Source organism: Microbacterium sp. UNCCL10, assembly GCF_000746195.1.
Taxonomy (GTDB): Bacteria; Actinomycetota; Actinomycetes; order Actinomycetales; family Microbacteriaceae; genus Microbacterium; species Microbacterium saccharophilum.
The window spans coordinates 115,046-172,716 of the sequence record NZ_JQKT01000010.1; the positions used below are offsets into that span (position 1 = coordinate 115,046).

At 71.6% G+C, this 57,671-nt stretch carries 48 protein-coding genes and 2 riboswitches (2 of these 50 running past the window's edge); of the genes, 34 read left to right on the forward strand and 14 right to left on the reverse strand.

The genetic code is table 11. The features are described 5' to 3' along the window. The 4 genes in view from sdhA to BR85_RS12460 are tightly spaced (at most 46 nt apart) and all read left to right on the forward strand, a layout consistent with a single transcriptional unit that may run on beyond the window. Positions 1 to 1,765: the 3' portion of a succinate dehydrogenase flavoprotein subunit gene (gene sdhA, locus BR85_RS12445; protein WP_028496825.1), read on the forward strand. It extends 41 nt beyond the left edge of the window; 1,765 of the gene's 1,806 nt are visible here — the last part of the coding sequence; its start codon lies beyond the left edge, outside the window; it ends in the stop codon at positions 1,763 to 1,765. Next, positions 1,765 to 2,532: a succinate dehydrogenase iron-sulfur subunit gene (locus BR85_RS12450; RefSeq protein ID WP_028496826.1), complete on the forward strand. Its 768-nt coding sequence runs from the start codon at positions 1,765 to 1,767 to the stop codon at positions 2,530 to 2,532. The genes sdhA and BR85_RS12450 overlap by 1 nt, the downstream gene beginning before the upstream one ends. A 46-nt stretch (positions 2,533 to 2,578) precedes the next feature. Next, positions 2,579 to 3,829, forward strand: a complete 1,251-nt coding sequence (locus BR85_RS12455; RefSeq protein ID WP_231478705.1) for a YihY/virulence factor BrkB family protein — start codon at positions 2,579 to 2,581, stop codon at positions 3,827 to 3,829. A gap of 31 nt (positions 3,830 to 3,860) precedes the next feature. After that, positions 3,861 to 4,715 (forward strand): exodeoxyribonuclease III, encoded by an 855-nt coding sequence (locus tag BR85_RS12460; protein WP_028496828.1) that lies wholly within the window; start codon positions 3,861 to 3,863, stop codon positions 4,713 to 4,715. 12 nt (positions 4,716 to 4,727) lie between these two features. Here BR85_RS12460 and ppsA read toward each other — a convergent pair whose 3' ends face one another. Both ppsA and BR85_RS12470 read right to left on the reverse strand, forming a co-directional pair. Then, positions 4,728 to 7,139 carry a phosphoenolpyruvate synthase gene (gene ppsA, locus BR85_RS12465; RefSeq protein WP_051526362.1) on the reverse strand — a complete coding sequence of 804 codons (2,412 nt, stop codon included), beginning with the start codon at positions 7,137 to 7,139 and terminating at the stop codon, positions 4,728 to 4,730. A 26-nt stretch (positions 7,140 to 7,165) separates the two neighbouring features. Next, positions 7,166 to 8,023 (reverse strand): pyruvate, water dikinase regulatory protein, encoded by an 858-nt coding sequence (locus BR85_RS12470; protein WP_036272962.1) that lies wholly within the window; start codon positions 8,021 to 8,023, stop codon positions 7,166 to 7,168. A 169-nt stretch (positions 8,024 to 8,192) separates the two neighbouring features. On the opposite strand from BR85_RS12470, the gene trpS reads away from it, so the two are divergent. The 3 genes from trpS (at position 8,193) to BR85_RS12485 (ending at position 10,915) form a co-directional block, all read left to right on the forward strand. Next, complete coding sequence (gene trpS, locus BR85_RS12475; protein WP_081782793.1) at positions 8,193 to 9,197, forward strand: tryptophan--tRNA ligase; 1,005 nt, start codon at positions 8,193 to 8,195, stop codon at positions 9,195 to 9,197. 254 nt (positions 9,198 to 9,451) lie between these two features. After that, positions 9,452 to 10,018, forward strand: coding sequence for a GNAT family N-acetyltransferase (locus BR85_RS12480; protein WP_028496831.1), 567 nt, complete (start codon positions 9,452 to 9,454; stop codon positions 10,016 to 10,018). A 33-nt stretch (positions 10,019 to 10,051) separates the two neighbouring features. Beyond that, the gene (locus BR85_RS12485) at positions 10,052 to 10,915 is read left to right on the forward strand and encodes an Fpg/Nei family DNA glycosylase (protein ID WP_028496832.1); all 864 of its coding nucleotides are present in this window, start codon (positions 10,052 to 10,054) and stop codon (positions 10,913 to 10,915) included. Between the two features lie 22 nt (positions 10,916 to 10,937). Here BR85_RS12485 and glpK read toward each other — a convergent pair whose 3' ends face one another. After that, positions 10,938 to 12,476 carry a glycerol kinase GlpK gene (gene glpK / locus BR85_RS12490; RefSeq protein ID WP_028496833.1) on the reverse strand — a complete coding sequence of 513 codons (1,539 nt, stop codon included), beginning with the start codon at positions 12,474 to 12,476 and terminating at the stop codon, positions 10,938 to 10,940. A 68-nt stretch (positions 12,477 to 12,544) separates the two neighbouring features. Then, entirely contained in the window at positions 12,545 to 14,242 is a 1,698-nt protein-coding gene (locus tag BR85_RS12495; protein ID WP_028496834.1) for a glycerol-3-phosphate dehydrogenase/oxidase, read from the reverse strand. 123 nt (positions 14,243 to 14,365) lie between these two features. Beyond that, positions 14,366 to 14,507, forward strand: a riboswitch (FMN riboswitch). Positions 14,508 to 14,578: 71 nt separating this feature from the next. On the opposite strand from BR85_RS12495, the gene ribD reads away from it, so the two are divergent. The 7 genes from ribD (at position 14,579) to BR85_RS12530 (ending at position 22,087) form a co-directional block, all read left to right on the forward strand. Then, complete coding sequence (gene ribD, locus BR85_RS12500; protein WP_028496835.1) at positions 14,579 to 15,637, forward strand: bifunctional diaminohydroxyphosphoribosylaminopyrimidine deaminase/5-amino-6-(5-phosphoribosylamino)uracil reductase RibD; 1,059 nt, start codon at positions 14,579 to 14,581, stop codon at positions 15,635 to 15,637. Continuing rightward, positions 15,637 to 16,266, forward strand: a complete 630-nt coding sequence (locus BR85_RS12505; protein ID WP_028496836.1) for a riboflavin synthase — start codon at positions 15,637 to 15,639, stop codon at positions 16,264 to 16,266. The genes ribD and BR85_RS12505 overlap by 1 nt, the downstream gene beginning before the upstream one ends. After that, the gene (locus BR85_RS12510; RefSeq protein ID WP_028496837.1) at positions 16,263 to 17,537 is read left to right on the forward strand and encodes a bifunctional 3,4-dihydroxy-2-butanone-4-phosphate synthase/GTP cyclohydrolase II; all 1,275 of its coding nucleotides are present in this window, start codon (positions 16,263 to 16,265) and stop codon (positions 17,535 to 17,537) included. Before BR85_RS12505 ends, BR85_RS12510 begins: the two co-directional genes overlap by 4 nt. Continuing rightward, complete coding sequence (gene ribH / locus BR85_RS12515; RefSeq protein ID WP_028496838.1) at positions 17,534 to 18,007, forward strand: 6,7-dimethyl-8-ribityllumazine synthase; 474 nt, start codon at positions 17,534 to 17,536, stop codon at positions 18,005 to 18,007. The genes BR85_RS12510 and ribH overlap by 4 nt, the downstream gene beginning before the upstream one ends. Before the next feature lie 52 nt (positions 18,008 to 18,059). Continuing rightward, positions 18,060 to 20,069 (forward strand): TPM domain-containing protein, encoded by a 2,010-nt coding sequence (locus BR85_RS12520; RefSeq protein ID WP_166657813.1) that lies wholly within the window; start codon positions 18,060 to 18,062, stop codon positions 20,067 to 20,069. A 53-nt stretch (positions 20,070 to 20,122) separates the two neighbouring features. Further along, entirely contained in the window at positions 20,123 to 20,473 is a 351-nt protein-coding gene (locus tag BR85_RS12525; protein WP_028496839.1) for a hypothetical protein, read from the forward strand. 174 nt (positions 20,474 to 20,647) lie between these two features. After that, a complete protein-coding gene (locus tag BR85_RS12530; protein WP_028496840.1) occupies positions 20,648 to 22,087 on the forward strand; it encodes an MFS transporter in 1,440 nt (479 codons plus the stop codon). A 307-nt stretch (positions 22,088 to 22,394) separates the two neighbouring features. On the opposite strand, the gene BR85_RS12535 is transcribed toward BR85_RS12530, so the two are convergent. Genes BR85_RS12535 through BR85_RS12545 form a run of 3 tightly spaced genes read right to left on the reverse strand, consistent with a single transcriptional unit; the run spans position 22,395 to position 25,002 of the window. Further along, positions 22,395 to 23,213, reverse strand: coding sequence for an ABC transporter permease (locus tag BR85_RS12535; protein WP_028496841.1), 819 nt, complete (start codon positions 23,211 to 23,213; stop codon positions 22,395 to 22,397). Then, on the reverse strand, positions 23,210 to 24,064 hold the full coding sequence (locus BR85_RS12540) for an ABC transporter permease (RefSeq protein WP_028496842.1): 855 nt from the start codon (positions 24,062 to 24,064) through the stop codon (positions 23,210 to 23,212). Before BR85_RS12540 ends, BR85_RS12535 begins: the two co-directional genes overlap by 4 nt. Further along, complete coding sequence (locus tag BR85_RS12545; RefSeq protein WP_028496843.1) at positions 24,061 to 25,002, reverse strand: ABC transporter ATP-binding protein; 942 nt, start codon at positions 25,000 to 25,002, stop codon at positions 24,061 to 24,063. Before BR85_RS12545 ends, BR85_RS12540 begins: the two co-directional genes overlap by 4 nt. Positions 25,003 to 25,134: 132 nt before the next feature. Between BR85_RS12545 and BR85_RS12550 the strand changes: the two genes are divergently transcribed. Both BR85_RS12550 and BR85_RS12555 read left to right on the forward strand, forming a co-directional pair. Further along, entirely contained in the window at positions 25,135 to 25,347 is a 213-nt protein-coding gene (locus BR85_RS12550) for a hypothetical protein (RefSeq protein ID WP_028496844.1), read from the forward strand. Between the two features lie 84 nt (positions 25,348 to 25,431). Beyond that, positions 25,432 to 27,315, forward strand: coding sequence for an ABC transporter ATP-binding protein (locus BR85_RS12555; RefSeq protein WP_028496845.1), 1,884 nt, complete (start codon positions 25,432 to 25,434; stop codon positions 27,313 to 27,315). A 518-nt stretch (positions 27,316 to 27,833) separates the two neighbouring features. Here the strand turns inward: BR85_RS12555 and BR85_RS12560 are convergent. Continuing rightward, positions 27,834 to 29,720, reverse strand: a complete 1,887-nt coding sequence (locus tag BR85_RS12560) for a phosphoenolpyruvate carboxykinase (GTP) (RefSeq protein ID WP_028496846.1) — start codon at positions 29,718 to 29,720, stop codon at positions 27,834 to 27,836. A gap of 122 nt (positions 29,721 to 29,842) precedes the next feature. Here BR85_RS12560 and BR85_RS12565 point away from each other — a divergent pair, with 122 nt between their 5' ends. Continuing rightward, the gene (locus tag BR85_RS12565; RefSeq protein WP_028496847.1) at positions 29,843 to 31,282 is read left to right on the forward strand and encodes an XRE family transcriptional regulator; all 1,440 of its coding nucleotides are present in this window, start codon (positions 29,843 to 29,845) and stop codon (positions 31,280 to 31,282) included. Between the two features lie 16 nt (positions 31,283 to 31,298). On the opposite strand, the gene BR85_RS12570 is transcribed toward BR85_RS12565, so the two are convergent. Together BR85_RS12570 and BR85_RS12575 are read right to left on the reverse strand one after the other, a co-directional pair. Beyond that, positions 31,299 to 32,378, reverse strand: a complete 1,080-nt coding sequence (locus BR85_RS12570) for a winged helix DNA-binding domain-containing protein (RefSeq protein ID WP_028496848.1) — start codon at positions 32,376 to 32,378, stop codon at positions 31,299 to 31,301. Between the two features lie 74 nt (positions 32,379 to 32,452). Beyond that, positions 32,453 to 33,925: an NAD-dependent succinate-semialdehyde dehydrogenase gene (locus BR85_RS12575; protein ID WP_028496849.1), complete on the reverse strand. Its 1,473-nt coding sequence runs from the start codon at positions 33,923 to 33,925 to the stop codon at positions 32,453 to 32,455. Between the two features lie 291 nt (positions 33,926 to 34,216). On the opposite strand from BR85_RS12575, the gene BR85_RS12580 reads away from it, so the two are divergent. Then, a complete protein-coding gene (locus BR85_RS12580) occupies positions 34,217 to 35,869 on the forward strand; it encodes a thiamine pyrophosphate-binding protein (RefSeq protein WP_028496850.1) in 1,653 nt (550 codons plus the stop codon). A gap of 43 nt (positions 35,870 to 35,912) precedes the next feature. Here the strand turns inward: BR85_RS12580 and BR85_RS12585 are convergent, their stop codons facing one another. Further along, entirely contained in the window at positions 35,913 to 37,796 is a 1,884-nt protein-coding gene (locus tag BR85_RS12585; protein ID WP_028496851.1) for an FAD-binding monooxygenase, read from the reverse strand. A gap of 148 nt (positions 37,797 to 37,944) precedes the next feature. On the opposite strand from BR85_RS12585, the gene BR85_RS12590 reads away from it, so the two are divergent. Further along, on the forward strand, positions 37,945 to 38,670 hold the full coding sequence (locus BR85_RS12590) for an IclR family transcriptional regulator (protein WP_028496852.1): 726 nt from the start codon (positions 37,945 to 37,947) through the stop codon (positions 38,668 to 38,670). A 56-nt stretch (positions 38,671 to 38,726) separates the two neighbouring features. Here the strand turns inward: BR85_RS12590 and BR85_RS12595 are convergent, their stop codons facing one another. Beyond that, positions 38,727 to 40,121, reverse strand: a complete 1,395-nt coding sequence (locus BR85_RS12595) for an MFS transporter (protein WP_028496853.1) — start codon at positions 40,119 to 40,121, stop codon at positions 38,727 to 38,729. A 119-nt stretch (positions 40,122 to 40,240) separates the two neighbouring features. On the opposite strand from BR85_RS12595, the gene BR85_RS12600 reads away from it, so the two are divergent. From BR85_RS12600 to BR85_RS12650, 11 genes are all read left to right on the forward strand, one after another. Next, a complete protein-coding gene (locus BR85_RS12600; RefSeq protein ID WP_028496854.1) occupies positions 40,241 to 41,737 on the forward strand; it encodes a fumarylacetoacetate hydrolase family protein in 1,497 nt (498 codons plus the stop codon). Next, complete coding sequence (locus BR85_RS12605; RefSeq protein WP_028496855.1) at positions 41,734 to 42,423, forward strand: GntR family transcriptional regulator; 690 nt, start codon at positions 41,734 to 41,736, stop codon at positions 42,421 to 42,423. The genes BR85_RS12600 and BR85_RS12605 overlap by 4 nt, the downstream gene beginning before the upstream one ends. Before the next feature lie 21 nt (positions 42,424 to 42,444). Next, a complete protein-coding gene (hpaE, locus tag BR85_RS12610) occupies positions 42,445 to 44,007 on the forward strand; it encodes a 5-carboxymethyl-2-hydroxymuconate semialdehyde dehydrogenase (RefSeq protein ID WP_028496856.1) in 1,563 nt (520 codons plus the stop codon). 39 nt (positions 44,008 to 44,046) lie between these two features. Next, positions 44,047 to 45,213 carry a 3,4-dihydroxyphenylacetate 2,3-dioxygenase gene (gene hpaD, locus BR85_RS12615; protein ID WP_028496857.1) on the forward strand — a complete coding sequence of 389 codons (1,167 nt, stop codon included), beginning with the start codon at positions 44,047 to 44,049 and terminating at the stop codon, positions 45,211 to 45,213. A gap of 41 nt (positions 45,214 to 45,254) precedes the next feature. After that, positions 45,255 to 46,040 (forward strand): 2-oxo-hept-4-ene-1,7-dioate hydratase, encoded by a 786-nt coding sequence (hpaH, locus tag BR85_RS12620; protein ID WP_028496858.1) that lies wholly within the window; start codon positions 45,255 to 45,257, stop codon positions 46,038 to 46,040. Beyond that, the gene (locus BR85_RS12625) at positions 46,025 to 46,825 is read left to right on the forward strand and encodes an aldolase/citrate lyase family protein (protein WP_028496859.1); all 801 of its coding nucleotides are present in this window, start codon (positions 46,025 to 46,027) and stop codon (positions 46,823 to 46,825) included. Before hpaH ends, BR85_RS12625 begins: the two co-directional genes overlap by 16 nt. 70 nt (positions 46,826 to 46,895) lie before the next feature. Continuing rightward, entirely contained in the window at positions 46,896 to 47,690 is a 795-nt protein-coding gene (locus tag BR85_RS12630; RefSeq protein ID WP_028496860.1) for a transglutaminase-like domain-containing protein, read from the forward strand. Positions 47,691 to 47,739: 49 nt separating this feature from the next. Then, positions 47,740 to 48,294 carry a hypothetical protein gene (locus BR85_RS12635; protein WP_028496861.1) on the forward strand — a complete coding sequence of 185 codons (555 nt, stop codon included), beginning with the start codon at positions 47,740 to 47,742 and terminating at the stop codon, positions 48,292 to 48,294. 128 nt (positions 48,295 to 48,422) lie between these two features. Next, a complete protein-coding gene (locus tag BR85_RS12640) occupies positions 48,423 to 49,277 on the forward strand; it encodes an ABC transporter substrate-binding protein (protein ID WP_028496862.1) in 855 nt (284 codons plus the stop codon). 22 nt (positions 49,278 to 49,299) lie between these two features. Then, complete coding sequence (locus BR85_RS12645; RefSeq protein WP_028496863.1) at positions 49,300 to 50,151, forward strand: amino acid ABC transporter permease; 852 nt, start codon at positions 49,300 to 49,302, stop codon at positions 50,149 to 50,151. After that, complete coding sequence (locus BR85_RS12650; RefSeq protein WP_028496864.1) at positions 50,148 to 50,882, forward strand: amino acid ABC transporter ATP-binding protein; 735 nt, start codon at positions 50,148 to 50,150, stop codon at positions 50,880 to 50,882. Before BR85_RS12645 ends, BR85_RS12650 begins: the two co-directional genes overlap by 4 nt. Positions 50,883 to 50,904: 22 nt before the next feature. Here BR85_RS12650 and BR85_RS12655 read toward each other — a convergent pair whose 3' ends face one another. Together BR85_RS12655 and glyA are read right to left on the reverse strand one after the other, a co-directional pair. Further along, positions 50,905 to 51,786, reverse strand: coding sequence for a bifunctional methylenetetrahydrofolate dehydrogenase/methenyltetrahydrofolate cyclohydrolase (locus BR85_RS12655; RefSeq protein ID WP_028496865.1), 882 nt, complete (start codon positions 51,784 to 51,786; stop codon positions 50,905 to 50,907). Beyond that, positions 51,783 to 53,057 carry a serine hydroxymethyltransferase gene (glyA, locus tag BR85_RS12660; RefSeq protein ID WP_028496866.1) on the reverse strand — a complete coding sequence of 425 codons (1,275 nt, stop codon included), beginning with the start codon at positions 53,055 to 53,057 and terminating at the stop codon, positions 51,783 to 51,785. The genes BR85_RS12655 and glyA overlap by 4 nt, the downstream gene beginning before the upstream one ends. 33 nt (positions 53,058 to 53,090) lie before the next feature. Next, a riboswitch (ZMP/ZTP riboswitch) is annotated at positions 53,091 to 53,174 on the reverse strand. An 86-nt stretch (positions 53,175 to 53,260) separates the two neighbouring features. Here glyA and BR85_RS12665 point away from each other — a divergent pair. The 4 genes in view from BR85_RS12665 to BR85_RS12680 are tightly spaced (at most 36 nt apart) and all read left to right on the forward strand, a layout consistent with a single transcriptional unit that may run on beyond the window. Further along, positions 53,261 to 54,781: a family 20 glycosylhydrolase gene (locus BR85_RS12665; protein ID WP_028496867.1), complete on the forward strand. Its 1,521-nt coding sequence runs from the start codon at positions 53,261 to 53,263 to the stop codon at positions 54,779 to 54,781. Continuing rightward, a complete protein-coding gene (gene nagA, locus BR85_RS12670; RefSeq protein WP_028496868.1) occupies positions 54,778 to 55,920 on the forward strand; it encodes an N-acetylglucosamine-6-phosphate deacetylase in 1,143 nt (380 codons plus the stop codon). The genes BR85_RS12665 and nagA overlap by 4 nt, the downstream gene beginning before the upstream one ends. Before the next feature lie 36 nt (positions 55,921 to 55,956). Beyond that, the gene (locus BR85_RS12675; RefSeq protein ID WP_028496869.1) at positions 55,957 to 56,352 is read left to right on the forward strand and encodes a YrdB family protein; all 396 of its coding nucleotides are present in this window, start codon (positions 55,957 to 55,959) and stop codon (positions 56,350 to 56,352) included. Then, positions 56,349 to 57,671 carry the 5' portion of an FAD-binding oxidoreductase gene (locus BR85_RS12680; protein ID WP_028496870.1) on the forward strand. The gene runs 45 nt beyond the window's last position, so the window shows 1,323 of its 1,368 coding nt (coding positions 1–1,323); it begins with the start codon at positions 56,349 to 56,351; its stop codon lies off the right edge, out of view. Before BR85_RS12675 ends, BR85_RS12680 begins: the two co-directional genes overlap by 4 nt.

The window sequence follows — 57,671 nt, forward strand, 5'->3', positions numbered from 1 at the left end:
CCACTACCACGAGTTCGACATCGTCATCGTCGGCGCCGGCGGCGCCGGGATGCGTGCGGCGATCGAGGCCGGCCCCGGCGCCAAGACCGCCGTGATCTCCAAGCTGTACCCGACGCGCTCGCACACCGGCGCGGCGCAGGGCGGCATGGCGGCGGCCCTCGCCAATGTCGAAGAGGACTCCTGGGAGTGGCACACCTTCGACACCGTCAAGGGCGGCGACTACCTCGTCGACCAGGATGCTGCGGAGATCCTCGCCAAGGAGGCCATCGACGCCGTCATCGACCTCGAGAACATGGGGCTGCCGTTCAACCGCACCCCCGAGGGCAAGATCGACCAGCGCCGCTTCGGCGGGCACACCGCCGACCACGGCAAGACCCCCGTGCGTCGCGCGTGCTACGCCGCCGACCGCACCGGTCACATGATCCTGCAGACGCTGTTCCAGAACTGCGTCAAGCTCGGCATCAACTTCTTCAACGAGTTCTACGTGCTCGACCTCATCACCGTGAAGGATGAGGCCGGCGCCACGCAGGTCGCGGGCGTCGTCGCCTACGAGCTGTCCACCGGCGACCTGCACGTCTTCCACTCGAAGGCCGTCATCTTCGCCACCGGCGGGTTCGGCAAGATCTTCAAGACGACCTCCAACGCGCACACCCTCACCGGCGACGGCGTCGGTGTCGTGTGGCGCAAGGGCCTGCCGCTGGAGGACATGGAGTTCTTCCAGTTCCACCCGACCGGCCTCGCCGGGCTCGGCATCCTGCTGACCGAAGGCGCCCGCGGCGAAGGCGCGATCCTCCGCAACGCCTCCGGTGAACGCTTCATGGAGCGCTACGCCCCCACCATCAAGGACCTCGCGCCGCGCGACATCGTCTCGCGCTGCATGGTGCAGGAGGTCGCGGAGGGCCGCGGCGCGGGCCCCCACAAGGACTACGTGTACCTGGACTGCACGCACCTGGGCGCCGAGGTCCTGGAGACCAAGCTCCCGGACATCACCGAGTTCGCCCGCACCTACCTGGGCGTCGACCCGGTCGTCGAGCCGGTCCCGGTGATGCCGACCGCGCATTACGCGATGGGCGGCATCCCGACCAACAACGACGCACAGGTGCTGAGCGACAACACGACCGTGGTCCCCGGCCTGTACGCCGCCGGCGAGTGCGCGTGCGTGTCGGTGCACGGCTCGAACCGCCTGGGCACCAACTCGCTCCTCGACATCAACGTCTTCGGCAAGCGCGCCGGCCGCAACGCGGTCGAGTACGTCAAGACGGCCGACTTCGTCCCGCTCCCCGAGGACCCGGCCCGCGAGGTGCGCGATCTTCTCGAGGGCCTCCGCAACAACGCGGGCACCGAGCGCATCGCCGTGCTCCGCAAGACGCTGCAGGACGAGATGGACCGCAAGGCCCAGGTGTTCCGCACCGACGAGTCGCTGTCCGAGGTCATGGATGTCATCGCGGACCTCCGCGAGCGCTACCGCAACGTCCACGTCGACGACAAGGGCAAGCGCTTCAACACCGACCTGCTCGAAGCCGTCGAGCTCGGCTTCCTGCTCGACATCGCCGAGGTCGTCGTCGTCACCGCGCGCAACCGCAAGGAGAGCCGCGGCGGCCACATGCGCGACGACTACCCGACGCGCGACGACGAGAACTACATGAAGCACACGATGGCCTACCTCTCCGGGGATGCGGGCTCCTCGCACCCGGAGGACCACATCCGCCTGGACTGGAAGCCCGTCGTGATCACGCGCTACCAGCCGATGGAGAGGAAGTACTGATGACGATCGTCGCCCCCGACACGGCCGCGCCCGCCGAGCAGACCAACGACACCGGCATCCAGTCGTTCCTCGTCACGTTCATCGTCCGCCGGTTCGACCCGGAGATCGACGCCGAGCCGCGCTGGGTGGACTACGACGTCGAGCTGTACGCGACCGACCGTGTGCTGGACGCGCTGCACAAGATCAAGTGGGAGGTCGACGGCTCGCTGTCGTTCCGCCGCTCCTGTGCGCACGGCATCTGCGGCTCCGACGCGATGCGCATCAACGGACGCAACCGGCTGGCGTGCAAGACGCTCATCAAGGACCTCGACATCTCGCAGCCGATCTACGTCGAGGCGATCAAGGGCCTGCCGCTGGAGAAGGACCTCATCGTCGACATGGAGCCGTTCTTCGCCTCCTACCGCGAAGTGCAGCCGTTCCTCATCGCGAACTCGACGCCGGAGCCCGGCAAGGAGCGCGTGCAGACCATCGCCGACCGCGCGATCTTCGACGACACCACGAAGTGCATCCTGTGCGCCGCGTGCACCTCGTCCTGCCCCGTGTTCTGGACCGACGGGCAGTACTTCGGCCCCGCCGCGATCGTCAACGCACACCGCTTCATCTTCGACTCGCGCGACGACGCGGGCGATGTGCGCCTCGACATCCTCAACGACAAGGAGGGTGTGTGGCGCTGCCGCACGACCTTCAACTGCACCGAGGCGTGCCCCCGCGGCATCGAGGTCACCAAGGCGATCGCCGAGGTCAAGCAGGCGGTCCTGCGCCGCTGAGCCGGTCCGCGTGCCCGCACCGGCTCCGGCTGGCTAGGGTGTGAGCGTGCCCGACCCCGCATCCGGCGACCCCGTGTCGCGCCACGCCCCTCACCGGGTCGCCGAGGCCGCGCGCGCCGAGGAGGAGAGTCTCCGGGTCCGGTGGGAGGCCCACCAGATCGCGCTGCGGCAGCGGTTCGACGCGCCGATCAACCGGGCGACCGAGATCACGCAGCGCACCCTGGGCTGGTTCCCGATCCGCGTCTGGCGGCACTTCCTGCAGAACAACGGCTTCCTCCTGTCGGCGGGAGTGAGCTACCAGGCGCTCTTCGCGTTCTTCGCCGCCATCTACGTGGCGTTCGCCGCCGTGGGCCTGTGGCTCGGCGGCAGCCCGGCCGCGATCCAGGGTCTCATCGAGGTCATCAACTCCTATATCCCGGGGCTCATCGGCGACGCCGACGACGGTCTCATCTCGCACGCGCAGGTCGAGCAGATCACGAGCGGCAATTCGGGGGTGCTGGCCGTGACCGGTGGCATCGCGCTGCTCGCGGCGGCCTGGACCGCCATCGGGTTCGTGACCTTCGCACGGCGGGCCGTGCGCGACATCTTCGGCCTCCCCTACGACGACCGCTCCTACCTCCTCCTGAAGGCGCGGGACCTCCTCGCCGCCGTCGCGTTCGGGTCCGCGCTCATCGTGGGATCGGTCCTCAGCGCCCTCGGCACGTGGTCCCTGCGCGCCGTGCTGGCGCTGTTCGGCTTCGGGACCGGGTCCTTCCTCTACGACGGGACCGTCCAGGTGCTGTCGGTCCTCGTGTCGCTCCTCATCAACGCCGCGGCCCTCGCAGCCCTGTTCTGGTTCCTCACCGGCACATCGCGGCGGTGGCGGACGATCTGGCCCGGCGCGCTCGTGGGCGGCATCGCGATCACGCTGCTGCAGCTCGCGGCGGGCCTCCTGCTCGCCTACACCCCGTCGAATCCGCTGCTGGCCACCTTCGCGATCTTCGTCGGGCTGCTGGTGTGGTTCCGCGTGATGGGCATGGCGACCCTCCTCTCCGCGGCGTGGATCGCGGTCACCGCCAAGGATGAGAACGTGCCGCTGATGGAGAGATCCGAGGCCGACCGCCTGCGGGAGGAGCACGAGGCGCTGCTGCTGGCCGCGCACGTGCGGCTCCGGACGGCGGAGGAGGCGCGCGCCGCCGCCCCGTGGTACCGGCGCTGGCGGGCGGACCGGGCGGTCCGCCAGGCGGTCGACGAGCTCGCCGACGTGGTCGCCGCGGCGCCGCCGGCACCCCGCCGCCGGGGCTCCCTGCTCGAGTGAGCGTGTCGGGCGCGCTGGTTAGGCTTGACCGGTGACCCGCACGCTCCGCATCGCCACCGTCAACGTCAACGGCATCCGCGCCGCCGCCCGCAAGGGGATGATGCCCTGGCTGGAGGCCGCCGCCGTCGATGTCCTCACGCTGCAGGAGGTGCGCGCGGAGGCATCCGACCTCGCTGCCGCCCTCCCGGGCTGGCACTTCGTCAACGACGAGGCGCTCGCGAAGGGACGTGCCGGCGTCGCCATCGCGGCGCGCGAACCGCTGGAGATCTGGCGGACCGACCTCGGCGACGAGACCCTCGACTCGAAGGGCCGGTGGGTCGAGGCGGACATCGACGTGGACGGCGAGACCGTGACCGTCGTCAGCGCCTACGTCTTCACGGGCGAGGCCGACACCGAGCGGCAGGTGGCGAAGTACGCGTTCCTGGATGCGATGGAGGCGCGGATGCCGCAGCTCGGCGACGGCCTCGCGCTCATCACCGGCGACCTCAACGTCGGGCACCGGGAACTCGACATCCGCAATTGGAAGGGCAATGTCAAGAAGGCCGGCTTCCTGCCGCGCGAGCGCGCGTACTTCGACCGGTTCTTGGGCCCTGCCGGCCAGACCGTGACGGGGGTCGACGGGTCGGAGGGCACGGGCCTCGGCTGGGTCGACATCGGCCGTACGTTCCACGGCGAGGTCGACGGCCCGTACACGTGGTGGTCGAACCGCGGCAAGGCGTTCGACAACGACACCGGGTGGCGCATCGACTACCAGCTGGCCTCCCCCGCCCTTGCGGAGCGCGTGACCGCGTACACCGTGGTCCGCGCCCCCTCGTGGGACACCCGGTGGAGCGATCACGCCCCCGTCGTCGCCGACTACGCCGTCGGCCTGCCCGTCGCCGACTGAGCCGGGCGGCCGTCAGCCTGCGGGCTGCACCTCCTTCGCCGCATCCTTCTCCGCGATCTTCGCCGCGATCCGCAGCCACGTCTGCACAACCGTGTCGGGGTTCAGCGACATCGACTCGATCTGCTGGTCCACGAGCCACTCCGCGAGGTCCGGGTGGTCCGACGGCCCCTGCCCGCAGATGCCGATGTACTTCCCGCGGCGCCGGCACGCCTCGATCGCCATCTCCAGCACCCGCAGCACGGCGGCGTCGCGTTCGTCGAACGTCGCCGCGACGAGCGCGGAGTCGCGGTCGAGACCGAGGACGAGCTGGGTCATGTCGTTGGAGCCGATCGAGAAGCCGTCGAACACGTCGAGGAACTCGTCGGCCAGGAGGGCGTTGGAGGGCACCTCGCACATCATGACGACTTCGAGACCGTTCTCCCCGCGGCGCAGCCCGTTCTCGGCGAGCAGCTCCACGACGGCGGCGCCCTCGGCGACCGTGCGCACGAAGGGGATCATGATCTTCAGGTTCGTCAGGCCCATCTCGTCGCGGACGAACCGCAGCGCCTCGCATTCCATGTCGAAGCACTCCCGGAAGTCCGGCGAGACGTAGCGGGACGCGCCGCGCCAGCCCATCATCGGGTTCTCCTCGTGCGGCTCGTACCGGTCACCGCCCAGCAGGTTCGCGTACTCGTTGGTCTTGAAGTCGCTCATCCGCACGATGACGGGCCACGGCGCGAAGGCGGCGGCGATCATCGACACGCCCTCGGCGATCCGCTGCACGAAGTAGTCCCGCGGGCTCGCGTAGGCGGCCGTCAGCCGGTCCACCTCCTCACGGACGTCCGCCGGCAGGCTGTCCCGTTCGAGCAGCGCCCGCGGGTGCACGCCGATCTGGCGGTTGATGATGAATTCCAGGCGCGCGAGGCCCACCCCGCGGTGCGGCAGCTTCGAGAAGCTGAACGCCTGGTCGGGGGTGCCGACGTTCATCATGATCTTGACCGGGATCTCCGGCATGGCGTCCAGGTGCGTCTCCTCCTCGGAGACGTCCAGGAGCCCGTCGTAGACGAAGCCGTCGTCGCCCTCCGCGCACGAGACGGTCACATCGGTGCCGTCGCGGAGGGTGCGGGTGGCGTAGCCGGTGCCGACGACGGCAGGGATGCCGAGCTCCCGCGCGATGATCGCGGCGTGGCACGTGCGTCCGCCGCGGTTCGTGACGATCGCGGAGGCCCGCTTCATGATGGGCTCCCAGTCGGGGTCGGTCATGTCGGCGACGAGCACGTCCCCGGGCTGGAAGCGGTCCATGTGCGCGATGTTCTCCAGCACCCGCACGGGGCCGGCGCCGACCCGCTGGCCGATCGCCCGCCCGGTGACGAGCACCGTGCCGCGCTCCTTCAGCACGAAGCGGCGGAGGATCGCCCCGTCGTCCCGCGACACGACCGTCTCCGGCCGCGCCTGCAGGATGTACAGCTTGCCGTCGACGCCGTCGCGGGCCCACTCGATGTCCATCGCGCGGCCGTAGTGCTCCTCGATCACGAGCGCATGCCGGGCGAGCTCGTGCACCTCGGCATCCGTGATGCTGAAGTGCACCCGATCCGCCTCCGGCACGTCGACGAACTCCGTCGACGAGCCGGCCGCCGTCCCCGCGGTGTAGCGCATCGCGATCGCCTTCTCGCCGACCTGCCGCTTGAGGATCGCGGGGCGGCCCTCCCGGAGGCTCGGCTTGTAGACGTAGAACTCGTCGGGGTTGACGGCCCCCTGCACCACGGCTTCGCCGAGTCCGTACGCGCTCGTGATGAACACGGCCCGGTCGAAGCCCGACTCGGTGTCGACCGTGAACATGACGCCGGAGGCGCCGATGTCGGCGCGCACCATCCGCTGGATGCCGGCGGAGAGGGCGACGTCGAAGTGGTCGAAGCCGTGGTGCACGCGGTAGGCGATGGCGCGGTCGTTGTACAGCGAGGCGAAGACGTGGTGCACCGCCTGCACGATGTTGTCGACGCCGCCGATGTTGAGGAACGTCTCCTGCTGCCCGGCGAACGAGGCGTCGGGGAGGTCTTCGGCCGTCGCGCTGGAGCGGACCGCCCAGGTGACGGCATCCGGATCGGGGTCTGCGGCGATGAGCTGCTCGTACGCCTCCCGGATGTCGCGGTCCAGCGCCGGCGGGAAGGGCTGCTCCTCGATCCACTGCCGCACCTGCGCACCCACGCGGGCGAGCTCCGCGACATCCTCGATGTCGAGCGTGGCGACCGCGGCCTGGATGCGGCCGGCGAGGTCATCGGTCTCCAGGAACGCGCGGTACGCGTCGGCCGTCGTCGCGAACCCGCCGGGCACGCGGACGCCGGTACCGGCGAGCTCGGACACCATCTCGCCGAGCGATGCGTTCTTCCCGCCCACCTGGGGCAGGTCGGCCATGCCGATCTCGTGGAACCACAGGATGTTGGTCATGTCACTGTCTCCTCGAATCAGGACCGTCACGCCCGCAGCTTCATCGTCTGCATGATGACGGCCGACATCTCCTCGACGCTCTTCGTCGAGGAATTCAGGAACGGGATGCGGTGGCGCCGGTACAGGTCCTCGGCGCGACGCAGCTCGAGCGTGCACTGGGCGAGGCTCGCATACTGCGAGCGGGGGCGGCGCTCATGCCGCACCTGGCTCAGCCGGAGCGGCGTCGTGGTGAGCCCGAAGCAGCGCGCCGCATACGGCGCGACGGTGCGCGGGAGCCCCTCCGTCGGGAAGTCGTCGTCGGTGAGCGGGTAGTTCGCGACCAGCAGCCCGTACTGCAGCGCCAGGTACATCGTCGTCGGCGTCTTCCCGCACCGGCTCGGGGCGATGACGATGACATCGGCGAGATCGAGGGCGCGGGCGCTCTGCCCGTCGTCGTGCTCGATCGCGTACTCCACGGCACGCATGCGCGCGTGGTACTTCTCCAGGTCGCCGACGCCGTGGTACTGGCCGAGCTGTTCGGACGCCGTCGTGCCGAGGGCCCGCTCGAGTTCGACGAGGTGACCGGCGAGCAGGTCGATCGTGACCGCCGGGGATGCTGCCAGCAGGGCGCGCAGCGACGCCTGCTTCACGGTCGTGAAGATGATCGGGCCCTGCCCGGCCGCGGCGGCCCGCTCGACCTCGGCGACGACGGCGGCGGCGCGCGACGGGGTGTCCACGAACGGGATCGTGTGATGGTCGAACGCGATGCCGGGGAAGTTCACCAGCAGCGCGCTGCCGAGCGTCTCGGCCGTGATGCCGGTGCTGTCGGAGACGAAGAACGCCGCACGGCGCGGTGGAGCAGCCGGCGACGTGCCGCTGCCCAGAGGCGCCCTGGAGTCGATCATCGTCCGACTTCCGCTCGGTGCGGCAGTCCTTGCCGCACTCTTCACCGTACTCCCGGGGCGTCGGGGCGCGCCGTCCTCGCGCCGTGCAAAACCCGGGACCCCCTCCACCGGACGGCCTGGGGCCTCCCGACGGCGCGGGCGCCGGCATCCGCGCCCGTAGGATTGTCCGGTGAGCAAACCCCGCCTGTACTCCGGAATGCAGCCCTCCGCCGATTCCCTCCAGATCGGCAACTACATCGGGGCGCTCATGCAATGGCGGGACCTGCAGGAGACCTACGACGCGTACTTCTCGGTCGTCGACCTGCACGCCCTCACCCAGCCGAACGACCCGTCGGAGCTGCGCGAGAAGACCCGCCGCACCGCCGCGCAGTACATCGCCGCGGGCATCGAACCGTCGAAGTCGACCCTGTACGTGCAGTCCCACGTGCGCGCGCACGCCGAGCTCGCCTGGATCCTCTCCACCATCACCGGCTTCGGCGAGGCGTCGCGGATGACGCAGTTCAAGGACAAGTCGCAGCGCTACGGCGCCGACGCGACGAACGTCGGCCTGTTCACCTACCCCGTGCTCATGGCCGCCGACATCCTGCTCTACCAGACCGACATCGTGCCGGTCGGCGACGACCAGAAACAGCACGTCGAGCTGACCCGCGACCTCGCGGAGCGGTTCAACGCCCGCTACGGCAACGCGTTCCGCGTGCCGATCCCCGTCATCCAGCAGGACACCGCCCGCATCTACGACCTGCAGATGCCGACGGCGAAGATGTCGAAGTCCGCCGAGTCGGATGCCGGCGTCCTGTGGCTGCTGGATGACCCGGCCGCGTCGGCGAAGAAGATCATGCGGGCCGTGACCGACTCCGAGGGCTCGGTGCGCTACGACCGCGAGGCCAAGCCCGGCGTGTCGAACCTGCTCGTCATCTATGCCGCCCTCACCGGCCGCCAGATCCCGGCGATCGAGGACGAGTACGCGGGCCGCGGCTACGGCGACTTCAAGAAGGGTCTCGCCGAGGTCGTCGTGGAGGAGTTCGGGCCGGTGCGGCAGCGGGCCCTCGAACTGCTCGACGACCCCGCCGAGCTCGACCGCGTCCTCGCCGCCAACGCCGCTCGCGCCGACGAGGTCGCCGACGCGACGCTCGCCGACGTGTACGACAAGATGGGCCTCCTCCGCCGCGTGTGACCTCACGGGCGGGGATGCCGCGCGCGGCACAGGGATGCCGCGGCCCGGCGCCCCGCGTTCGCCCGCGCCATCGTGCGGGTCGGGGCCGCCGACACCCGCAGTTCGGCGCGAGTGGATGGCGCCTGCCGCGTTCGCCCGTGCCATCGTGCGGGTCGGGGCCGCCGACACCCGCAGTTCGGCGCGAGTGAAGCCCCGGCACCCGGCATCCGCGCCGCCTCGCGGGGGAACGCCGGCGGCGCCGATAGGGTGACGGGATGGAACCGGTGACGCTGACCACGGCGCGACTCGTACTCTCCCCGCCCACCGACGCGGACATCGATGCCGTCTTCGGCGCCTGCCAGGACCGCGACATCCAGCGGTACACGACGGTCCCCCAGCCGTACGAGCGCGAGCATGCCGTCGGGTTCGTCGCGAAGAGCGCGCAGGGGTGGGAGTCCGGCTCGGAGACGATCTGGGCGATCCGGCTGAACGGCGCGCTGACCGGCGTGGTGGGGTTGCACCGGCTCGGCGGCGGCTCCGGCGAGATCGGGTACTGGGTCGTGCCGGCCTACCGCAAGAAGGGCATCCTCACCGAGGCGTGCCGCGCCGTCATCGACTGGGGGTTCGCCCCCGACGGCCTCGGCCTCGCGCGCATCGAGTGGCGCGCGGTCGCCGGCAACAAGAAGTCCGCGCGCGCCGCGCGCGCCCTCGGCTTTCGGTACGAGGGCCTCCTCCGCTCCGCGATGACCAACGGCGGCGGGCGCCGCGACGACGGGTGGATCGCCGGGCTCCTCCCCCGCGACGACCGCGAGCCGCAACCCTGGGAGGTCCTCGGGGACTGACCCGGGGGCGGCAGGCCGTGGCAGGATGACGGCATGCCCGAGATGCCGGAAGTGCAGGGTCTCGTCGACTACCTCGGCGGGCGCGTGACGGGACTGACCGTCACGAAGGTCTCGGTCGCGAACATCGCCGCCCTGAAGACCTACGATCCGCCGATCGACGCGCTCCAGGGCGCGACCGTCACGGGCGCCGCGCGGCACGGCAAGTTCATCGACCTCGCCACGGATGCCGGCATCCACCTCGTCTTCCATCTCGCCAAGGCCGGATGGCTGCGCTGGTACGACCAGCTGGCCCCCACCCTCATCCGCCCCGGGAAGACGCCCATCGCGCTGCGGGTCGCCTTCGACGACGGCTCCGGCTTCGACCTCACCGAGGCCGGCACGAAGAAGTCGCTCGCCGTCTACGCAGCCCGCGACCCGCGGGATGTCCCCGGCATCGCGCGGCTCGGCCCGGATCCACTCGACGAGACGTTCACCCGCGACGTGTTCGCCGGGATGCTGGCCGGCCGCCGCACGCAGATCAAGGGTGTGCTGCGCGACCAGTCGATCATCGCCGGCATCGGCAACGCCTACTCCGACGAGATCCTGCACGTGGCGAAGATGTCGCCGTACGCGCTGGCCGCGACGCTGACGGATGCCGAGATCGACCGCCTGTACGCGGCCCTGCGCGACACGGTCGCCGATGCCGTCGCCACGGCGTCGGGCAAGCCGCCCGCCGACCTCAAGGACGCCAAGCGGCGCGGGATGGCGGTGCACGGCCGGCGCGGGGAGACGTGCCCGGTGTGCGGCGACACGGTGCGCTCGGTGTTCTTCGCCGACAACAGCCTGGAGTACTGCGCGACGTGCCAGACCGGCGGAAAGATCCTCGCCGACCGTCGCCTGTCGCGCCTGCTGAAGTGATCCGGGCTGCGGGGGCGCCGCCTCAGCGCCCGGTCGTGCCCATCATGATGCGGGCGTCGTCGTCGACCCAGTCGAGCGACTTCGACACCGCCTTCTTCCACAGCCGGTAGCGCCGCTCGCGCTCCTCCTCCGCCATCCGCGGCTCGAAGCGGACGTCCTCCCGCCACTGGGCGCGCAGCGCGTCGAGGCCCGGCCAGACGCCGACCGCGAGCCCGGCGGCGTACGCGGCGCCGAGCGCCGTCGTCTCGACGATCTCCGGCCGGACGACCGGCAGCCCGAGGATGTCGGCCTGGAACTGCATGAGGGCGTCGTTGCGCGTCATCCCGCCGTCCACACGCAGCTCGGCGAGCCCCTGCCCGGTGTCGGCGACGACGGCCTCGATGACGTCCCGGGTCTGGAACGCCGTCGACTCCAGCGCCGCACGCGCGATGTGCGCCTTCGTCACGTAGCGGGTGAGTCCCACGAGCGCCCCGCGCGCGTCGGGCCGCCAGTACGGCGCGAACAGGCCGGAGAACGCCGGCACGAAGTACGCGCCGCCGTTGTCGGCCACCGACGCCGCGAGGGTCTCCACCTCCTCGGAACGGCGGATGATCCCGAGGTTGTCGCGCAGCCACTGCACGAGCGACCCCGTGACGGCGATCGACCCCTCCAGCGCGTAGCGCGCCGGCTGGTCACCGAGCCGGTAGGCGACGGTCGTGATGAGACCCGCTCCGGAACGGACGATCTCGGTGCCGGTGCCGACGAGCAGGAAGTTGCCGGTCCCGTAGGTGTTCTTCGACTCCCCGGCCTCGAACGCGGCCTGCCCGAACGTCGCGGCCTGCTGGTCGCCGAGGATGCCGGCGATCGGCACGCCCCGCAGCACGCCCGGCAGCTGCACCTCGCCGACCACCTCGGAGGACGACCGGATCTCCGGCATCATCGCCCGCGGGATCCCCCACACGCCGAGCAGCTCCTCCGACCAGGCCAGGGTCCGCAGCTCCATCAGGAGGGTGCGGCTCGCGTTGCTGACGTCGGTGACGTGGATGCCGCCGTCCCGGCCGCCCGTGAGGTTCCAGACGACCCACGTGTCGGTCGTGCCGAACAGGAGATCGCCGGCCTCCGCGGCGGCGCGGGCGCCGTCGACGTTGTCGAGGATCCAGCCCACCTTTGACGCGGAGAAGTAGGTGGCAAGCGGCAGCCCCGTCTGCTCGGCGAAAGCGTCGACGCCGTGCGCGGCGATGAGCTCGTCGATGCGCGGCTGCGTGCGGGTGTCCTGCCAGACGATGGCGTTGTGCACGGGCCGCCCGGTGCGGCGGTCCCAGACGACGGCGGTCTCACGCTGGTTCGTCACGCCGATCGCGGCGACATCGGCGGCGTTGAGACCGGCCTGGTTGAGCGCGCGCGCCAGCACCCACTGGGTGTTCGTCCAGATCTCGACGGGGTCGTGCTCGACACGGCCGGCGCGCGGGAAGATCTGCTCGTGCTCGCGCTGCGCGGTCGCAACCGGCAGCCCGTGCGCATCGAAGACGATCGCTCGGGTCGACGTCGTCCCCTGGTCGATCGCGATCACATGGTCTGCCACACGGCCTCCTCGTCGAGTCGGGTCGAGTCGTGACCTGCGGGCAGGTCGCCCTGTCACGCTACCGCGCGTCAGTCCCGGAGCGTCGCCGGCTCCGCCGCGCGCACCGATGCCAGCGCCCGCGCGACCTCGGCGTCCCTCGTCGCCTCATCCCAGCCGAGCACCTCCGCCACGGCGGCGGCGATCTCGGCGGCCGCCTCCGGCGTCGCCGCACCGCGGAACGCGATGCCCGTGCGCCGCAGCAGGAGATCGTCGAGATGGGCGACCCATTCGGCGCGCGCGAGGTGGCGGAGCTCCCCCGTGGTGTAGTCGGGAACGGTCTTCAGCGGTGCGTCGTCCGGGTCCGCGGCGATGGCATCCGCCACCGCGGCCGCGACCGTGCCGTACCGGTCGAGGAGTGCGGCGGCGCGCTCGAACCCGAGCGTCTCGGCGTACGGGGCGAGCCACTGCCGGCGCGCGCGCTCGGACTGCGGGTAGCCCGCGCCGCCGCCGATCGGCACGCCTTTCGTGCTGCGCCGGCGCGGCTGCGCGAGCAGCTCGAGCGCCCGGTCCGCCAGATGGGCGGCGGACGCGCGGAACGTCGTCCACTTGCCCCCCACGAGGCTCAGCACCGTCGCACCGACGGGTCCGGGCAGCGTCGTGGCCTCGATGCGGTAGTCGCGCGAGACGAAGCCGGGTGCGACGTCTCCGTGCCCCGGCAGCGGCCGGACGCCCGCGAAGCGGTGGACGATGTGCGAGCGGTCCACGGGGATGGTGGGGAACACCTGCGCGATGAGCTCGAAGAAGTAGTCGACCTCCTCCTCGGTGCACACGATCGGTTCGGCCATGTCGTGCTCGATGTCCGTCGTGCCCACGAGCACCCGACCGTGCAGCGGGTAGATCAGCACGATGCGCCCGTCGGAGTGTTCGAAGAACAGCTCTCGTCCGCCGGTGGCGGTGAGGAGCTCCTCGTGGTCGAGCACGATGTGCGACCCCTTCGTCCCGCCCATGTACGTGGTCGGGTCGCCGAGCGCGCGGTTGGTGAGGTCGGTCCACGGGCCGGACGCGTTGACGACGACGGATGCCGTGAAGGCGAAATCCTCGCCCGCCTCGTCGCGCAGCACGACCTTTCCGCCGTCGGCGTCCACCGCGGCCGTGTAGTTCGCCGCGCGGGCGCGGTCGCCGCCGGCGGCGAGTCCGTCGCGCAGCACGTCGAGGGCGAGCCGCTCGGGATCGCGGAGGGAGGCGTCCCAGTACGTCGCGGTGTACTTCACGGCGGGGTTCAGCTGCGGCAGCTGCGCGAGGGAGCGCTTGCGACCGTGGAACTCGTGCCGCGGCACGCGTCCGCCCCCGCGCGAGAACGAGTCGTAGATGACGAGCCCGATCTTGATGAGCGCGGCCCCGCGCTCCCGCGGCTTGCCTGCGCGGTGGCGGAGGAACCGCAGCGGCGCGGAGAGGATGCCGGAGAACGTGGAGTAGATGGGGATCGTCGTCTGCAGCGGCTGCACGTAGTGCGGCGCTATCCGCAGCAGCGCGTTGCGCTCCGTCACGGCTTCGTGGACGAGCCGGAACTCGCCGTTCTCGAGGTACCGGATGCCGCCGTGGATCATGTGGCTCGACGCGGCCGACGCGCCGGAGACGAAATCGCCCTGCTCGACGAGCGCGACGTCGACGCCCTGCATCGCCAGGTCGCGGAACGTGGCCAGACCGTTGATGCCGCCGCCGATGACCAGCACGTCCGCATACGGCCGCTCGCGCAGCCGCGCCGGGCCGGAGATGGGTGTGTCCATGAGTCGCGCCTCCCTCCTCCAGGCTACGTGCTCGTCGCCGGGCGAGACGCGGCGCGCGGGCAAGACGGGGCATGACGGGAATGAACGCCGGGACAGCACGTTGAGTATGCTCGTGAGCAACAACACGTGCTCCGGGGTCGGTGGGAATCCGAACCGGCGGTGACAGTCCGCGAACCTCTCGTCCTGCGAGGGGTTGATCCGGTGGAAATCCGGGACCGACGGTGATGCGACGAGAGTCGCTAGTCCGGATGGGAGGCAGCACGAGGACGCCGCGGCGCACGCCCGGCGGCCTGCGCCGTACACCTGCGCCCCCGGAGCCTGAACGCAAGGACCAGGATGAGCGCGACGGACCGCGAACAGGGCGCCATGCGCCGCGCGCTCGACCTCGCCCTCCAGGGACCCCGCGGGGTCAACCCGCAGGTCGGCGCGGTCCTTCTCTCGGCCTCCGGCGAGGTCCTCGCGGAGGGCTGGCACCGCGGCGCCGGGACGGCGCACGCCGAAGTCGACGCCCTCGCCAAGCTCCCGGCCGGGGGCGCACGCGGCGCCACCGCCGTCGTCACCCTCGAGCCCTGCAACCACACCGGCCGTACCGGCCCGTGCGCTGTCGCCCTCATCGAGGCGGGCGTCGCGCGCGTCGTCTACGCGCTCGATGACCCGGGCGAGGCGTCCGCCGGGGGCGCCGGCCGCCTGCGCGCAGCCGGAGTCGACGTCGTGTCCGGCGTCCTCGCCGACGAGTCACGACAGCTCCTCGACTCCTGGCTGACGGTCCAGCGCCTCGGTCGCCCGCACGTGACCGTGAAGTGGGCGCAGTCCCTCGACGGCCGCGCCGCCGCGGCCGACGGCACGAGTCAGTGGATCACCGGCCCCGAGGCCCGCGCCGACGTGCATCGGCGCCGCGCCGAGGCGGATGCCATCGTCGTCGGCACCGGCACGCTGCTCGCCGACGACCCCGCCCTCACCGCGCGTCGGCCCGAAGGCACGCTGTACCCGCACCAGCCGCAGCCCGTGATCCTCGGCGCGCGGTCCGTGCCGGACGACGCCGCCGTGCGCCGGCACCCGCGCCCCCTGCTGCACCGCGACGGGGAGAACCTCGGCGGCGAGAGCGAGAACGGTCCGTCGCTGATGGCCGAACTCCGCGACGCCGGCGTGCACCGCGTGTTCGTCGAAGGCGGGCCCACGATCGCGAGCGCGTTCCTGCGGGCGGGCCTGGCCGACGAGATCCTCGCCTACCTCGCCCCCACCCTGCTCGGAGCAGGGGCGGACGGGACCGATCGTCCCGCGCTGCGCGTGCTCGGCGTCGACACGATCGCCGCGCAGCGGCGCCTGACCGTCACAGCCATCGAACGACTCGGCGACGACCTGCTGATCGTCGCCCACCCGAAGGAGACCGCCTGATGTTCACCGGCATCATCGAAGAGCAGGGCACCGTCACGGCGGTCGCGCCCTCCGGGGACGGGGTCCGCGTCACCGTGCGCGCCCCGCTCGCCGTCTCGGACGCGCACCAGGGCGACTCGATCGCGATCAGCGGCGTGTGCCTCACCGTCGTCGATCAGGGCCCCGACTGGTTCACCGCCGACGTCATGAAGCAGACCCTCGACATGTCCACGCTCGGCGGCGTCGCGACCGGAACGCCCGTCAACGTCGAGCGCGCCATGGTCGCGCACGGTCGCCTCGGCGGTCACATCGTGCAGGGCCACGTCGACGGCACGGGCGAACTGCTCGAGGTGCGTCCCGGCGAGCAGTGGCGGGTCCTCCGCATCGGCCTGCCGGCATCCCTCGCCCCGCTCGTCGTCGACAAGGGCTCCATCACCGTCGACGGCGTCTCCCTCACCGTCAGCGCGACCTCGCCGGCCGACGCCGACGCGCACTGGTTCGAGGTGTCCCTCATCCCGGAGACCCTCGACGTCACGACCCTCGGCGGGCGCACCGCCGGCGACCACGTCAATCTCGAGACCGACATCCTGGCGCGGCACGTGCAGCGCCTTCTCGCATTCACCCCCCTCACCGAAGGAGGCTCCCGATGAGCCTTTCCACCATCCCCGAAGCCCTCGAGGCCCTGCGCGCCGGCAAGCCGGTGATCGTCGCAGACGACGAGAACCGCGAGAACGAAGGGGACATCATCCTCTCCGCCGAACTGGCGACCCCCGAGTGGCTCGCCTGGACGATCCGCTGGTCCAGCGGCTTCCTGTGCGCGCCGATGCCCGCGGACTGGGCCGACCGGCTCGACCTGCCGCCCATGGTCGCGGTCAACGAGGACAGCCGCGGCACCGCGTACACCGTGAGCGTCGATGCGGCCGACCGCGTCTCGACCGGCATCAGCGCCGCCGACCGCTCGCACACCCTCAATGTGCTCGCCGACCCGGCGTCCACGCCGACCTCGGTGATCCGCCCCGGCCACGTCCTCCCGCTCCGCGCCGTCGACGGCGGCGTGCGCGAGCGCGCGGGCCACACCGAAGCGGCCGTCGACCTCATGAAGCTCGCCGGACTGCAGCCGGTCGGCGCGATCGGCGAGGTCGTCGCCGAGGACGGCAGCATGATGCGCCTGCCGGGCCTCATCGAGATGGGCGAGCGGGAGGGCATTCCGGTCATCACGATCGAGCAGCTCATCGCGCACCTCGACGGCACGAGCGCCGAGCACACGCACGTCGAGCACGGTCACAAGCGCCGGGTCAGCCTGCGCGCCGAGGCCCAGGTGCCGACCTCGCACGGCGCGTTCCGCTTCCTCGCCTACAAGGACCGCATCACCGGGACCGACCACATCGCCATCGTCTCCGGAGAGCTCACCGACGACGCGCCGCTCGTCCGGGTGCACTCCGAGTGCCTGACCGGCGAGGCGTTCGGCTCCCTGAAGTGCGAGTGCGGCCCGCAGCTGGATGCCGCGCTCGACGCGATCGAGCAGGACGGGGGCGTCGTCATCTACATGCGCGGCCACGAGGGACGCGGCATCGGCCTCATCAACAAGCTGCGCGCGTACAGCCTCCAGGAGCAGGGTCTCGACACGGTCGACGCGAACCTCGCGCTCGGCCTCCCCGCCGACGCGCGCGACTACGCCGCCGCGGCCGGCATCCTCGGCGACCTCGGCATCTCGAAGATCCGGCTGCTGACCAACAACAGCGACAAGGTCAACCAGCTGCGCGAGCTCGGACTGGACATCGTCGAGCAGGTGCCGCTGCTCGTGGGCGTCGGCGCCAACAACCACCAGTACCTGGCCACCAAGCGCGACCGGATGGGCCACATCATCGACTCGATCGACCTGGACAGCGCGCTGGCGCGCAGCGAGGAGCGGAAGGCATGAGCGGACACGGCGCCCCCGAGACGCAGCCCATCGACGCGACGGGCGTGAACGTCGTCGTCGTGGCCGGCCAGTGGCACGACGTCATCACCGACGGGCTCATCGCCGGCGCGCGCCGTGTGCTCGACGCGTCCGGCGCGTCCTGGCGGCTCGTGCGCGTGCCCGGATCGTTCGAGCTGCCGGTCGCGAGCAAGACGGCCCTGGACGCCGGCGCCGACGCCGTCGTCGCCCTCGGCGTCATCATCCGCGGCGGAACGCCGCACTTCGACTTCGTCTCGGCCGCCGCCACGGACGGCCTGACCCGGGTCGCGCTGGACACCGGCAAGCCCGTCGGCTTCGGTGTGCTGACGCTGGATGACGAGCAGCAGGGCCTCGACCGTGCGGGCCTGGAGGGCTCGAAGGAGGACAAGGGCGCCGAGGCGGCGGACGCGGCGCTGCGCACCGCGCTGCTGCTGCGCGAGCTGCGAGGCTGATCAGGGGTTCTTCTCGATAGGGTCGGGAGCAGACCGACGGAAGGACGGCCACGTGCGCAGACTGTGGTTCCGGATGCTGCTCGCCCTGACCCTCACCACCGCAGCCCCGGCCGCCGCACAGGCGCTCGCGCCGGCGGAGGACCCCGTCGACTTCGACGGCGCCTACCTCGTCGACACCACCGCGACGCTGTCCGCGAGCGACCTGACGCGCATCGAGGACGCCGCCGACGCCCTCTTCGACGCGCACGGCACCGCTCTGTTCCTGGTCGTGGTCGACCGGTTCACCGGCCCCTCCGACGGCCCGTCCTGGGCGAACCGGTCCGCGGAGCTCAGCGGCCTCGGCGGGGACGACATCCTGCTCGCCGTCGCGGTCGGCGACCGCGAGCTCGCCTACTCCGTGGACGAGGACTTCCCGCTGTCGAACGACCGCATCGACGACGTGATCGACGACACCCTGATCCCCGCCCTGCGCGACGACGACTGGGCCGGCGGGGTCGTGGCGTTCGCGGACGGCCTCGACGAGGCGCTCGACCCGGGTCCGCCGTGGCTGCTCCTGATCGGCGTCGCGGTGGTCGTCGCCGTTCTCGCGGGATTCGGCGTGCGCGCCGGCATCCGCGCCGCCCGCGCGCGCCGCGCCGCGCGTGCCGACGAGGCGGAGCTCGACCGGCTGGATTCCCGCGCCGACGCCCTCCTGGTCGAGCTCGACGACTCGGTGCGCACCAGCACGCAGGAGCTGGGCTTCGCCGCCGCCCAGTTCGGCGACGACGCGACCGCGCCGTTCCAGTCCGCCCTGACCGGTGCCCGGGATCTCGTCACGCAGGCGTTCGAGCAGATGCGCCTCGTCGACGATGAGGAGGCCGAGACACCCGCGGAGCGTCGCGCCCTGCTGGAATCGATCATCGCGCTGTGCACGCAGGCGGATGCCGCACTCGATGCGCAGGCGGACGCGTTCGACGACCTGCGCGCACTCGAGCGGGAGGCACCGCGGCTGCGGGAAGAGCTCGCCGCCGCCCAGCCCGACGTCTCCGCTCGCATCGGGGCGGCCCGCGCCATCGAAGCGGACATCCGCACCCGGTACGGAGACGCCGCCCTGGCCTCCGTCGAAGGTTCGGTCGAACAGGCCGCCCGCCTCGACGCGTTCGCCGCCGTCGAACTCGGCCGCGCGGAGCAGAGCCTGCGAGACGGGCAGCCGGGGGTCGCGGCCGTGCGGATCCGCAGCGCGCAGCAAGCTCTCGGACAGATCGACGAACTCCTCACGGGGGTCGTGAGCCTGACGGAGTCGCTGTCAGCCGCGGCGGTACGGCTCGCCGCCGCCGTCGCCGACACGCGGGCCGACCTCGCTGCGGCCCGGGAGGCCGTCCTGGACGACACCGCCGACGCGGCCGAGCTCGACGCGGCCGCGGATGCCGCGGAGCGCGCCATCGGCGACGCGGAGCAACTGCCGCCGCCTGACGCCCTCACGGCCGTCGACGCCGCCGACGCGGAACTGACCGCCGTATCGAGCCGTGTCCTCGGCCGGTCGGCGGATCGGGACCGTGCGCTCGCGGAGTGGGAACGCGCCATCGCCACCGCGCGGGAGGCGATCCTGCGTACACGGGGGTTCATCGACACGAGACGCGGCATCATCGGACCGCGCGCCCGCACCCGCCTCACCGCGGCGGAGAGCCGGTACGGCGCTGCGCTCGCGCATGCGGCTGTGGACGACCCGCTCGCGGCCACGACCGCCGCCCGGCAGGCGGCGGCGCAAGCCGGTCGCGCGCTGGACATCGCCCGCGACGACGTGCGACGCGACGATCCCCTCCCCCCGTCGTACGACGACGCCGGCGAACGTGCGGCGTTCTCCGGCGGCATCCTGGACGGCCTGTTCAGCGGATGGGGATCGGGCTCGTCCGGCGGAGGTTCGCGAAGCGGCTGGAGCAGCTCCTCGCGGAGCAGCTGGCGCAGCTCATCGTCGCGCAGTTCGTCCTCGAGCCGGTCATCCTCCCGCAGCTCGTCGAGCTCCTCCCGCCGGTCGGGCGGGTCGGGCAGCTCGAGCCGGCGGTCCGGGGGACGGCGGTTCTGAACCGCCGCGGGGCGCACCTCGTCCGGGCGCGAACCTTCAGCTAGACTGACGGCATGGAGATCCTGCGGCACGCCGTCGTCCTCGTCCACCTCGTCGGGTTCGCCGTGCTCTTCGGCGCCTGGGCCGTCGAGGCCGTCGGACAGCATCGCATCACGCGCCTCATGCACTGGGGTCTCGCCATCGCGGGCGTCGCGGGCTTCGCCCTCGCCGCACCGTGGGGCATCGAGTACGACCTGAACTACGTCAAGATCGGCACGAAGCTCGTCATCCTGCTCGTGATCGGCGCGCTGCTGGGTGTCGGCGCCGCCCGCGAACGCAAGGCGGGCGGGGTGCCGCCGGTCGTGTTCTGGCTCATCGGCATCCTCACCTTCACCAACGCCGCGCTCGCGGTGCTCTGGCGCTGAGCCCGGCCGCTTCCGCGCACGAGGGGTAAACTCGACCCTCGTGCGCCGGCGACAACGCCGACGCCCCGGTGTCCCCACGTCGCCGCGTCCGCCGCGCCACCCCTGCCACGGACGCCCGCCACCGGTGCGTCCCACGAGGACTTCCCCCTTCCACCGACAGGTCCTCCTCCCCGCATGTCTGCAGCTACGACAACCGCCCCCGCCAACCCCCGCTCCCGCGTCATCACGGCGAGCCTCGTCGGCACGACGATCGAGTTCTACGACTTCTACGTCTACGCGACCGCCGCCGTCCTGGTCTTCCCCGTCCTCTTCTTCCCCACCGGCGACGAGACGACGGCCCTGCTGTCCTCGTTCGCCGTCTTCGGCGCCGCCATGGTCGCCCGTCCCATCGGTGCGGTCATCTTCGGCCACTTCGGCGACAAATTCGGCCGCAAGGCGACCCTCGTGGCATCCCTGCTCACGATGGGCATCGCGACCTTCCTCATCGGCCTGCTCCCCACCTACAACGAGATCGGCTGGTGGGCCGCCCTCCTGCTGCTGGTCCTGCGCCTCTTCCAGGGCTTCGCGCTCGGCGGCGAGTGGTCCGGCGCGGCGCTGGTGGCGACCGAGAACGCCCCCGCGGGCAAACGTGCCTGGTACGGCACGTTCCCGCAACTGGGCGCGCCCATCGGCTTCATCATCGCGAACACGGTCTTCCTGATCATCAACTTCGCCCTGCCCCACCCCGACGGGCCGGCGCAGCGCTCGGAGGCCTTCCTCACGTGGGGCTGGCGCGTGCCGTTCCTGTTCTCGGCCGTGATGGTCATCATCGGCCTGTGGGTGCGCCTCAAGCTCGTGGAGTCCGAGACCTTCTCGAAGGCGGAGAAGTCCGGGGCGATCCGGAAGTTCCCGCTCGGCGAGGTCATCCGCCGGCACTGGTGGCAGCTGATCCTCGGCACGTTCATCATGCTCGCGACCTACGTGCTGTTCTACCTCATGACGAGCTTCACGCTCTCCTACGGCACGAAGGCCGGCCTCGAGACGGCCCGGGAGGCGGCGGACGCCGCCGGGACGCCGTTCGATGCGGCGGCCTACGTCCCCGGGCTCGGGTTCGGGTACACCGACTTCGTGATCATGCAGATCATCGGCGTCGTGTTCTTCGGCATCTTCACGCTGCTCTCCGGCCCGGTGGCCGACGCGATCGGCCGTCGCAAGCTGCTGCTGTGGGTCACGGCCGGGATCGGCGTGTTCGGTTTGCTGTTCAACGTGTTCCTCATGCCGCAGCTCGACCCGAAGTTCACCGGCGCACTCGTGCAGGCGTTCCTCATCCTCGGCTTCATGCTCATGGGGGCGACGTTCGGGCCGATGGGCGCCATCCTGCCGGAGCTCTTCCCGACGAACGTGCGGTACACCGGCTCGGCGATCGCGTACAACGTGTCGTCGATCCTCGGTGCCGCGCTCGCCCCGATCGTGGCCGTCGCCCTGTGGGCCGCGGCGGATGGTCAGCCGTGGCTCGTCGGGGTCTACCTCACGGGAGCGAGCGTCCTGACGTTCATCGCGCTCGTGCTGTCGAAGGAGACCAAGGACGTCGACTACGACACCAACATCGGCCTGGGCGAGACCGCGTCGCTCTGAACCCGGTGACGATGCGCGGATGCCGCGGGGCCCCGGCCTCGCGGCATCCGTCTTTCCTCCGGCCGGGACCCGCACTTCGGCGGCGGCCAAACCGGGGCCGGGCCTTCACCCGCGCCGAATGGCGGGTGCGCCCGCTCGGGACCCGCACTTCGGCGCGGTTCAGACCGGGGCCGCTCCTTCACCCGCGCCGAATGGTGGGTGCGCCCGCTCGGGACCCGCACTTCGGCGCGGGCGAAGATCCCCCGCCCGGGCCGCGGCGACGCGCACGCGCAGCCCCGCCCCGTCCCGACCCGCGAGCGCGCCGGGGTCAGTCGAGGAAGAGGACGCGCAGGCGCTTGGTCGTGAAGACGAGGCCCACCGCGATCATGACGACGTAGTAGAGGACATGCCACAGCATGTCGCCGGACAGGACGCCCGTCGTGAGCCCCCGGACGAGCTCCACGCCGTGCCACAGCGGGAAGGCCATGACGATCCCCTGCACGAACTCCGGGTAAACCGTGATCGGGTAGAACGTCGCCGAGAAGAGGAACATCGGCAGGAGCACGAAGTTGATCCAGTCCATCTGCTGGAACGTCTTCATGTAGCTCGTGACCGCCATCCCGAGGCTCGCGAAGCCGAACGCGATCAGCAGCACGGCGGGGATCGCGAGGATCGCCGTCGGGGCGAGGTTCAGCCCGAGGATCTGCATGATGATCATGAAGCCCGACGCGTACAGCAGGCCGCGCAGGAGGGCGTAGAGGATCTCTCCGAAGGCGACATCGAGCGGTCCGAGCGAGGTGGACAGCATCCCCTCGTAGAGCTTGCCGTAGTTGAGCTTGAAGAAGACGTTCCAGGTCGAGTCGTAGATCGCGCCGTTCATGGCCGAGACCGCCAGCAGCGCCGGGGCGATGAACGCGGCGTAGCTGACCTCCACGCCCTGCGAGGTCTGCAGGTCGCCGACGAGCGAGCCCAGCCCGATCCCCATGGATGCCAGATAGAACACGGGCTCGAAGAAGCCCGACAGCACGACGATCCAGCTCGACGAGCGGGCGGCGAGGAGGCCGCGCTGCACGACGGCGCCGGGGTTCCCGGCCCACAGCGCACGCACCCCGCCGCGGCGGGTCGGCGCCTCGGCGACGGCGGTCATTTCGCGAGCCTTTCGGTGAACACGCGGCGGCCCCACAGGTAGCCGACGACGCAGAGGACGAGCAGGTAGGCGACGTGCACCGTGAGCATGCCGGCATCCACGTCGGCGCCGTACGTGGCCACCCGGCCGATCTGCGCGCCGTGCCACAGCGGCGAGATCCACCCGATCCACTGCAGCCACCCCGGCAGGGTCTCGAGCGGGTAGAAGGTGCCGGAGAAGAGGAACATCGGCATGAAGAGGAACCGCTGCACGAGGGCGAACTGCCCCTTGTCGTCCTCGATGGAACCGGCGTATGCCATGAGGGGAATGCCGAAGGCGAGTCCTGCGGCGACACCGGCGAAGATGGCGATCCAGCCGGTCGAGGGGCTGGGCACCGCGCCGAACATCCAGATGAAGAGGTAGTAGGCGGCGACGGCGACGAACATACGGGCCGCCGCGCCGGCGATCACGCCGTTCGCGATCTGCGGACTGCCGAGCGGTGACGCGTTGAAGCCGTAGAAGTAGCGGCGCCACTTGAAGCCCGCCATGACGGGGTAGGTCATCTCCTCGGATGCCACGGCGATCGCGGCCGTCACGAGCAGCGCGGGGGCGACGAAGACGAGATAGCTGACCTCCTGCCCGTGGTCGACGATCGGCGCCTGGATGAGGGCGGCGAGCCCCACCGCCAGGCCCAGGAGGTACATGATCGGCTGCCCTAGGGCGCCGACGATGATCGTCCAGCCGTACGCGCGCATCGCGCGCACCATGTGCTCGGTCACGTACCAGCTGCCGCGCCGGCGCGGCTTCCGGCCCCACTCGAGCGCTTCCGCGCGCAGCTCGTCGAGCGTCGGGTGCGTCGAGGTCGCGCTCATTCGATCAGCGACCTTCCAGTGAGGCGCAGGAACACGTCCTCCAGGCTCGACCGGCGCACGAGGCTCGTGATCGGGGTGAGGCCGGCGGCGGTGACGCGTTCGAGCGCCGCCTCGCCGTTCTCCGTGTAGATGAGGATGCGGTCCGGCAGCACCTCGACGCGGTCGCCGACCGCCCCCAGCTGGCCGGCGACCTGGGCGTTGCGGTCGGAGCCGAAGCGCACCTCGAGCACCTCCCGGCTGGAGTGCTCGCGGATGAGGGATGCCGGGGTGCCCTCGGCCATGATGCGTCCCTTGTCCACGACGATGAGGCGGTCGCACAGCTGCTCGGCCTCGTCCATGTAGTGCGTCGTCAGGACGAGGGTCGTGCCGCGCTCCTTGAGACGGAACAGACGATCCCACAGGACGTGCCGGGCCTGCGGGTCGAGGCCGGTCGTCGGTTCGTCGAGCAGGAGGATGCGCGGGTCGTTGATGAGCCCGCGCGCGATCGTGAGGCGCCGCTTCATGCCGCCGGAGAGCTGGTCGACCTTGCTCTTGGCCTTGTCCTCGAGCTGCGCGAACGCGAGCAGTTCGTCGGCCTTCTCCTGGCAGACCTTGCCCGGCAGGCCGAAGTAGCGCCCGTAGATGTACAGGTTCTCGCGGGCGTTGAGCTCGCCGTCGAGGTTGTCCTGCTGGGGGACGACGCCCAGGCGCGACCGGATCTCCGGACCGTACTGGTCGGGGTCGAGGCCGAGGATCGACAGGTCGCCGCTCGTGCGCGTGGACACCGCGCCGATCATCTTCATCGTCGTGGACTTGCCCGCGCCGTTGGGGCCGAGGAGCCCGAAGGACTCCCCCGGAGCGACCTCGAACGACAGCCCGTCCACGGCGAGGAAGTCGGGCTTGCCCTTGACCTTGTAGGCCTTCACGAGGTTCTGGGCGGAGATGACGGGTTCAGGCACCGGACCACAGTAGCGAAGGCGGCGGACAGTGCGGCGAGCGCGTCAACCCTGGTTGACAGCGCGTGCGACCGTCAACTATGGTTGACGGCGGATGCCGCACCCGCGGCATCCCTCCGACACTCGGGAGGGCTTGTGAGCGACCAGCTGCGCACCGCGATCGGCGCCGCCGAGGGCGGTGACCCGCTCCCCGAACTGCGGCGCCTGCACGCGCTGCACGCCGAGCTCGCCCGCGCCGAAGCCGAGCAGGTCCGCCGCGCCCGCGGGCAGGGCTACTCCTGGGTCGCGATCGCCGACGCCCTGGGCGTGACCCGCCAGGCCGTGCACAAGAAGTACGGACGAAGATAGAAGCACCGCCCGTGCCGCGCGGACTGCGCCGCCCACCGGCATCCACCCCACGCATCGCCACCCCAGAACCGAGGACGCCCCGTCATGTCTTCCGACACCGCCCGCCGCACCCGCGGACCGCGCCGCCCCGCGAAGGACGACGGCCCCCGCGCGAGCCTTCGCCAACTGCTGCCGTTCCTCTTCGAGCACAAGGGCGTCCTCGTCCTGGTCACCGTGCTCAGCATCCTCGCCGCCGTCACGACACTCGGGCAGCCGCTCGTCGTCGGCCAGCTCATCGAGCGCGTCCAGTCCGGCGAGGCCCTCGGCATCCTCGTCTGGGCGCTCGTCGCACTCGTGATCGTGTCCTCCCTCATCAGCGGCTTCCAGCACTACCTCCTGCAGCGCACCGGCACCGCCGTCGTGCTCTCCAGCCGCCGCCGCCTCATCGCGCGCCTCCTGCACCTGCCGGTGCAGGAGTACGACGCGCGCCGCACGGGCGACCTCGTCTCCCGGGTCGGCACCGACACGACCCTGTTGTACGCCGTCCTCACACAGGGGCTCGCCGACTCGGTGGGCAACGCCCTCATCTTCCTCGGCGCGATCATCGCGATGCTCGTGATCGATCCGGTCCTGCTGCTGCTGATCCTCGTGGTCGTCGGCGTCTCGGTCGGGGTCGTGGGAGTGCTGAGCGGCCGCATCCGCCGCTCCACCCAGGTGCAGCAGGAGAAGGTGGGCGAGCTCGCCTCCGGCGTCGAGCGCGCCATCGGCTCGATCCGGACCATCCGCGCGGCCGGTGCCGCCGACCGTGAGCAGGAGTCGATCTCCGCGACCGCGGCCGACGCCTACGACGCCGGCGTGAACGTCGCGAAGGCATCGGCGCTCGTCGTCCCGATCGCCGGCGTCGCGCTGCAGCTGTCGCTGCTCGTCGTCCTCGGCGTGGGCGGTTTCCGCGTGGCATCCGGCGCGATCTCGATCGCCGCCCTCGTGACCTTCGTCATGTTCCTCTTCTTCCTCATCGCACCGCTCGGGTCGTTCTTCGGCGCGATCACGTCGGTGAACCAGGCGCTCGGCGCGCTCGGACGCATCCAGGAGGTGCTCGACCTCCCCACCGAGACCGCCGACGACGTCATGGCCGCGGCATCCGCCCCCGATGTCACCGCCGCCGAGACGGCGATCGAGTTCCGCGACGTGCACTTCTCCTACCCGGATGCCGTCGTGTCGGCGCGCCGGTCGGCGGAGTCGGAGGCGCTGAAGACCCTGACCGAAGTGCGCGCCGACCGCTCGGGGCTCGCCGAGGACGTGCGGGAGGGCGACGTTCTGAGGGGCGTGTCGTTCCGGGTGCCGCGGGGGGCGCGGGTCGCCCTCGTCGGACCCTCCGGCGCCGGGAAGTCCACGACCCTCGCCCTCATCGAGCGGTTCTACGACCCGACCTCCGGCATCGTCCTGCTCGGCGGGGCGGATGTCCGGAGCCTCGACCGCCGCGCCCTGCGCGCGCAGCTCGGATACGTCGAGCAGGATGCGCCGACCCTCGCCGGGACGATCGGCGACAACCTGCGCCTCGCCTCGCCGCACGCATCGGACGCGGAGTGCGAAGAGGTGCTCCGCGCCGTCAATCTCGGCGACGTGCTGGAGCGGAGCCCGCTGGGGCTGGAGGCGCCGGTCGGCGAGGCGGGCGTGATGCTCTCCGGCGGCGAGCGCCAGCGCCTCGCGATCGCGCGCGCCCTGCTGGCGGCGCCCCCGATCCTGCTGCTGGACGAGTCGACGTCGTCCCTGGACGGCCTCAACGAGCAGCGGATGCGGGAGGCCATCGACGCGGTCGCCACCGGCCGCACGCTCGTCGTCATCGCGCACCGCCTGTCGACGGTGATCGACAGCGACCTCATCGTGGTCCTGGACCGCGGTCGCGTGGTCGGTCAGGGCACGCACGACGAGCTCGTCGCGACGGTGCCCCTGTACCGCGAGCTCGCGCAGCGCCAACTGCTCGCCTGAGCTGCGCCCGCGGGCGGGCGGGCTTGGCTCGGGGGCTCCGGGCGCGGGTTTTCGGGGCTCCGGGCGGGCGGGTCCCGGGGGCTCCCGGGGGGGCGGGCGCGCTGATCGGCGCCAAGTGGCGGGTGCTGCCCGCGGGACCCGCACTTTGGCGCGGGCGAAAGCCGGGCCGCGGATTCGTCCGCGCCGAATGGCGGGTGCAAAGCCGCGGGACCCGCACTTCGGCGCGGATCAACACGCGGCGTGGGCAGCAGCATCCACTCGCCGCACAGAGAGCCGCGCCGCGGCGCACGCTCACCGCTGATCCGCGCCGAATGGCGGGTGCGAGGCCGCGCGACCCGCACTTTGGCGCGAGCAAAACCCGGGCCGCAGATTCGCCCGCGCCGAATGGTGGGTGCAAGGCGGCGCGACCCGCACTTCGGCGCGGGCGAAACCCGGCCGCAGATTCGGCCGCGGATGCCACGCAGCCGGGGCAAGTCGAATGCCCCGGCCCGCCGGGGCCGGGGCATCGTCGACGCGGGTCAGGCGAGCTGCGCGCGCTTCAGGCGGTACCGCAGCGCCGCGAGCTCGGCGTAGAGGGGCGCGGGCACCTTCCCGCCGAACGTGCTGTAGAACTCCTCGGTGAGGTCGGTCTCCTGCAGCCACAGGTTCGGGTCGACGGCGAACAGCTCGTCGAGGTCCTCCTGCGGCACGTGGATGCCGTCGAGGTTCAGGTCCTCGATCTTCGGGAGACGTCCGATCGGGCTGTCCACCGCGCCGACGGTGCCGTCGACACGACGGATGATCCAGTCGATCACGCGCGAGTTGTCGCCGAAGCCCGGCCACAGGAACCGGCCGTCCGAGCCCTTGCGGAACCAGTTGACCTGGAAGATCCGGGGGGCGCGGTCGAAGCGCAGCGACTGGCCGACCTTGAGCCAGTGACCGAAGTAGTCGGCCATGTTGTAGCCGCAGAACGGCAGCATCGCGAACGGGTCGCGGCGCAGCTCGCCGACGGTGCCCTCGGCGGCGGCGGTGCGCTCGGAGGAGATGTTCGAGCCGAGGAAGACGCCGTGCGTCCAGTCGGTGGCCTCGACGACGAGGGGGACGTTGGTGGCGCGCCGGCCGCCGAAGAGGATGGCATCCAGCGGGACACCCTCGGGGGTCTCCCAGTCCTGCGCGATCTGCGGGCACTGCCCTGCGCTCACGGTGAACCGCGAATTCGGGTGCGCCGCCGGCCGTCCGGATGCCGGGGTCCAGGGCTTGCCCTCCCAGTCGGTCAGCTCGTCGGGAGCCTCATCCGTGAGACCCTCCCACCAGACGTCGCCGTCGGGGCGGAGGGCGACATTCGTGAAGATCGTGTTGCCCCAGAGCGTCTCGACGGCCGTGACGTTCGTCGATTCGCCGGTGCCCGGCGCGACGCCGAAGAACCCGGCCTCCGGGTTGATGGCCCACAGGCGCCCGTCCTCGCCGGGGCGGATCCAGGCGATGTCGTCGCCGAGCGTCTCGACGCGCCAGCCCGGGATCGTGGGGCGGAGCATCGCGAGGTTCGTCTTGCCGCACGCCGACGGGAAGGCCGCGGCCACGTGGTAGGCCTTGCCCTGCGGGTCGATGACCCGGATCAGCAGCATGTGCTCGGCGAGCCAGCCCTCGTCGCGGCCGATCACCGAGGCGATGCGCAGCGCGAAGCACTTCTTCGCGAGGATCGCGTTGCCGCCGTAGCCGGAGCCGTACGACCACACCTCGAGCGTCTCGGGGAAGTGGACGATGTACTTCTCGTCATTGCAGGGCCAGGCGACGTCCTCCTGGCCGGGCGCCAGCGGGGCGCCGACGGAGTGCACCGTCTTGACCCACGGCTTGCCGTCGGCGATCTGCTCCACGACGCTCGCGCCGACACGGGTCATGATGCCGATGGAGGCGACCGCGTACGCGCTGTCGGTCACCTGCACGCCGATGTGCGACAGCGGGCCGCCGACGGCGCCCATCGAGAACGGGACGACGTACATCGTGCGGCCGCGCATCGAGCCCTTGAAGAGGGGCGTGATGGTCGCGCGGATCTCATCCGGGGCGACCCAGTTGTTCGTGGGGCCGGCGTCCTCTTCGCGCTCGGAGGCGATGAAGGTGCGAGCCTCGGTGCGGGCGACGTCGCTCGGGTGCGAGCGGGCAAGGTACGACCCGGGCCGCCACTCCGGGTTGAGCTTGATGAGCTTGCCCTCGTCGACCATCTCGCGCAGCAGCGCTTCGTTCTCGCCGCGGGAGCCGTCGACCCAGTGGATGCGGGCGGGCTCGGTCAACGCGGCGATCTCCTCGACCCACGCATAGAGCTTCGCCATCCCCTCGCCCGCCAGCTGCGGGCGTGCCCCGAAGGCTGCGGCCGGCGCGGTCGGCCGCTGGGTCGGAGTCGGGCGGGTGAAGATATCGGCGAGGGCCATGGCGGTCTCCTTCGAGTTCGAGGGACGAGATCGTCGTTCCTCTTCCACTGTGCCGTCGGCCCCGGGCGTCTTACCGCCCGAGCGGGGATCAAGAATCCGCATTCTTTCGATATATTCAAGGAATGCCCTCCTCCTTCGAGCTGTCCACCCTGGGCCACCGCATCCGTCATCACCGGGTCTCGCACGGCTTCACGCTGGACGAGCTCGGGGCGATCGTCGGCGTCGCGGGGAGTCAGCTGAGCCTCATCGAGAACGGCAAGCGCGAACCCAAGCTGTCGCTGCTGCAGGCGATCGCCCGCGCGACCGGCACCGAGGTCTCCGACCTGCTCTCGACAGAGCCGCCGAACCGGCGTGCAGCGCTGGAGCTCGAGCTCGACCGCGCGCAGTCCAGCCCCGTCTTCCGGCGCCTCGGCATCCCGCCGGTGCGCGTGACGAAGACGATGTCCGACGACACGATCGAGACGATCCTGGGCCTGCACCGCGAACTGCAGCGCCGGGAGCGCGAGGCCATCGCGACGCCGGAGGAGGCGCGCCGCGCCAACACCGAGCTCCGGCTGCGGATGCGGGAGCGGAACAACTACCTCGGCGACATCGAGAAGCTCGCCGAGAAGCAGCTGCGGGCGGCGGGCCACGTCTCCGGCGCCCTCACCCACCGCAGCGTCAGCATCATGGCCGAGCAGCTCGGCTTCGAGCTCATCTACGCGAGCGACCTGCCGCATTCGGCCCGCTCGGTCACCGACATGGCGAACGGGCGCATCTACCTGCCGCCCGCATCGATCCCCGGCGGGCACGGCCTGCGCTCGATGGCGCTGCAGGCGATGGCGCACCGACTGCTGGGGCACACGCCCCCGACCGACTACGCCGACTTCCTGCAGCAGCGGCTCGAGATCAACTACTACGCGGCGTGCTGCCTCATGCCCGAGACGGCGTCGGTCGCGTTCCTCAGCCAGGCGAAGAAGGACCGCGACCTGGCCGTCGAGGACTTCCGGGACGCGTTCGGCGTCACGCACGAGGCGGCGGGCATGCGGATGACGAACCTCCTGACGGAGCACTTCGACATCAAGCTGCACTTCCTCCGCGTCGACGGCGCCGGCGCGATCAACCGCGTCTACGAGAACGACGAACTCCCGCTGCCGATGGACGTCACCGGCGCCGTGGAGGGCCAGATCGTGTGCCGCAAGTTCGCCGCCCGCTCGGCCTTCGGCGAGCAGAACCGGACGACGGAGCACTACCAGTACACCGACACCCCTGCGGGCACGTTCTGGTGCTCGAGCCAGACGGGTTCGACGGCGGAGGGCGAGTACTCCATCACGGTCGGCGTGCCGTTCGACGACGCGCGCTGGTTCCGCGGCCGCGAGACCCCGAAGCGCGCCGTCTCGACCTGCCCCGACGAGGCCTGCTGCCGACGTCCCCCCGCCGACCTCACGGCGCGCTGGGAGGACAAGGCGTGGCCGAGCGCCCGCGTGCACATGCAGATGTTCTCGCCGCTGCCGCGCGGCGCCTTCCCGGGGGTGGATGACGGCGAGGTCTACGCGTTCCTCGACCGTCACGCCGAGGGGTGAGCCGCCGGCCGCGCGGTCAGCCGGTGATGAACCGACGGTAGCGGTCCAGCGCCGCCGCGACCTGCGCCGCGCTCGCGGCACCCGGGACGAACAGTTCCGGCACCGGGTCGTCGGTGTGCCGGCCGACGGCGACCGAATGGGTCCAGACGCCGACGACCTCGCCACCTGCGACGAGGATCGGCCGGACGATGCCGTTCATGCTCGGCCCGATCGCCGCGAGGAACTCCGGCGCGCACGGGACCGTGCGGTCGACGTAGGACAGGTAGTACTCCTCGAACGGCGGCAGGGCGATGACTTCCGGCATGCCCGTCCCCCGCCGCGGGGCGGGTGCGGCGACGACGTACTGCGGCTCCGGCTCGTCGGCCACGACGCGGAGGCGGTCGCCGGCCGCTTCGGCCGCGTGACGTGCGTCACCGAGGGGCAGCGCCGACCACCACGCGAAATCGCGCGGGCCGGCCGGCCCGTGCGAGGCGATGAACCGCACGAAGAACTCGGCGAGCGGGTCCGCGGGCGTCACGGCATCCGTCACCCAGTCATCGACGAGGACGAAGTACTGCTCCCGTGTCGGAGCGGTGTCGCGCGGGACGACCGGACCCTGACACAGGATGCCGCTGAGCGACAGCGCGACGAGGAGGTGGTACCCGCGCTGCCCGGCCGTCGAGACGCCGGCCGCGTCCCAGATCGCGAACAGCTCCCTGCGGGTCAGACGGTTTCCGCCGCGGAGCGCCGCGCGCGCCGCGACCTCCGCCCGTCCTCGCTCGTCGAGGTCGATCCCCTCGCGGCGGTGCACGGCCGCCGCCTGGCGGCGCTGCCGCTCGGCGGTGAGCGACAGGACCCAGCCGAGGTCGCGGCCCGGGATGACGTGGATCGTGCCGCGCATGGTCCACGACCGGACGATCTCGCCGCGGTCGAAGGCGGCATCCACGTCGGACAGTCGCGGCTGCCCGCGCGTGCGGGCGGCCAGCGCCCACCGCCCGCCCCAGAACTCCTGCGCCTGCGTCGCCAGCATGTGACAGGCGGCCTCCGAAACGGAGGCCACCGGAGCGCTCAGGCGGTGCGAGCGCAGCCGCTCGGCCCGGATGCGGACGACGTCCATGCCGCCATCCTGCCCCGTGGCGCGGACATCCGGCATCCGTCTCGTCGCCGGCGCCGTCGCCGTCGCCGGGCGACTCAGGCGAACGGGTCAGGCGTCAGCGTGTACTTCGTCTGCAGGTACTCGTGGATGCCCTCCGCGCCGCCCTCGCGGCCGAGACCGGAGAACTTCCAGCCGCCGAACGGTGCGGCCGCGTTCGAGACGACGCCGACGTTCAGGCCCATCATCCCGGTCGCGAGGCGCTCGATCATGCGCTGACCGCGCGTGAGACTCTCGGTGTAGACGTACGAGACGAGGCCGTACTCGGTGTCGTTGGCGATGCGGACGCCCTCGTCCTCGTCGTCGAACGGGATGATGGCGAGCACGGGTCCGAAGATCTCCTCGCGCAGGATGTCGCTGCCCGGCCGCACGTCGGAGAGCACCGTGGCCTGGTAGAACGAGCCGTCGCCGGGGATCTCGGCGCCCCCGGTGCGGAGGGTCGCGCCGCGCTGGACGGCATCCTGGACGAGCTGGTCGGCCTTCGCGACCGCCTTGTCGTCGATGAGGGGGCCGATCACGACGCCGTCCTCCGTGCCGCGGCCCGAGCGGAAGCCCTGCACCCGCTCCGTGACGCGGCGGGCGAACTCGTCGGCGACGGAGCGGTGCACGATGAACCGGTTCGCCGCCGTGCAGGCCTGCCCGATGTTGCGGAACTTCGCCGCGATCGCGCCGTCGACGGCCTTCTCGAGATCGGCGTCCTCGAACACGACGAACGGGGCGTTGCCGCCGAGTTCCATCGAGGTGCGGAGCACGCCGTGGGCGGCCTGCTCGAGAAGCTTCTGCCCGACGGGGGTCGAGCCGGTGAAGGAGAGCTTGCGCAGCCGCGGGTCGCGGATGATCGCCTCGGACATGGGTCCCGAGGCGGCCGTCGTGACGACGTTGACGACGCCGGCCGGAAGCCCGGCATCCTCCAGCAGCTGGACGAACGCGAGGGTCGTGAGCGGGGTCAGGGCGGCCGGCTTGATCACGACGGTGCACCCGGCTGCGAGCGCGGGCGCGATCTTGCGGGTGGCCATCGCGAGCGGGAAGTTCCACGGGGTGATGAGGAAGCACGGCCCGACCGGGTGCTGCGTGACGATCATGCGGCCGGTGCCCTCGGGGTTGGCGCCGTACCGGCCCTGGATGCGGGGCGCCTCCTCGCCGAACCAGCGGAGGAACTCGCCGCCGTAGGCGACCTCGCCGCGCGCCTCGGCGAGCGGCTTGCCCATCTCGATCGTCATCAGGAGAGCGAAGTCCTCCTTGCGCTCCTGCAGGAGGTCGAACGCCCGACGCAGCAGCTCGCCGCGCTGGCGGGCGGGCGTGGCCGCCCACGCGTCCTGGGCCGCGACGGCGGCATCGAGCGCCGCCTTCCCGTCGGCGACGGAGGCGCTCGCGATCTCCTTGACAACGGCGCCGGTGGCGGGGTCGGACACGGACAGCGTCGCGCCGCCTTCGGCCGGACGCCACTGGCCTCCGATGAACAGTCCGTCCGGCACGTTCGCCAGCAGTGCGGTCTCGCGGTTCTCGCTCACGGTGACTCCCTCGTCGATGGGATGCCGTTCCGCATCCACGTAGATCGTATACGATCCTAGCCGCCCCGGGCGCGTCCGTCGAGCGGGCGCACGGCCCGGACCCCCGAGCGGGGAGTCCCCCGGCCCGCCCGTATACTCGGACCGTCCGGCGGCGCTTCTGCCCGCCGGTGCTCGAAAAATGGGCACGCAGCCGTCCCGGCTCGCGCGATGCGACGCCGCATCCGCACGGGACCGGGCGCGCGAGACACATACGGCTCCCCCGCATCCGTCCCGTCTTCCGGAGGTCCTTCCGTGCCCACCGTCTCCGCGCACGTCGCCCACACCCTCGCCCGCCACATCGATCACGTGTTCGGCGTGATGGGCAACGGCAACGCGTATCTCCTCGATGCGCTCGAGCGCTCCACCGACGTCTCCTTCACCGCGATGCGCCACGAGGCCGGCGGTGTCGTCGCGGCGGACGCGTATCACCGCGCCGGCGGCGGGCTCGCCGCCGCGACCGCGACGTACGGCGCCGGCTTCACGAACACGCTCACGGCGCTCGCCGAGGCGGTGCAGGCGCACGTGCCGCTCATCCTCGTGGTCGGCGACGAGCCGACCTCGGGCCCCCGCCCGTGGGACGTCGACCAGATCGCGCTCGCGTCGGCCGTCGGCGCGCGCACCTACACGGTGGGGCGGGCGGATGCCGCGGCCACCACGGTCATCGCGATCGAGCACGCGCTGAGCTACCGCGTGCCGACCGTCCTCGCGATCCCGTACGACGTCGCGAAGCTCGACGCCGGGCCGGTGCCCCCCGCCCCGGAGCCGCAGCGGCCCGCGCCGCTCGCCCCGACGACCCCGTTCGCGCGTGCCGCCGTCGCCGACCTCGCACGCGCGCTCGCCGGCGCGCGACGCCCGTTCCTGCTCGCCGGGCACGGCGCCTGGATCTCGGGCGCCGGCGAGGCGCTCGGCGCACTCGCCGACCTGACGGGCGCCGTGACGGCGTCGACGGCGCTCGGACGCGGCGTCTTCCCGCGCACCGAGTTCGACCTCGGGGTCACGGGCGGGTTCGGCGCCGAGGGGGCGATGGAGCTGGTCCGCGAGGCGGACGTCGCGGTGGTCTTCGGGGCCTCGCTGAACCAGTTCACGATGCGCTTCGGCGACCTCTTCGCCCCGGGCACGCTCGTCGTGCAGATCGACACCGCCCCCGCGGCGACGCACGCGCACGTCGGACGGTTCCTCCGCGCCGATGCCGCCGTCGCAGCCCGCGCCCTCGTCGACGCCCTGGGCGATCTGGACGCGCAGCCCAGCGGCTGGCGGGAGAGCGTCGACCTCGGTCCGCTGCGGGCGCAGGAGCGCGGCGACGAGCTCGCCGCCGACGGTCGCCTCGACCCGCGCGCCGTCGCCGCCCGGATCGGCGAGCTCCTCCCCGAGGACCGCGTCGTCGTCTCGGACGGCGGGCACTTCATCGGCTGGGCGAACATGTACTGGCCCGTCGCGTCGCCGGACCGGATGCTCATGGTCGGCACGGCGTACCAGTCCATCGGACTGGGATTCCCGTCGGTGCCCGGCGCCGCGCTCGCCAAGCCGGCGTCGACCGTCGTCCTGACGACGGGCGACGGCGGCGGGCTCATGGCCCTCGCCGACCTCGAGTCGGCCGTCCGCGTCGCGGGCGGCCGGGGGGTCGCGGTCGTCTGGAACGACGCCGCCTACGGCGCCGAGGTGAACCTGTACGGGTTGCAGGGTCTGGCGCGCGAGCCGATGCTCATCCCCGAGGTCGACTTCGCCGGGCTCGCCCAGGCGGTCGGGGCCGAGGGTGTCGTCGTGCGGACGCTCGACGACCTCGATGCGCTCGCGCGGTGGGCGGAGCAGCCGGCATCCGACCGCCCGTTCCTGCTGCTGGACTGCCGCGTCTCGACGTCGGTCGTCGCGCCGTACCAGCAGGAGATCATCCGTGTGAACTCCTGACCGGGGACGCCGGCGCGCGCCGCCGAGCGCGGCGCGCGCGGTGTCAGACCGTCGCGGGAGCGTGCGCGGGGAGCATGTTCTGCGCGAAGAACGCGGCCAGGTCCTGCGTCGCCGACAGCGGCAGCACGTGCGCCACATACTGGTCCGGGCGGACGACGACCACGGCCCCGCCCCGGTCGATGCCGCGGGCCTCGAAGATGTCGTCGCGGGGGTCTGCGGCGTAGATCTTCTCGTAGTCGATGAGCTCGAAGGGCCCCACCCGCGGCAGGAAGACGGCCGGGATGTCGCCCATCTCGACCTCGGCGTGGTCCTGCTGGTAGATCGCCTTCACGTCGAACACGCTGTCCGGGTCGGTGCCGGCGGGCGTGAAGGTCTGCAGCGGCGAGTCCGGTGCCGTGCCCATCCACTCCGCCCATGAGCGCAGCGCGGTGGCGTCGCGGTCGGCGAAGGCGTAGATGCGCCAGCGCCCGTCGGCGCGGGCATGGTGCCCGAGCTGGGCCGGGACGGTGTCGGCGATGCGGACCACGGCGTGCGACTTGAACCGCTTGCCCACCGGGTACCCGGTCGCGAGGTCCTGCTGCGACGCCTCGCCGATGATCATCGACGGCGTGTACTGCGTCATGAAACCCGCGGGGAACTCCGCGGTGGAGGTGTAGAACTCCGCGAGCTCCTCGGGGCTGGAGAACTCCTCCGGCTTCTTGGCCATGAGGGTCGACCACTCCTTGTCGAAGTCGATGAGGTTCTGCGCGATGACCTGCCGCTCGGCGGAGTACGTCTCCAGCAGCTTCTCCGGCGCCCGGCCGGTGAGCACCGCGCCGAGCTTCCAGCCGAGGTTGAAGCCGTCCTGCATCGACACGTTCATGCCCTGACCCGCCTTGGCCGAGTGGGTGTGGCAGGCGTCGCCGCAGATGAAGACGTGCGGCGCGTGGTCGGCGCCGGGCTCGACGTCGTCGAACTTGTCCGTCACGCGGTGGCCGACCTCGTACACCGACCACCACGCGACGTCCTTCACGTCGAGCGTGTACGGCGAGAGGATGTCGTTCGCCTTCGCGATGATCGTGTCCAGCGGGGTCGCGCGCACGCGCCCGTTGTCCCCCTCCGGCACCTCGCCCAGGTCGACGTACATGCGGAAGAGATAGCCGCCCTCGCGCGGGATGTGCAGGATGCTGCCCGCCTGTGAGGTGATCGCGCACTTCGTGCGGATGTCGGGGAAGTCGGTGACGGCGAGGACGTCCATGACGCCCCACGCGTGCTGCGACTGTCCGCCGATGTGCTTGCGGCCGATCGCCTCGCGCACCCGGCTGCGGGCGCCGTCGCAGCCGACGACGTACTTGGCGCGGACCGTCCGCTCCTGGCCGGCCCGATCGCCGGCGACGTAGCGGACGACGACCTCGACGGGGAACTCCCCCTCGCCGACCGTGAGACCGACGAACTCGATGCCGTAGTCGGGCGTGATGCGTCCCGGGGAGTCGACGGCGACCTCGGCGAAGTAGTCGAGCACGCGCGCCTGGTTGACGATGAGGTGGGGGAACTCGCTGATGCCGGCCGGGTCGTCGTCGGCGCGCGCCGTACGGACGATCTTCGACGGGTCGGCGGCGTCGGGCGCCCAGAAGTTCATCTCGGTGATCCGGTACGCCTCGGCGATGATCCGCTCGGCGAACCCGAACGCCTGGAAGGTCTCGACGCTCCGCGCCTGGATGCCGTCGGCCTGGCCGATCGCGAGACGTCCCTCCCGGCGCTCGATGAGCCGCGTGGTGACCGTCGGGTACTGCGACATCTGGGCTGCCAGGAGCATGCCGGCGGGGCCCGAACCGACGATGAGCACGTCGATCTCGTCGGGCAGGTCGGCGGGACGGTCGATGCCGGTGCCGGCTGCGGGGAGGTGGCGGGGGTCCGCGGAGATGTACCCGTGGTGGTGGAACTGCATCGTCGTCGATCCTTTCCTCGGACTGCGTCGTCGAGGGTTGTGGTTTCGATCGGCGTGTTCTATATTCGAACGCACCGTTCTACTATTGAACAGATCGTATACGACCGCCTCCCCGCCCGCAAGGGTGAGCGGGAGCGAAGGGATGCCGATGGCCGACGACCGCCGCCCGCCGACCGAGGCCCCGGCGTCCCAGACCCTCAGCCGCGGCATCCGGATCCTGGAGATCCTCGCCGACGCCCGCGAGCCGCTCACGATCGACGAGGTCGCCCGGCTCATGGGCGTCCACCGCTCCATCGCCTACCGCCTCGTGCGGACGCTCGAAGGTCATGCCCTCGTATCCCGCGACTCCGCGGGACGACTCGCGCTCGGCGCGCGGATGGCGGCCCTCGCGGCCGGCGTCGCGCCCGACCTGCAGTCCGAGGCCCTCCCCGAGCTCACCGCCGTCGCGAACGAGCTCGGCATGACGTGCTTCCTCGCCATCCTCGACCGCGACGAGTGCATCACCCTTGCGAGCGTCGAGCCGCGGCACGCGGTGGCCTCCGTCGCGCAGCGCCCCGGCGCACGGCATCCCATCACCGTCGGCGCCCCCAGCAAGGCGATCCTGTCGGCCCTGCCGCCGCGCGACTGGCCGGTCGTGGCGGTGGGCGACGCTCTGCGCGACGAGATCGCGGAGGCTGCGATCCGCGGCTACGCGACGAGTCACGACGAGGTCATCCCGACCGTGCAGGCCGTCTCGGTGCCGCTGCGCCTGCGCGGCGGCAGCCGGCCCGCCGCGATCGCCGTCGTGCATGTCGGCGGCGCTCCGGCCTCCGCCGACATCGCGGCACGCCTGCACCGCTCGGCCGCCGCCATCCGTGAGGCCCTCGAGGGCTGAGACGCGGAAGGACCGCGACGCCGGTCGCGTCGCGGTCCTTCCGATCCGTCCGCGGATCAGGCGTGGGAAACCCCGTAGATGGGGCTCTTCGCCTGCTCCTCCTCGTGGTCCGGGCCGAGCGGGATGCCGCTGCGGTCCCGCAGCAGCAGCGTCGCGATGAGCCCGAGCAGCGTCATGCCGACCAGGTACCAGGTGACCGAGGTGGTCGTCCCGGTCGCCTGCACGAGCGCCGTCGCGATCGTGGGGGCGAACGCGCCACCGAGGATCGCGCCGATCGCGTACGAGATCGAGACGCCGGAGAAGCGGATGCTGGCGGGGAAGAGCTCCGCGTACAGCGCCGCCTGCGGCCCGTAGGTGAAGCCGAGGCCGGCCGTGAGGATGACCAGGCCCAGTGCGAGCAGGACGATGCTGCCGGTGTTCACGAGCGGGAACAGCGCGATGACGCCGACGAGCTGCAGGACCCAGCCGATGATGTACGTGTTGCGCCGGCCGATCTTGTCGCCGATCCAGCCCGCGAGCCACGTGAAGACGAGCCACGACACCGCGGAGATGGTCACGGCGCCGAGGACGTCGGCGGTCGCGAGGCCCACCGGACCCTCGGGGTCGGTGGAGTAGCGCTGGATGTATCCGCCGGTCGTCATGTAGCCGGCGGCGTTGTTGCCCGCGAAGACGAAGGCGGCGATGATCACGAGCAGCGCGTGCTTGCGGAAGAGCTGCACGATCGGCATCCGGCTCTTCTCCTTGCGCTCGGCGAGCTCGAGGAAGACGGGGCTCTCCTCGACCTTCCGGCGCACGTAGTAGCCGATGATGATGAGGACGAAGCTCAGCAGGAACGGCACGCGCCAGCCCCACTCGAGGAAGGCGTCGCCCGGGGCGATGAGGGCCATGAGGCCGAGCATTCCGCTGGCGAGGAGCAGACCGAGGGGCACGCCGAGCTGCGGCGACGCACCGAAGAGGCTGCGCTTGTTCTTCGGGGCGTGTTCGACGGCCATCAGGACGGCGCCGCCCCACTCGCCACCGGCCGAGATGCCCTGCAGGATGCGCAGGAAGACGAGGAGGATCGGCGCGGCGATGCCGATCGCGGCATACGTGGGCAGGAGGCCCACGAGGGTCGTCGCGACGCCCATGAGGATGAGCGTCAGCATGAGGACGAGGCGGCGGCCGTAGCGGTCGCCGAGGTGGCCGGCCAGGAACGCGCCGAGCGGCCGGAACAGGAAGCTGATGCCGACCGTGAGGAACGACAGGATCTGGCCGAACTCCTTGCCGGCCGGCTCGAAGAACAGCGCCCCGAAGACGAGGCCCGCGGCGGAGGCGTACAGGAAGAAGTCGTACCACTCGACGGTCGTGCCGACGACGGTCGCGAAGACGACGCGACGGCGGTCGCCGTGACTGGCGATCGTGCCGGTCGGGGTGAATCCCTCGGATCGGGGGACGGACGGGGTTGCGCTCATTTCGGGTGACTCCTGTGTCAGTGTCGACGACGTTGTCTGGTGTGGGCGATCGAGTCGTGCTTGCCTCGATGGTGTCGATCATATACGATTTCGGATACGACGCAAGAGCGAGGGAGCTCATGACCACCGAGAACGACACCCGCACGGATGCCGCGGACCCCCGTTTCGCCGCTCTCCCCGCCCGCCCGGGCAAGATCGTCGCGGTGCACCTGAGCTACAGCTCGCGCGCCGACCAGCGCGGTCGCCGCCCGGCGGCGCCGTCCTATTTCTTCAAGGCCTCCAGCTCCGTCGCCGCGACCGGCGGGACCATCGAGCGGCCCGCCGGAACGGAGCTCCTCGCCTTCGAGGGCGAGATCGCGCTCGTCATCGGTGCACCCGCCCGGCAGGTGTCGCTCGCCGACGCGTGGGACCACGTGGCCTGGGTCACGGCCGCGAACGACCTGGGCCTGTACGACCTGCGCGCGAACGACAAGGGCTCCAACGTGCGGTCGAAGGGCGGCGACGGGTTCACCCCGATCGGTCCCGATCTCATCGACGCGCGCACCGTCGATCCCGCCGGCCTCCGCGTGCGCACGTGGGTCAACGGACGCCTCGTCCAGGACGACGACACGGCGGGGCTCATCTTCCCCCTCGCGCAGTTCGTCGCCGACCTCTCCCAGCACTTCACGCTCGAGACCGGCGACGTCATCCTCACCGGCACCCCGGCCGGGTCCTCGGTCATCGTGCCGGGCGACGTCGTCGAGGTGGAGGTGGACTCCCCCGCGACCGGCGCGACCTCGGGGCGGCTCGTGACGACCGTGACGCAGGGCGAGGGCGCCGCGTTCGACGCCGCCCTCGGCTCGCTCCCCGCCGTCGACGACACGCAGCGCGAAGAGGCGTGGGGATCGCGCGTCGCCGCGGGACTGCCCGCGGCCGCGCCCGCCCTCTCCCCCGAACTGCGGGACAAGCTGGAGCGCACGCCCGTCGCAGGACTGTCGCAGCAGCTCCGCAAGCGGGGCCTGAACAACGTCACGATCGACGGCGTCCGCGGCAACCACCCCGACCGGAAGATCGTCGGCACGGCGAAGACCCTGCGGTTCGTCCCGAACCGCGAAGACCTCTTCGACAGCCACGGCGGCGGCTACAACGCGCAGAAGCGCGCGTTCGACGCCGTGCAGGAGGGCGAGGTCATCGTCATCGAAGCGCGCGGCGAGTCCGGCTCCGGCACGCTCGGCGACGTCCTGGCGATCCGCGCGCACGCGCAGCGCGCCGCCGGCATCGTCACCGACGGCGGGGTGCGCGACGCCGACGCCGTCGCGGCCGTCGGCATCCCGGTGTACTCCGCCGGTGCGCACCCCGCGGTCCTCGGACGCAAGCACGTGCCGTGGGACCTCGACGTCACGATCGCGTGCGGCGGCACGACGGTGCAGCCCGGCGACATCATCGTCGGCGACGCCGACGGCGTCATCGTCATCCCGCCCGCGCTGGCCGAGGAGGTCGCCGACGCGGCCCTCGCCCAGGAGGAGGAGGACGCGTGGATCGCGGAGCAGGTCGCAGCCGGCCACCCCGTGAACGGGCTCTTCCCGATGAACGCGGAGTGGCGGGCCCGCTTCGAGGCTCGGGAGCAGACCCGATGACCGACACGGCGCAGGCGTCGCAGAGCAAGTCGCAGCGCGCTTACGACTGGATCCGTGCCCGCATCTCGGGACAGGAGTTCACGCCCGGCTACCGTCTCGTGCTCGGCACGATCGCGAACGAGCTCGGCATGAGCGTCGTGCCCGTCCGGGAGGCGATCCGCCAGCTCGAGGCCGAGGGGCTCGTGACCTTCGAGCGGAACGTCGGCGCGCACGTGTCGATGGTGGACGATTCGCAGTACCGCTTCAGCATGCAGGCCCTGTCGATCCTGGAGGGCGCGGCGACGGCGCTGGCGTCGCGTCGCCTGACCTCCGACGACGTCCGCAACGCCCGGCAGATCAACGAGCTCATGATCGAGCGGCTCGAGCACTTCGATCCGCGCGCGTTCACCGCCCTGAACCAGCAGTTCCACGCCGTCCTGTTCGCCAAGTGCGCGAACCCGCGCATGCTCGAGCTCGTCGAGGCGGAGTGGGCGCGCCTCGGTCACCTGCGCGACTCCACGTTCAGCTTCGTCCCCGGCCGCGCCCAGGAGTCGGTCCGCGAGCACGAGAACATCCTGCAGCTCATCGAGAACGGCGCACCCCTCGGCGACATCGAGAAGGCCGCCCGCCGGCACCGCTCGGCGACCCTCGACGCCTACCTCATCCACGAGCACCCCGACGAGACCCTCGGTCTCCCGGCCGTCTGACCCCGTCCCTGGAGGAACCCCATGACCGACACCACCGCCCCCGCCCTCGACCGGCGTCACGTCCCGGCCGACCTGCCCGCGCGCATCCAGCACTACATCGACGGGCAGTTCGTCGACTCCGTGGACGGCGACACGTTCGACGTGCTCGAGCCCGTGTCCAACGAGGTGTACGTGCAGGCCGCGGCCGGCAAGAAGGCCGACATCGAGCTCGCCGTCGCCGCCGCCCGACGCGCCTTCACCGACGGCCCGTGGCCGAAGATGCTCCCCCGCGAACGCTCCCGCATCCTGCACCGGATCGCCGACATCGTCGAGTCGCGCGACGCGCGGCTCGCCGAGCTCGAGTCCTTCGACTCCGGCCTCCCCATCACGCAGGCCCTCGGACAGGCGCGGCGCGCGGCGGAGAACTTCCGCTTCTTCGCCGACCTGATCGTCGCGCAGGCCGACGACACGTTCAAGGTCCCCGGGCGTCAGATCAACTACGTCAACCGCAAGCCGATCGGCGTCGCGGGCCTCATCACGCCGTGGAACACCCCGTTCATGCTGGAGTCGTGGAAGCTCGGCCCCGCACTCGCGACCGGGAACACCGTCGTCCTCAAGCCCGCCGAGTTCACGCCGCTGTCGGCATCCCTGTGGGCGGAGATCTTCGAGGAGGCGGGCCTCCCGCAGGGCGTGTTCAACCTCGTGCACGGTCTCGGCGAGGATGCCGGCGACGCGCTCGTGAAGCACCCCGACGTGCCGCTCATCTCCTTCACGGGCGAGAGCCGCACCGGCCAGATCATCTTCGGCAACGCCGCCCCGTTCCTGAAGGGGCTGTCGATGGAGCTCGGCGGGAAGTCGCCGGCGATCGTCTTCGCCGACGCCGACCTCGACGCCGCCGTGGACGCCACGATCTTCGGCGTCTTCTCCCTCAACGGCGAGCGCTGCACGGCGGGCAGCCGCATCCTCGTCCAGCGCGACGTGTACGACGAGTTCGTCGAGCGCTATGGCGCGCAGGCGAAGCGCGTCAAGGTCGGCTACCCCCACGACCCGGCGACCGAGGTCGGTGCGCTCGTGCACCCGGAGCACTTCGAGAAGGTCATGGGCTACGTCGAGATCGGCAAGACCGAGGGCCGGCTCATCGCCGGAGGCGGGCAGCCGGAGGGCTTCGAGTTCGGCAACTTCGTCGCCCCGACGGCGTTCGCCGACGTCTCCCCCGATGCCCGCATCTTCCAGGAGGAGATCTTCGGCCCCGTCGTCGCGATCACGCCGTTCGACACCGACGAGGAGGCCCTCGCACTCGCGAACAACACGAAGTACGGGCTCGCCGCCTACGTCTGGACGAACGACCTCAAGCGCGCCCACAACTTCGCGCAGAACATCGAGGCCGGGATGGTGTGGCTGAACTCCAACAACGTGCGCGACCTCCGCACCCCCTTCGGCGGTGTGAAGGCCTCCGGCCTCGGCCACGAAGGCGGCTACCGGTCGATCGACTTCTACACCGACCAGCAGGCCGTGCACATCACCCTCGGGGCCGTGCACAACCCGACCTTCGGCAAGCAGGCGGCTCCCGCCGAGCCGGACCTCGACGACCCGGACCCGCGCTGACCCGCACCCCACGACAGACCCACAAGCAAGGACGCTGACATGACCCACATCGATGACCGCACCCTGACCTCCTCCGGCTTCTACGTCTCGCAGGAGGCGCCGATCCACAGCGACAACCCCATCCCCACGCCCACCGCGCCGGCTCCGGACATCCTGCGCTGCGCGTACATGGAGCTCGTCGTCACCGACCTCGCGGTCTCCCGTGCGTTCTACGTCGACGTGCTGGGGCTGCACGTGACCGAGGAGGACGCGGATGCCGTCTACCTCCGCTCGACGGAGGAGTTCATCCACCACAACCTCGTGCTGCGCGCCGGCCCCGTCGCCGCCGTCGCCGCGTTCTCGTACCGCGTCCGCACGCCGGAGGACCTCGACAAGGCGGTCGCGTTCTACACCGAGCTCGGCTGCCGCGTCGAACGCCGTGCGGACGGCTTCACCAAGGGGATCGGCGACTCCGTGCGCGTCGAGGACCCGCTGGGCTTCCCGTACGAGTTCTTCTTCCAGACCGAGCACGTCGAGCGCCTGTCCTGGCGCTACGACCTGCACACTCCCGGCGAGCTCGTGCGCCTGGACCACTTCAACCAGGTGACCCCGGACGTGCCCCGCGCCGTCAACTTCATGCAGAGCCTCGGCTTCCGCGTGACGGAGGACATCCAGGACGAGGGCGGCACGGTCTACGCCGCCTGGATGCGCCGCAAGCCCACCGTGCACGACACCGCCATGACCGGCGGCGACGGGCCCCGCATGCACCACGTCGCATTCGCCACCCACGAGAAGCACAACATCCTCGCGATCTGCGACAAGCTCGGCGCGCTCCGGATGTCGGACCGCATCGAGCGCGGCCCCGGCCGGCACGGCGTGTCGAACGCGTTCTACCTGTACCTGCGCGACCCCGACGGCCACCGCGTGGAGATCTACACGCAGGACTACTACACCGGCGACCCGGACAACCCGGTCGTCACGTGGGACGTGCACGACAACCAGCGCCGCGACTGGTGGGGCACGCCCGTCGTGCCGTCCTGGTACACCGAGGCCTCGCTCGTCCTGGACCTCGACGGCAACCCGAAGGAGGTCGTCGCCCGCACCGACGCGTCCGAGATGGCGGTCACGATCGGCGCCGACGGCTTCTCCTACACGCGCCCCGAAGAGGGCGAGGCGTCGATGCCGGAGTGGAAGCAGGGCGAGTACAAGCTCGGCAACCAGCTCTGACCCCGCCCCACCCCTAGCCTGGACACGACGAAGGAGGACGGATGCTGGATGCCGCCACGATCGCGGCGATCGCCGACGAGCTCGCCGAAGCCGACCGCACGCACGGCGTGATCCCGAGGATCACTGCCCGGTACCCGGATGCCACGGTGGAGGACTCGTACGCCATCCAGGGCGTCTGGCGCGACCGAATGATCGCCGACGGCCGGCGCCTCGTGGGCCGGAAGATCGGGCTGACCTCCAAGGCCATGCAGCAGGCGACCGGCATCACCGAGCCCGACTACGGCGTCATGTTCGACGACACGGTCTGGCAGAGCGGCGCCGTCATCCCGCACTCCGCGTTCTCGAACGTGCGCATCGAGGTCGAGCTCGCCTTCGTCCTGAACGCGCCGTTGGAGGGGCCGCACTGCTCCGTGTTCGACGTGCTGCGCGCCACGGAGTACGTCACCCCCGCGCTCGAGGTGCTGAACTCGCACATCGAGCTCGAGGGCCGGACGATCGTCGACACGATCAGCGACAACGCCGCGTACGGCGGGATGGTGCTCGGCGGCATCCCGATGCGCCCCGACCAGATCGACCTGCGCTGGGTGTCGGCCCTGCTCTACCGCAACGAGACGATCGAGGAGACCGGCGTCGCCGCGGGCGTGCTCAACCACCCCGCGACCGGCGTCGCGTGGCTCGCCAACAAGATGCACCAGCACGGCGACCGGCTCGAGGCCGGGGAGATCATCCTCGCCGGGTCGTTCACGCGGCCCATGTGGGTCTCCCCGGGCGACACCGTGCTGTGCGATTACGGACCGATGGGAACCATCACATGCCGCTTCCCCTGACCTTCCGCGACGCGCTCGCCACGGCATCCCGCCCCCTCGCGGGGGTATGGGCGTGCTCGGGATCCCCGCTCGTCGCCGAGATCCTCGCAGGCGCCGGGATGGACTGGATGCTCATCGACATGGAGCACTCCCCCAACGCGCTGGAGTCCACGCTCGCGCAGCTGCAGGCCATCGCCGCCTCCGCCACGACACCCCTCGTGCGCGTGCCGTCCGGCGACACCGTCACGATCAAGCAGGTGCTCGACCTCGGTGCGCAGAACCTCCTGGTGCCGATGATCTCCTCGGCCGCCGAGGCCGAGGCCGTGGTCGCGGCCGTCCGGTATCCGCCACGCGGTCGCCGCGGCGTCGGCTCGGCGCTCGCGCGCTCGGCGCGGTGGAACCGTGTCGAGGACTACCTGCAGAACGCCGACGCCTACGTGTCGCTGTTCGTCCAGGTCGAGACCGCCGCGGCCGTCGAGGCCGCCGGGGAGATCGCCGCCGTGGACGGCGTCGATGGGGTGTTCGTCGGACCGTCCGACCTCGCCGCATCCATGGGGCTCCTCGGGCAGCAGTCCCATCCGGAGGTCACCGCCGCGGTCATCCGCACGTTCGACGCCGTACGCGCGGCCGGGAAGCCGGTCGGCGTCAACGCCTTCGATCCCGCCGTCGCCCAGGGCTACCTCGACGCGGGCGCGTCCTTCGTCCTGGTCGGAGCGGACGTCGCCCTGCTGGCACGGGGATCCGAGGCGCTCGCGGCCCGGTGGGTCGGCTCCGCGGGCGCGACCGACGAGCGCGCGTCCTACTGACCCCTGCCCCGCCGCATGAGCGTCATCGGCGCGTCACCCGCGTGACGCATCCGTCTGTCAGGCTGGGCCGATGAAGAGGGATGTCTCCAGCCGCATCGTCCTGACCGTCACCGAGACGGCCGACCTCGTGTTCGCCATCGCGGTGAGCAGCCTGTACCGCGCGACGGAGTCGTTCACCGCGACGCTGGACGGGGTGCCGGTGGACGTGTCCGAGCTCCCCGACGCGCACGGCGGTCGCCTGCACCGCATCCGCAGCGGCCCCGGCGAACTCGTCGTGAGCTACACGGCGTCGATCGACGGGGAAGCCGCGCCGCTGCAGACAGGCGAGACGGAGCTGCTGATCTACCGCCGGCCGAGCCGGTACGCCGAGTCCGACTCCCTCGCCCCCACCGCGGCGGCGGAGTTCAGCGCGGCGCCCGACGCGGCATCCGTTCTGACGTCGGTCGCGGCGTGGGTCGGCACACAGCTCGCCTACGTGTCCGGCTCCTCGCTCCCGACCGACGGCGCGATCCGGACGCTGCTGAACCGCCAGGGCGTCTGCCGGGACTACGCTCACCTGTGCGTCGCGCTGCTGCGCGCCTCCGGCATCCCCGCCCGCGTGGTCGCCGTCTACGCGCCCGGGCTCTCGCCGATGGACTTCCACGCCGTCGCGGAGGGCTGGGTCGACGGGGCGTGGCGCGCCGTGGATGCGACGACCCTCGCGCCGCGGTCGACGCTCGTCCGGATCGCGACGGGGCGGGACGCCTCGGACACGGCGTTCCTCAACGTCCTCTCCGGCCGCGCCGACATCGCCTCCATGCAGGTGGGCGCCGTCGCCGACGTGCTGCCGGACGACGACCTGACGCGGCTCGTCTCCCTCGCCTGATCGGCGGGGGCCGGTGGTCCCGGCCGGCGCGGCGTGGCACGCTGGGGGCATGAAGTCCTGGATCGTGCGGTTCGCCTCGCTCTACGTGTTCAACGTGCTCGTCCTGCTGCTGATCGGATTCCTGCTGCCGTCGGTGCAGGTCGGCTGGGCGGCCCTGTGGGCCGCCGTCGTCCTGACGGCTGCGACCATCTGGCTGAAGCCCCTCGTCACGCGGTTCTTCACGCGCTCTGCGGCGAAGTCCGCCGGGCAGCGGACGCGGACCGGCGAGAAGCTCGTGCAGTACGGCATCGTCTTCGTCGTCGAGCTCCTCGTCTGGGCCCTCGTGGTGCTCGCGTCCGGCGTCGAAGTGGGCGGCTTCTTCTGGGGCTGGCTCGTGCCGCCGCTGTTGCTGCTCGTCGCGTGGATCGTCTACGACCGCGTCGACGATGCCCTCGAAGCGCGCACGGGCCGCCTGTACGACCGCGCGCATGCGGGCATCCGCGGTCCTGCGACGTCCGCGACCCCGGCCGCGCCGTCGCGCGAGGAGGCGATCGGGCGGGAGGAGCTGCGCGACGGCCTCACCCCCGAGCAGCGGCGGATGCTGGACGACCTCGGCAAGAGCTGACCGCATGAAGTTGCTGTAACAAAGCGTCGCTCGGCGACCCGGGATCCTCGACGGGCGACGAAGATGGATGCAGGCGGTCGTCGCAGCACAGCACGCGCGAGGCCGCACCCGAATCCCCGGAGGCATCCATGTCGCGCACCGTCCTGCGTTCCGCCCTCGTCGCGTCCGTCGCGGCCGTCGCCCTGCTCGTCTCCGGCTGCGCCTCCGGCGGCGCCGAGCCGACGGCATCCGACGCGCCCGCCGCCGAGGAGGGCTACATCACGCCCGGCAAGCTGACGATCGGCACGGGCGAGCCCGCCTACGAGCCGTACGTCTTCGACAACGCTCCGGAGTCCGGTGAGGGCTTCGAGTCCGCGGTCGCCTACGCCGTCGCGGAGGAGCTCGGCTTCGCGAAGGAGGACGTCGTGTGGGTGCGCACGACCTTCGAGTCGGCCATCGCACCGGGCCCGAAGGACTTCGACTTCAACATCCAGCAGTACACCATCACCGAGGACCGCGAGAAGGCCGTCGACTTCTCCTCGCCGTACTACGAGGCCAGCCAGGCCATCGTCGCGATCAAGGGCGGCAAGGCCGACGGCGTGACCGACCTCGCGAGCGCGAAGGAGCTGCTGCTCGGCGCCATGGCGGGGTCGACGAGCGCGACGACCGTCGACGAGGCGATCGAGCCGAACACCCCGCAGCTGCTCTTCAACAGCAACGAGGATGCGCGCGCCGCGCTCGAGGCCGGTCAGATCGACGGCCTCGTCCTCGACCTGCCCACCGCGTACGTCGCGGCCAACTTCTACATCGAGAACGCGTTCCTCGTCGGCGAGCTGCCCGCCGCCGGCGTGCCCGACCAGTGGGGCCTCCTCCTCGCGAACGAGTCGCCGCTCACCGAGCGCGTGACCGCTGCCGTCGACGCCCTGCGCGAGGACGGCACGCTCGACGCCCTCGAGGAGGAGTGGCTATCGGTGCTCAGCGCGGGCGCCACCCAGCTGAAGTGACGCTGTCCGGTAGCGTCGTGTCGTGACCGACCCGTCCTTCCGGCCGAGCGAACTCGAGCTCGAGCGTCGCGCGTACCGCGCCCGCCGCTCGCGGCAGTCGGTGCTGGTCGCGATCGCGTCGACGCTCGCGTTCGCCGGGATCGTCTGGGTCACGGTCCTGGGCACGCCCGGCTGGGCTCAGGTGCAGCAGCGCTTCTTCGACCCGGCCACATTCGCCGCGTCACTGCCGCGCGTCTGGGATGGGTTCCTGCTGAACCTGCAGGTGCTCGCTCTGTCGGTCGTGACCGTATCGGTCGTCGCCCTGCTGATCGCGCTGCTGCGGACGCTCCGCGGCCCGGTGTTCTTCCCGCTCCGCGCCCTCGCCGCCGGGTACACCGACATCTTCCGCGGCATCCCCCTCATCATCGTGCTGTACCTCATCGGGCTCGGCGTGCCGGCCCTGCTGGACCAGCGCATCTCCGTCGTGCTGCTCGGGACGGTCGCGATCACCCTGACGTATTCGGCGTACGTCAGCGAGGTGATCCGCGCCGGCATCGAGGCCGTGCACCCGTCGCAGCGCCTCGCCGCCCGCGCGCTCGGCCTCGGCTACGCGCAGACGCTGCGCCGCGTCGTGCTGCCGCAGGCCCTGCGGAAGATGACCCCGCCGCTCATGAACGACTTCGTGTCGATGCAGAAGGACGTGGGCCTCATCTCGATCCTCGGCGCGGTGGATGCCGTACGCGCCGCGCAGATCGAGACGTCGCTGACCTACAACTTCACGCCGTATGTCGTCGCGGCCGTGCTGTTCGTGCTGCTGGCGATCCCCACGATCCGCCTCGCCGACTGGTACACCGCGCGGCTGCGGGAACGCGAGCAGATGGGGTCGATCGTATGAGCACGGTGCTCCGCGCGGACGGCGTGTGGAAGGCGTTCGGGGACAAGGAGGTGCTCCGGGGCATCGATCTCACGCTCGACCGGCACGAGGTCGTCGCCCTCATCGGCGCGAGCGGGTCGGGAAAGTCCACGCTGCTGCGCTGCCTGAACCTCCTGGAGCCCATCGACGACGGGCAGATCTTCCTCGGCGAGGAGGACATCTCCGACCCGCGCATCGACGCGAACCGTGTGCGCGCCCGGTTCGGGGCCGTCTTCCAGAGCTACAACCTGTTCCCGCACCTGTCCGTGCTCGACAACGTGACGCTGTCCTCCCGCATCGTGCACCGGATGCCGCGGCACGCGGCCGAGGAACGCGCCATGGCGCTGCTGGAGCGCATCGGCCTGGCGGACAAGGCGAAGGACCACCCCGACCGGCTCTCCGGTGGGCAGCAGCAGCGCGCCGCGATCGTCCGCGCCATCGCGACGGACCCCGAGGTGCTGCTCCTCGACGAGATCACCTCGGCCCTCGACCCCGAGCTCGTCGGCGAGGTGCTCGAGCTCGTCCGGCAGCTCGCCCAGGACGGCGCGACGATCCTCATGGCCACGCACGAGATGGCGTTCGCCCGTGACGTCGCGCACCGCGTCGTGTTCCTCGACGCCGGCACGATCATCGAGCAGGGTCCGCCGTCGCAGCTCTTCGGCGCCGCGCGCGAGGCCCGCACCCGCGCCTTCCTGGCGCGCTTCACTGCCTGAGCCAGGGCGGGGTCAGGCGAGGTCAGGCGAGCTGGCGCTCGGCCGCCTCGATCACGTTCGTCATCAGGAGCGCGACGGTCATCGGGCCGACGCCGCCGGGGTTCGGTGACACGTAGCCGGCGACCTCGACCACATCCGGGTGCACGTCGCCGAAGACCGTGCTCTTGCCGGTCTCCGGGTCGGTCTCGCGCGTCACGCCCACGTCCAGCACGGCGGCGCCGGGCTTCACGTGCTCGGCGCGGACGATGTGCTTGACGCCCGCCGCCGCGACGATGACGTCGGCCCGGCGCAGGTGCTCTGCCAGGTCGACGGTCCCGGTGTGGGTGAGGGTCACGGTCGCGTTGATCTCGCGGCGCGTCAGCAGCAGCCCGATGGAGCGGCCGATCGTGACGCCGCGTCCGACGACCACGACGTGCTTGCCCTGGAGGTCGTAGTCGTTGCGCAGCAGCAGCTCGATGACGCCGCGCGGCGTGCACGGCAGCGGGGTCGTGATCGGGGCGTTGACGTTGAGCACGAGCCGGCCGAGGTTCGTCGGGTGCAGGCCGTCGGCATCCTTCGCGGGGTCGATGCGCTCGAGGATCGCGTCGGTGTCGAGGTGCTTCGGCAGCGGCAGCTGCACGATGTACCCGTGGCAGGCCGGGTCGGCGTTGAGCTCGTCGATCAGTGCCTCGACCTCGGCCTGCGTCGCGCCGGCGGGCAGCTCGCGCTGGATCGAGTTCATCCCGATGGCCTCGGACTGGCGGTGCTTCATCCCGACGTACAGCTGGGATGCCGGGTCGGCCCCGACCAGCACCGTCGCGATGCCGGGCGTGATGCCGCGTGCCTTCAGCGCCGCGACCCGCTCCGCCAGCTCGGCCTTGATCTCCGCCGCGGCGGCCTTGCCGTCGAGCCGGAGCGCCGTCACTGCTGCAGGCCCGGGTAGAGCGGGAACGCCTCAGTGAGCACGGCGACGCGGGCGCGCAGCGCCTCGACGTCGGCGCCGGGCTGCAGCGCGAGGGCGATGATGTCGGCGACCTCGGTGAACTCGGCGTCGCCGAACCCCCGCGTCGCGAGAGCGGGCGTGCCGATGCGGAGGCCCGAGGTCACCATCGGCGGGCGCGGGTCGTTCGGGACGGCGTTGCGGTTCACCGTGATGCGGATCTCGTGCAGCAGGTCTTCGGCCTGCTTGCCGTCGATCGCCGCGTCCCGGAGGTCGACGAGGACGAGGTGCACGTCGGTGCCGCCGGAGCGCACCGCGATGCCGGCATCCTTCACGTCCTGCTGCGTCAGGCGCTCGGCGAGGATCGACGCGCCGCGGAGCACGCGCTCCTGGCGCTCCTTGAACTCCGGCGTCGCCGCGAGCTTGAACGCCGTGGCCTTCGCGGCGATGACGTGCATGAGCGGGCCGCCCTGCTGGCCCGGGAAGACGGCGGAGTTGATCTTCTTCGCGATCTCGGGGTCGTTGCTGAGGATGAACCCGGAGCGCGGGCCGCCGATGGTCTTGTGCACGGTGGAGGAGACGACGTGCGCGTACGGCACCGGCGAGGGGTGCAGCCCGGCCGCGACGAGACCGGCGAAGTGCGCCATATCGACCCACAGGAGGGCACCGACCTCGTCGGCGATGGCGCGGAACGCCGCGAAGTCGAGCTGGCGGGGGTACGCCGACCACCCGGCGATGATGACCTTCGGCTTGTGCTCGACGGCGAGGCGGCGGACCTCATCCATGTCGATGATCGACGTCTCCGGGTCGACGCCGTAGGCGACGATGTTGTACAGGCGGCCGGAGAAGTTGATCTTCATGCCGTGCGTGAGGTGACCGCCCTGGTCGAGCGAGAGACCGAGCAGGGTGTCGCCCGGACGCGCGATGGCGTGCAGCACGGCGGCATTCGCGGATGCGCCGGAGTGCGGCTGGACGTTGGCGAACTCGGCGCCGAAGAGATCCTTCGCCCGCTGGATCGCGAGCTCCTCCGCGACGTCGACTTCCTCGCAGCCGCCGTAGTAGCGGCGGCCCGGGTAACCCTCGGCGTACTTGTTCGTGAGCACGGAGCCCTGCGACTGCAGCACGGAGACGGGGACGAAGTTCTCCGAGGCGATCATCTCGAGGAAGCCGCGCTGGCGGTCGAGCTCCCGCTCGAGCACCTGGGCGATCTCGGGATCGACCTCGGAAAGGGGGGCATTGAAGACAGAATCGGTCATGGCGATCTCCTGGGACGGCGGCGGATGGAATCTCGCATCGGCCCAGGCGTGCGGTCGAATGCCGTATCGGTCGCTCCCCGGTGGTGGCCCACCTCAACGCCAGTCGCGACTGTCTGAGCATAACGGATGCCGCGCTGATAGGCTGGCCCCGTCTATTTGTTAGGACTCCTAACATGGGCCGATCCACGCACAATAGGGGCACCGTGTCCGAACCCTCCCTCGTCCCCGCCGCGCGCCTGCTGCGCGCGGCGTCGACGCCGCCGTTCGCCGTGACGCCGGATGCCGCCGTCTCCGGCCCGCCGGATGCCGTGCGGACGCTGCGCGAAGCCGTGCGACGCCGCACGGGCCTCGACCTTGCCGCCGCCGCAGCGACGGACGCGCCCGTCACGCTCGCGATCGACCCCGAAACCGGAGCCCCCGAGTCGTACGTGCTGGACGTGGATGCCGCATCCGTCCGGCTCCGCGCGGCCGACGCCGCAGGACTCTTCTACGGGGCGCACACGCTCGTGCAGCTCCTCGCTCAGGACGAGAGCGGCTGGGTCCTCCCCGCCGTGCACGTCGACGACGCCCCCCGATTCGCCTACCGCGGGGTCATGCTCGACGTCGCGCGACACTTCCACGGCGTCGAGACCGTGAAGGCGTACATCGAGCGCGCGGCGGCATTGAAGTTCAACGTCCTGCACCTGCACCTCACGGACGACCAGGGCTGGCGCATCGAGGTGCCCTCCCGCCCCGAGCTCACCGCACGGGCGTCGGCCTCCGCGGTCGGCGGCGACCCCGGCGGGTTCTTCAGCCGCGCCGACTACCGCGCGATCGTGGTGCACGCGGCCGCACACCACATGACGGTCGTCCCCGAGATCGACGTCCCCGGCCACACCCACGCCGTGACCCTCGCGTACCCCGAGGCGTGCGCGGCGCCGACCATCTCCGACCACCTCCGCGAGGAGGCCCGCCAGCGCGGCGAGGACCTGCCGGCCAGCGGCATCCCCTACGAGGGCATCGCCGTCGGCTTTTCGTCGCTGCGCATCCACGACGACGCGACGTACGCCCTGCTCAGCGACGTGCTCGCCGACATCGCGGAGATGACCCCCGGCCCCTACCTGCACGTCGGCGGCGATGAAGCGCTCGGCACGCCGCCCGCCGACCTCGCGCTGTTCATGGAGCGCGCCACCCGCGTCGTCGCCGATCTCGGCAAGACGCCGATCGCGTGGCACGAGGCGGGTGCAGCCGCCGGCCTCGCGCCGGGCACGATCGGCCAGTACTGGGGCTTCCGGGTTCCCACGGACGGCATGGACGACCATGCGCGCGCGTTCGTCCGCGGCGGCGGGCAGCTGATCCTCTCTCCCGCCGATGTGGTCTACCTGGACATGAAGCCGGATGCGGACTTCCCGCTCGGCCTCACCTGGGCGAACGGCCCCACGAGCCTCCCCCGCGCCTACGACTGGGACCCGGCGGCGGTGATCGCCGGGGTCGGCGACGACGAGATCCTCGGCGTCGAAGCGCCGCTGTGGACCGAGACCGTCCGCGACCTCGCCGACCTCGACGCGCTCGCCTTCCCCCGCATCGCGGCGGCGGCCGAAGCCGCGTGGTCGCCCGCCCCCGGCGCCGACGAGCGCCGCACGTGGGAATCCTTCCGCGAGCGCGTCGCGCAGCTCGCCCCGCTCTGGACCCGCCAGGGCATCGGTTTCACCCCGCTCCCCGAGGTCGATTGGACCCGCGAATGACGACCATCCTGCACAGCGCCCGGCTCATCGACGACGGGGCGGTGACCGACGACGCGTGGGTGGCGTTCAGCGACGGCGTCGTGACGCAGGCAGGCGCCGGAGACACGTGGCGGGACCTTCCCGCGGGTGACGTGGTGGATGCCGCGGGCGCCTACCTCGCCCCCGGGTTCATCGACCTGCACGGGCACGGCGCCGGCGGAGCCACGTTCGACGACGGGCCCGACGCGATCGCGACGGGCCGGGCGGTGCATCGCGCGCACGGCACGACCCGCGCCGTCATCTCCCTCGTGACCGCGTCGGTCGACGACCTCGCCGCGCGCGCCGCGATGGTCGCCGACCTCGCCGAGCAGGATGCCACGATCCTCGGTTCGCACCTGGAGGGACCGTTCCTGAGCGTCCTGCACAAGGGCGCCCACACGGTCGAGCTGCTCCGCGACCCCGATCCCGCCTCCGTCGACCGGCTCATCGATGCCGGGCGCGGGACGATCCGCCAGATCACGCTCGCCCCCGAGCTGCCCGGCGGCCTCGCCGCCGTCGCGCGCCTCGTCGATGCCGGGATCGCCGTCGCCGTCGGGCACACCGACGCGACCGCTGAGCAGGCCGCAGCCGCCTTCGATGCCGGGGCGACGCTGCTGACGCACGCGTTCAACACGATGCGCGGGATCCATCACCGCGCACCGGGACCCGTCGTGGCCGCCATGCGCGATGACCGGGTGACCCTCGAGCTCATCGCCGACGGCATCCACGTGCATCCCGACGTCATCACGCTCGCGTTCGCCGGCGCGCCCGGCCGCATCGCTCTCGTGACCGACGCGATGGCGGCGGCCGGGACCGTCGACGGGCGGTACGAGCTCGGCGGACTCGCCGTCACCGTCACCGACGGCGTCGCCCGGCTGGACTCCAACGGCGCGATCGCCGGGTCGACGCTGACGCAGGATGCCGCGCTCCGCCTCGCCGTCCGCTGCGGCGTCTCGCTTCCCGATGCCGTCGCCGCCGTCTCGACCGTGCCGGCTCGCGCGCTCGGGCTGGGCCGCCGGTTCGGGTCGCTGCGTGTCGGCATGGAAGCGGATGCCGTGCTGCTCGATGACGCGCTGTCCGTCACCGGGGTCTGGGTGAGCGGCGTCCGCGCGACCGCGTGAACCGGGGCCGCTGCAGGCGGCGGATAGACTGACGGCATGGCCGAACTGCCCCCTGTGCGCCCCGAAAAGCCGGCCGAACCGCTCGCCGCGGGCACCCGCCCGGCGCTCTCCGTCGTCGACATCGTCTCCTACCTGTGCGCCCTGTTCGCCGTGGGGACGCTCGCGGTCTGGGGCTTCACGGCCTGGGACGCCCCGTGGAACATCCTGGTGGGCGTCGGCGCGCCGGTCATCGCCATCCTGCTCTGGGCCCTGTTCGTCTCACCGCGCGCCGTCCTCACGGTGCACCCGTTCATCCGAGCGCTCGTCGAGCTGCTGATCTACGCCGCCGCGACCATCGTGTGGTGGAGCGCCGGCCAGGCGCTCATCGGCCTCGCGTTCGGTGTCGTCGCCGTCGCCGCCGGACTCGTCGCAGGACGTCGCCGGCTCGCATGACCGCCGCCGAGGTCGTCGCCCTGCTGCGCGCCGAACTCGGCGACCGCGTCGACCTCTCCCGCGCAGCCCTCGAGGACGCCCGCAGCGACAAGTCCGGGCACGCCTCCGCGGGGCCGCCGCTCGCCGTCGTGCACGCGGCATCCGTCGCCGATGTGCAGGCGACCCTCCGGATCGCGCATCGCACCGGCACGCCCGTCGTCACGCGCGGCGCCGGCACGGGACTCGCGGGCGCCGCGAACGCGGGCCCCGGTGAGATCGCGCTGTCGGTGCGCCGGATGGACCGCATCCTCGAGGTGCGGCCCGATGACCTCCTCGCCGTCGTCGAACCCGGCATCCTCAATGCCGATCTCAACGACGCCCTCGCCGCCGACGGCCTCTGGTGGGCGCCGGACCCGGCGAGCCGGGCGATCTCGACGGTGGGCGGCAACATCGCCACGGGCGCCGGGGGCCTCCTCTGCGCGAAGTACGGCGTCGTCCGCGACGCGGTGCTCGGCGTCGATCTGGTGCTCGCCGACGGGCGGCTGCTGACCCTCGGGCACCGGTCGGTGAAGGGCGTGACGGGGCTCGATCTCACGTCGCTCGTGATCGGCTCTGAGGGCACGCTCGGAGTGATCGTCGGCGCGACGCTCAAGCTGCGCCGCCTCGTCCCCGGGCACCGCCGCACCATCACGGCGACGTTCCCCGACGTGCGCGCCGCCGCGGTGGGCGCCGCCGCCGTGACGGCATCCGGTGTGCAGCCGGCGATCATGGAACTGATGGATGCCGCGTCGCTCGGCGCCGCTCACGCGCTGCTGGGCCTGCCGGCCCCCGCACCGGGCGCCGCGCAGCTGACGATCCAGACCGACGGCCCGGCGGCGATCGACGAGGCGGAGTCGATCGCGTCAACGCTCGGCGCACTGGGCGCCGTCGTCCGGCTGGCCGCAGACGACGGGGAGGCCGAGCACCTCCTCACCGTGCGCCGCTCGATGCATCCCGCCATGGAGAGCCTCGGCACGGCGCTCATCGAGGATGTCGCGGTGCCCCGCAGCCGCCTGCCGGAGATGTTCGACGAGATCGCGCGGGTCGAGCGGGAGCACGGTCTGCGGATCCCGACGGTCTGCCACGCGGGCGACGGCAACCTGCACCCGAACTTCATCTTCCAGGGCACCGAGGTGCCGCCGGAGATCTGGGCGGCCGCGGACGACCTGTTCCGCGCGGCGCTCCGCCTCGGCGGCACGCTCACCGGCGAGCACGGCATCGGCGTGCTCAAGCGCCGCTGGCTCGCCGACGAGCTCGGTGCGGACCAGTGGGAGCTGCAGCGGCAGATCACCCGCGTCTTC

Bases quoted from the DNA above. Each gene is read 5' to 3' on its own strand.
- BR85_RS12450 (WP_028496826.1), top strand. From the start codon at position 1,765: ATGACGATCGTCGCCCCCGACACGGCCGCGCCCGCCGAGCAGACCAAC.
- ppsA (WP_051526362.1), bottom strand. From the start codon at position 7,139: ATGACCAACATCCTGTGGTTCCACGAGATCGGCATGGCCGACCTGCCC.
- BR85_RS12470 (WP_036272962.1), bottom strand. From the start codon at position 8,023: ATGATCGACTCCAGGGCGCCTCTGGGCAGCGGCACGTCGCCGGCTGCT.
- BR85_RS12480 (WP_028496831.1), top strand. From the start codon at position 9,452: ATGGAACCGGTGACGCTGACCACGGCGCGACTCGTACTCTCCCCGCCC.
- BR85_RS12485 (WP_028496832.1), top strand. From the start codon at position 10,052: ATGCCCGAGATGCCGGAAGTGCAGGGTCTCGTCGACTACCTCGGCGGG.
- BR85_RS12495 (WP_028496834.1), bottom strand. From the start codon at position 14,242: ATGGACACACCCATCTCCGGCCCGGCGCGGCTGCGCGAGCGGCCGTAT.
- ribD (WP_028496835.1), top strand. From the start codon at position 14,579: ATGAGCGCGACGGACCGCGAACAGGGCGCCATGCGCCGCGCGCTCGAC.
- BR85_RS12505 (WP_028496836.1), top strand. From the start codon at position 15,637: ATGTTCACCGGCATCATCGAAGAGCAGGGCACCGTCACGGCGGTCGCG.
- BR85_RS12510 (WP_028496837.1), top strand. From the start codon at position 16,263: ATGAGCCTTTCCACCATCCCCGAAGCCCTCGAGGCCCTGCGCGCCGGC.
- ribH (WP_028496838.1), top strand. From the start codon at position 17,534: ATGAGCGGACACGGCGCCCCCGAGACGCAGCCCATCGACGCGACGGGC.
- BR85_RS12525 (WP_028496839.1), top strand. From the start codon at position 20,123: ATGGAGATCCTGCGGCACGCCGTCGTCCTCGTCCACCTCGTCGGGTTC.
- BR85_RS12530 (WP_028496840.1), top strand. From the start codon at position 20,648: ATGTCTGCAGCTACGACAACCGCCCCCGCCAACCCCCGCTCCCGCGTC.
- BR85_RS12535 (WP_028496841.1), bottom strand. From the start codon at position 23,213: ATGACCGCCGTCGCCGAGGCGCCGACCCGCCGCGGCGGGGTGCGTGCG.
- BR85_RS12540 (WP_028496842.1), bottom strand. From the start codon at position 24,064: ATGAGCGCGACCTCGACGCACCCGACGCTCGACGAGCTGCGCGCGGAA.
- BR85_RS12555 (WP_028496845.1), top strand. From the start codon at position 25,432: ATGTCTTCCGACACCGCCCGCCGCACCCGCGGACCGCGCCGCCCCGCG.
- BR85_RS12560 (WP_028496846.1), bottom strand. From the start codon at position 29,720: ATGGCCCTCGCCGATATCTTCACCCGCCCGACTCCGACCCAGCGGCCG.
- BR85_RS12565 (WP_028496847.1), top strand. From the start codon at position 29,843: ATGCCCTCCTCCTTCGAGCTGTCCACCCTGGGCCACCGCATCCGTCAT.
- BR85_RS12570 (WP_028496848.1), bottom strand. From the start codon at position 32,378: ATGGACGTCGTCCGCATCCGGGCCGAGCGGCTGCGCTCGCACCGCCTG.
- BR85_RS12585 (WP_028496851.1), bottom strand. From the start codon at position 37,796: ATGCAGTTCCACCACCACGGGTACATCTCCGCGGACCCCCGCCACCTC.
- BR85_RS12590 (WP_028496852.1), top strand. From the start codon at position 37,945: ATGGCCGACGACCGCCGCCCGCCGACCGAGGCCCCGGCGTCCCAGACC.
- BR85_RS12595 (WP_028496853.1), bottom strand. From the start codon at position 40,121: ATGAGCGCAACCCCGTCCGTCCCCCGATCCGAGGGATTCACCCCGACC.
- BR85_RS12600 (WP_028496854.1), top strand. From the start codon at position 40,241: ATGACCACCGAGAACGACACCCGCACGGATGCCGCGGACCCCCGTTTC.
- BR85_RS12605 (WP_028496855.1), top strand. From the start codon at position 41,734: ATGACCGACACGGCGCAGGCGTCGCAGAGCAAGTCGCAGCGCGCTTAC.
- hpaE (WP_028496856.1), top strand. From the start codon at position 42,445: ATGACCGACACCACCGCCCCCGCCCTCGACCGGCGTCACGTCCCGGCC.
- hpaD (WP_028496857.1), top strand. From the start codon at position 44,047: ATGACCCACATCGATGACCGCACCCTGACCTCCTCCGGCTTCTACGTC.
- hpaH (WP_028496858.1), top strand. From the start codon at position 45,255: ATGCTGGATGCCGCCACGATCGCGGCGATCGCCGACGAGCTCGCCGAA.
- BR85_RS12625 (WP_028496859.1), top strand. From the start codon at position 46,025: ATGCCGCTTCCCCTGACCTTCCGCGACGCGCTCGCCACGGCATCCCGC.
- BR85_RS12630 (WP_028496860.1), top strand. From the start codon at position 46,896: ATGAAGAGGGATGTCTCCAGCCGCATCGTCCTGACCGTCACCGAGACG.
- BR85_RS12635 (WP_028496861.1), top strand. From the start codon at position 47,740: ATGAAGTCCTGGATCGTGCGGTTCGCCTCGCTCTACGTGTTCAACGTG.
- BR85_RS12640 (WP_028496862.1), top strand. From the start codon at position 48,423: ATGTCGCGCACCGTCCTGCGTTCCGCCCTCGTCGCGTCCGTCGCGGCC.
- BR85_RS12650 (WP_028496864.1), top strand. From the start codon at position 50,148: ATGAGCACGGTGCTCCGCGCGGACGGCGTGTGGAAGGCGTTCGGGGAC.
- glyA (WP_028496866.1), bottom strand. From the start codon at position 53,057: ATGACCGATTCTGTCTTCAATGCCCCCCTTTCCGAGGTCGATCCCGAG.
- nagA (WP_028496868.1), top strand. From the start codon at position 54,778: ATGACGACCATCCTGCACAGCGCCCGGCTCATCGACGACGGGGCGGTG.
- BR85_RS12675 (WP_028496869.1), top strand. From the start codon at position 55,957: ATGGCCGAACTGCCCCCTGTGCGCCCCGAAAAGCCGGCCGAACCGCTC.